Source organism: Aestuariivirga litoralis, assembly GCF_015714715.1.
GTDB classification, from domain to species: Bacteria; Pseudomonadota; Alphaproteobacteria; order Rhizobiales; family Aestuariivirgaceae; genus Aestuariivirga; species Aestuariivirga litoralis_A.
In genome coordinates this window covers 1,744,066-1,798,268 of record NZ_WAHS01000001.1, presented here as the reverse complement: position 1 = coordinate 1,798,268, position 54,203 = coordinate 1,744,066, and the positions used below count along the sequence as shown (strand labels likewise).

General features: G+C 58.2%; 65 protein-coding genes, 1 tRNA gene and 1 other RNA gene (2 of these 67 only partly in view). 26 read left to right on the top strand and 41 right to left on the bottom strand.

The annotated features are described in order from the left end of the window. From F8B91_RS09205 to hemC, 7 genes are all read right to left on the bottom strand, one after another. A protein-coding gene (locus F8B91_RS09205; protein WP_196503410.1) for an efflux RND transporter permease subunit crosses the window boundary here: on the bottom strand, positions 1-931 show its beginning. 2,132 nt of this gene lie to the left of the window's left edge; only the first 931 of its 3,063 coding nucleotides appear in the window; it begins with the start codon at positions 929-931; its stop codon lies off the left edge, out of view. Positions 932-940: 9 nt separating this feature from the next. Continuing rightward, positions 941-2,128 carry an efflux RND transporter periplasmic adaptor subunit gene (locus F8B91_RS09200; protein WP_196503409.1) on the bottom strand — a complete coding sequence of 396 codons (1,188 nt, stop codon included), beginning with the start codon at positions 2,126-2,128 and terminating at the stop codon, positions 941-943. 177 nt (positions 2,129-2,305) lie between these two features. Then, a tRNA-Thr gene (locus F8B91_RS09195) sits at positions 2,306-2,381 on the bottom strand. 43 nt (positions 2,382-2,424) lie between these two features. Next, positions 2,425-3,828, bottom strand: coding sequence for a heme biosynthesis protein HemY (locus tag F8B91_RS09190; protein WP_196503408.1), 1,404 nt, complete (start codon positions 3,826-3,828; stop codon positions 2,425-2,427). A 2-nt stretch (positions 3,829-3,830) separates the two neighbouring features. After that, positions 3,831-4,919: a hypothetical protein gene (locus F8B91_RS09185; RefSeq protein ID WP_196503407.1), complete on the bottom strand. Its 1,089-nt coding sequence runs from the start codon at positions 4,917-4,919 to the stop codon at positions 3,831-3,833. Between the two features lie 9 nt (positions 4,920-4,928). Beyond that, positions 4,929-5,627, bottom strand: coding sequence for a uroporphyrinogen-III synthase (locus tag F8B91_RS09180; protein ID WP_196503406.1), 699 nt, complete (start codon positions 5,625-5,627; stop codon positions 4,929-4,931). 9 nt (positions 5,628-5,636) lie between these two features. Continuing rightward, positions 5,637-6,557: a hydroxymethylbilane synthase gene (hemC, locus tag F8B91_RS09175; protein WP_196503405.1), complete on the bottom strand. Its 921-nt coding sequence runs from the start codon at positions 6,555-6,557 to the stop codon at positions 5,637-5,639. A 55-nt stretch (positions 6,558-6,612) separates the two neighbouring features. Here hemC and tsaD point away from each other — a divergent pair, with 55 nt between their 5' ends. The 5 genes from tsaD (at position 6,613) to F8B91_RS09150 (ending at position 9,948) form a co-directional block, all read left to right on the top strand. Next, the gene (tsaD, locus tag F8B91_RS09170) at positions 6,613-7,704 is read left to right on the top strand and encodes a tRNA (adenosine(37)-N6)-threonylcarbamoyltransferase complex transferase subunit TsaD (protein ID WP_196503404.1); all 1,092 of its coding nucleotides are present in this window, start codon (positions 6,613-6,615) and stop codon (positions 7,702-7,704) included. Next, entirely contained in the window at positions 7,701-8,591 is an 891-nt protein-coding gene (locus F8B91_RS09165) for an NAD(P)H-dependent glycerol-3-phosphate dehydrogenase (RefSeq protein WP_196503403.1), read from the top strand. Before tsaD ends, F8B91_RS09165 begins: the two co-directional genes overlap by 4 nt. Positions 8,592-8,600: 9 nt before the next feature. Beyond that, a complete protein-coding gene (locus F8B91_RS09160; RefSeq protein ID WP_196503402.1) occupies positions 8,601-8,891 on the top strand; it encodes a YciI-like protein in 291 nt (96 codons plus the stop codon). After that, positions 8,891-9,310: an EVE domain-containing protein gene (locus F8B91_RS09155; RefSeq protein ID WP_196503401.1), complete on the top strand. Its 420-nt coding sequence runs from the start codon at positions 8,891-8,893 to the stop codon at positions 9,308-9,310. Before F8B91_RS09160 ends, F8B91_RS09155 begins: the two co-directional genes overlap by 1 nt. 62 nt (positions 9,311-9,372) lie before the next feature. Beyond that, positions 9,373-9,948: a class I SAM-dependent methyltransferase gene (locus F8B91_RS09150; RefSeq protein WP_432432032.1), complete on the top strand. Its 576-nt coding sequence runs from the start codon at positions 9,373-9,375 to the stop codon at positions 9,946-9,948. A 4-nt stretch (positions 9,949-9,952) separates the two neighbouring features. On the opposite strand, the gene F8B91_RS09145 is transcribed toward F8B91_RS09150, so the two are convergent. Continuing rightward, the gene (locus F8B91_RS09145) at positions 9,953-10,864 is read right to left on the bottom strand and encodes a DMT family transporter (RefSeq protein ID WP_196503399.1); all 912 of its coding nucleotides are present in this window, start codon (positions 10,862-10,864) and stop codon (positions 9,953-9,955) included. A 91-nt stretch (positions 10,865-10,955) separates the two neighbouring features. Here F8B91_RS09145 and acs point away from each other — a divergent pair, with 91 nt between their 5' ends. Together acs and F8B91_RS09135 are read left to right on the top strand one after the other, a co-directional pair. Continuing rightward, positions 10,956-12,899, top strand: a complete 1,944-nt coding sequence (gene acs, locus F8B91_RS09140) for an acetate--CoA ligase (protein ID WP_196503398.1) — start codon at positions 10,956-10,958, stop codon at positions 12,897-12,899. A 79-nt stretch (positions 12,900-12,978) separates the two neighbouring features. Further along, positions 12,979-13,581 carry a TerC family protein gene (locus F8B91_RS09135; RefSeq protein ID WP_196503952.1) on the top strand — a complete coding sequence of 201 codons (603 nt, stop codon included), beginning with the start codon at positions 12,979-12,981 and terminating at the stop codon, positions 13,579-13,581. Here F8B91_RS09135 and glpD read toward each other — a convergent pair. Further along, positions 13,574-15,118, bottom strand: coding sequence for a glycerol-3-phosphate dehydrogenase (gene glpD, locus F8B91_RS09130; RefSeq protein ID WP_246715002.1), 1,545 nt, complete (start codon positions 15,116-15,118; stop codon positions 13,574-13,576). The genes F8B91_RS09135 and glpD overlap by 8 nt on opposite strands. Positions 15,119-15,186: 68 nt before the next feature. On the opposite strand from glpD, the gene F8B91_RS09125 reads away from it, so the two are divergent. Further along, positions 15,187-16,161, top strand: coding sequence for an asparaginase (locus tag F8B91_RS09125; RefSeq protein ID WP_196503396.1), 975 nt, complete (start codon positions 15,187-15,189; stop codon positions 16,159-16,161). On the opposite strand, the gene F8B91_RS09120 is transcribed toward F8B91_RS09125, so the two are convergent. The 8 genes from F8B91_RS09120 to F8B91_RS09085 all read right to left on the bottom strand — a co-directional run bounded on the left by F8B91_RS09120 (position 16,158) and on the right by F8B91_RS09085 (position 22,577). After that, entirely contained in the window at positions 16,158-17,162 is a 1,005-nt protein-coding gene (locus F8B91_RS09120; RefSeq protein WP_196503395.1) for a succinylglutamate desuccinylase/aspartoacylase family protein, read from the bottom strand. The genes F8B91_RS09125 and F8B91_RS09120 overlap by 4 nt on opposite strands. A 24-nt stretch (positions 17,163-17,186) precedes the next feature. After that, on the bottom strand, positions 17,187-18,092 hold the full coding sequence (gene rimK, locus F8B91_RS09115; RefSeq protein ID WP_196503394.1) for a 30S ribosomal protein S6--L-glutamate ligase: 906 nt from the start codon (positions 18,090-18,092) through the stop codon (positions 17,187-17,189). Continuing rightward, positions 18,089-18,529: an ATP-dependent zinc protease family protein gene (locus F8B91_RS09110; protein ID WP_196503393.1), complete on the bottom strand. Its 441-nt coding sequence runs from the start codon at positions 18,527-18,529 to the stop codon at positions 18,089-18,091. The genes rimK and F8B91_RS09110 overlap by 4 nt, the downstream gene beginning before the upstream one ends. Before the next feature lie 37 nt (positions 18,530-18,566). Continuing rightward, positions 18,567-19,598, bottom strand: a complete 1,032-nt coding sequence (locus tag F8B91_RS09105) for a zinc-dependent alcohol dehydrogenase family protein (protein WP_196503392.1) — start codon at positions 19,596-19,598, stop codon at positions 18,567-18,569. Beyond that, positions 19,599-20,639 (bottom strand): dipeptidase, encoded by a 1,041-nt coding sequence (locus F8B91_RS09100; RefSeq protein WP_210324348.1) that lies wholly within the window; start codon positions 20,637-20,639, stop codon positions 19,599-19,601. It abuts the gene before it with no gap. Between the two features lie 6 nt (positions 20,640-20,645). Next, positions 20,646-21,245, bottom strand: a complete 600-nt coding sequence (locus F8B91_RS09095) for a superoxide dismutase (RefSeq protein WP_196503391.1) — start codon at positions 21,243-21,245, stop codon at positions 20,646-20,648. 131 nt (positions 21,246-21,376) lie between these two features. Then, positions 21,377-22,159: a hypothetical protein gene (locus F8B91_RS09090; protein ID WP_196503390.1), complete on the bottom strand. Its 783-nt coding sequence runs from the start codon at positions 22,157-22,159 to the stop codon at positions 21,377-21,379. Beyond that, positions 22,152-22,577, bottom strand: coding sequence for an abscisic acid-deficient protein Aba4 family protein (locus F8B91_RS09085; protein ID WP_196503389.1), 426 nt, complete (start codon positions 22,575-22,577; stop codon positions 22,152-22,154). Before F8B91_RS09085 ends, F8B91_RS09090 begins: the two co-directional genes overlap by 8 nt. Before the next feature lie 105 nt (positions 22,578-22,682). Between F8B91_RS09085 and F8B91_RS09080 the strand changes: the two genes are divergently transcribed. Both F8B91_RS09080 and F8B91_RS09075 read left to right on the top strand, forming a co-directional pair. After that, positions 22,683-23,264, top strand: coding sequence for a WHG domain-containing protein (locus F8B91_RS09080; RefSeq protein ID WP_196503388.1), 582 nt, complete (start codon positions 22,683-22,685; stop codon positions 23,262-23,264). Beyond that, on the top strand, positions 23,261-24,040 hold the full coding sequence (locus tag F8B91_RS09075) for a TSUP family transporter (protein WP_196503387.1): 780 nt from the start codon (positions 23,261-23,263) through the stop codon (positions 24,038-24,040). Before F8B91_RS09080 ends, F8B91_RS09075 begins: the two co-directional genes overlap by 4 nt. Here F8B91_RS09075 and F8B91_RS09070 read toward each other — a convergent pair. The 3 genes from F8B91_RS09070 to F8B91_RS09060 are packed head-to-tail and all read right to left on the bottom strand — an operon-like array spanning position 24,037 to position 27,871. After that, positions 24,037-25,218, bottom strand: coding sequence for an acyl-CoA dehydrogenase (locus F8B91_RS09070; RefSeq protein ID WP_196503386.1), 1,182 nt, complete (start codon positions 25,216-25,218; stop codon positions 24,037-24,039). The genes F8B91_RS09075 and F8B91_RS09070 overlap by 4 nt on opposite strands. 9 nt (positions 25,219-25,227) lie before the next feature. Beyond that, a complete protein-coding gene (locus F8B91_RS09065) occupies positions 25,228-25,773 on the bottom strand; it encodes an isochorismatase family protein (protein WP_196503385.1) in 546 nt (181 codons plus the stop codon). Beyond that, positions 25,763-27,871: a S9 family peptidase gene (locus F8B91_RS09060; RefSeq protein WP_196503384.1), complete on the bottom strand. Its 2,109-nt coding sequence runs from the start codon at positions 27,869-27,871 to the stop codon at positions 25,763-25,765. The genes F8B91_RS09065 and F8B91_RS09060 overlap by 11 nt, the downstream gene beginning before the upstream one ends. A 161-nt stretch (positions 27,872-28,032) precedes the next feature. Between F8B91_RS09060 and F8B91_RS09055 the strand changes: the two genes are divergently transcribed. The 3 genes from F8B91_RS09055 to F8B91_RS09045 all read left to right on the top strand — a co-directional run bounded on the left by F8B91_RS09055 (position 28,033) and on the right by F8B91_RS09045 (position 30,564). Then, a complete protein-coding gene (locus F8B91_RS09055; protein ID WP_196503383.1) occupies positions 28,033-29,340 on the top strand; it encodes a DUF2336 domain-containing protein in 1,308 nt (435 codons plus the stop codon). A 126-nt stretch (positions 29,341-29,466) separates the two neighbouring features. Beyond that, on the top strand, positions 29,467-29,961 hold the full coding sequence (locus tag F8B91_RS09050) for a PAS domain-containing protein (protein WP_196503382.1): 495 nt from the start codon (positions 29,467-29,469) through the stop codon (positions 29,959-29,961). A gap of 81 nt (positions 29,962-30,042) precedes the next feature. After that, a complete protein-coding gene (locus tag F8B91_RS09045) occupies positions 30,043-30,564 on the top strand; it encodes a DUF6456 domain-containing protein (protein ID WP_196503381.1) in 522 nt (173 codons plus the stop codon). 6 nt (positions 30,565-30,570) lie between these two features. Here the strand turns inward: F8B91_RS09045 and F8B91_RS09040 are convergent, their stop codons facing one another. Together F8B91_RS09040 and F8B91_RS09035 are read right to left on the bottom strand one after the other, a co-directional pair. Further along, positions 30,571-30,987, bottom strand: a complete 417-nt coding sequence (locus F8B91_RS09040) for a SufE family protein (RefSeq protein WP_196503380.1) — start codon at positions 30,985-30,987, stop codon at positions 30,571-30,573. Positions 30,988-31,030: 43 nt separating this feature from the next. Beyond that, complete coding sequence (locus tag F8B91_RS09035; protein WP_196503379.1) at positions 31,031-31,465, bottom strand: DUF5330 domain-containing protein; 435 nt, start codon at positions 31,463-31,465, stop codon at positions 31,031-31,033. A gap of 156 nt (positions 31,466-31,621) precedes the next feature. On the opposite strand from F8B91_RS09035, the gene F8B91_RS09030 reads away from it, so the two are divergent. After that, the gene (locus F8B91_RS09030) at positions 31,622-32,326 is read left to right on the top strand and encodes a peptidoglycan-binding protein (protein WP_196503378.1); all 705 of its coding nucleotides are present in this window, start codon (positions 31,622-31,624) and stop codon (positions 32,324-32,326) included. Positions 32,327-32,403: 77 nt separating this feature from the next. Here F8B91_RS09030 and rpsU read toward each other — a convergent pair whose 3' ends face one another. From rpsU to F8B91_RS09010, 4 genes are all read right to left on the bottom strand, one after another. Beyond that, positions 32,404-32,667: a 30S ribosomal protein S21 gene (gene rpsU / locus F8B91_RS09025; protein ID WP_196503377.1), complete on the bottom strand. Its 264-nt coding sequence runs from the start codon at positions 32,665-32,667 to the stop codon at positions 32,404-32,406. Between the two features lie 80 nt (positions 32,668-32,747). Further along, positions 32,748-33,818: a 5-(carboxyamino)imidazole ribonucleotide synthase gene (locus F8B91_RS09020; RefSeq protein ID WP_196503376.1), complete on the bottom strand. Its 1,071-nt coding sequence runs from the start codon at positions 33,816-33,818 to the stop codon at positions 32,748-32,750. After that, entirely contained in the window at positions 33,818-34,282 is a 465-nt protein-coding gene (gene purE, locus F8B91_RS09015) for a 5-(carboxyamino)imidazole ribonucleotide mutase (RefSeq protein WP_196503950.1), read from the bottom strand. Before purE ends, F8B91_RS09020 begins: the two co-directional genes overlap by 1 nt. 34 nt (positions 34,283-34,316) lie before the next feature. Then, positions 34,317-34,535 (bottom strand): YdcH family protein, encoded by a 219-nt coding sequence (locus tag F8B91_RS09010; protein WP_246715000.1) that lies wholly within the window; start codon positions 34,533-34,535, stop codon positions 34,317-34,319. 249 nt (positions 34,536-34,784) lie between these two features. Here F8B91_RS09010 and F8B91_RS09005 point away from each other — a divergent pair, with 249 nt between their 5' ends. Next, positions 34,785-34,967, top strand: a complete 183-nt coding sequence (locus F8B91_RS09005; RefSeq protein WP_196503375.1) for a YdcH family protein — start codon at positions 34,785-34,787, stop codon at positions 34,965-34,967. 5 nt (positions 34,968-34,972) lie between these two features. Here F8B91_RS09005 and F8B91_RS09000 read toward each other — a convergent pair whose 3' ends face one another. Continuing rightward, a complete protein-coding gene (locus tag F8B91_RS09000) occupies positions 34,973-35,362 on the bottom strand; it encodes a VOC family protein (RefSeq protein ID WP_196503374.1) in 390 nt (129 codons plus the stop codon). 78 nt (positions 35,363-35,440) lie between these two features. Between F8B91_RS09000 and ssrS the strand changes: the two genes are divergently transcribed. Then, positions 35,441-35,602: non-coding RNA, 6S RNA (gene ssrS / locus F8B91_RS08995), on the top strand. Positions 35,603-35,665: 63 nt separating this feature from the next. On the opposite strand, the gene F8B91_RS08990 is transcribed toward ssrS, so the two are convergent. The 5 genes from F8B91_RS08990 to F8B91_RS08970 form a co-directional block, all read right to left on the bottom strand. Beyond that, positions 35,666-35,890, bottom strand: coding sequence for a hypothetical protein (locus tag F8B91_RS08990; protein WP_196503373.1), 225 nt, complete (start codon positions 35,888-35,890; stop codon positions 35,666-35,668). Positions 35,891-36,001: 111 nt separating this feature from the next. Next, complete coding sequence (locus F8B91_RS08985) at positions 36,002-36,403, bottom strand: DUF1398 domain-containing protein (protein WP_196503372.1); 402 nt, start codon at positions 36,401-36,403, stop codon at positions 36,002-36,004. Between the two features lie 24 nt (positions 36,404-36,427). Further along, a complete protein-coding gene (locus F8B91_RS08980; RefSeq protein ID WP_196503371.1) occupies positions 36,428-36,883 on the bottom strand; it encodes a MarR family winged helix-turn-helix transcriptional regulator in 456 nt (151 codons plus the stop codon). A 100-nt stretch (positions 36,884-36,983) separates the two neighbouring features. Continuing rightward, entirely contained in the window at positions 36,984-37,343 is a 360-nt protein-coding gene (locus tag F8B91_RS08975; RefSeq protein WP_196503370.1) for a cell division protein ZapA, read from the bottom strand. Positions 37,344-37,347: 4 nt separating this feature from the next. Next, complete coding sequence (locus tag F8B91_RS08970; protein ID WP_196503369.1) at positions 37,348-37,632, bottom strand: DUF4164 family protein; 285 nt, start codon at positions 37,630-37,632, stop codon at positions 37,348-37,350. Positions 37,633-37,837: 205 nt separating this feature from the next. On the opposite strand from F8B91_RS08970, the gene tkt reads away from it, so the two are divergent. The 9 genes from tkt (at position 37,838) to F8B91_RS08925 (ending at position 47,303) form a co-directional block, all read left to right on the top strand. Further along, on the top strand, positions 37,838-39,817 hold the full coding sequence (gene tkt / locus F8B91_RS08965; RefSeq protein WP_196503368.1) for a transketolase: 1,980 nt from the start codon (positions 37,838-37,840) through the stop codon (positions 39,815-39,817). Positions 39,818-39,902: 85 nt separating this feature from the next. Continuing rightward, entirely contained in the window at positions 39,903-40,784 is an 882-nt protein-coding gene (locus F8B91_RS08960) for a DMT family transporter (protein ID WP_196503367.1), read from the top strand. Positions 40,785-40,866: 82 nt separating this feature from the next. Then, on the top strand, positions 40,867-41,130 hold the full coding sequence (locus F8B91_RS08955; RefSeq protein ID WP_196503366.1) for a hypothetical protein: 264 nt from the start codon (positions 40,867-40,869) through the stop codon (positions 41,128-41,130). A gap of 114 nt (positions 41,131-41,244) precedes the next feature. After that, the gene (locus F8B91_RS08950) at positions 41,245-42,399 is read left to right on the top strand and encodes an alpha-hydroxy acid oxidase (protein WP_196503365.1); all 1,155 of its coding nucleotides are present in this window, start codon (positions 41,245-41,247) and stop codon (positions 42,397-42,399) included. A gap of 32 nt (positions 42,400-42,431) precedes the next feature. Next, positions 42,432-43,616 carry a phosphoglycerate kinase gene (locus F8B91_RS08945; RefSeq protein ID WP_196503364.1) on the top strand — a complete coding sequence of 395 codons (1,185 nt, stop codon included), beginning with the start codon at positions 42,432-42,434 and terminating at the stop codon, positions 43,614-43,616. Between the two features lie 75 nt (positions 43,617-43,691). Continuing rightward, positions 43,692-44,915 carry an MFS transporter gene (locus tag F8B91_RS08940; RefSeq protein ID WP_196503363.1) on the top strand — a complete coding sequence of 408 codons (1,224 nt, stop codon included), beginning with the start codon at positions 43,692-43,694 and terminating at the stop codon, positions 44,913-44,915. Between the two features lie 16 nt (positions 44,916-44,931). Continuing rightward, positions 44,932-45,513: a thiamine phosphate synthase gene (locus F8B91_RS08935; RefSeq protein WP_196503362.1), complete on the top strand. Its 582-nt coding sequence runs from the start codon at positions 44,932-44,934 to the stop codon at positions 45,511-45,513. After that, positions 45,510-46,436: a tetratricopeptide repeat protein gene (locus tag F8B91_RS08930; protein ID WP_196503361.1), complete on the top strand. Its 927-nt coding sequence runs from the start codon at positions 45,510-45,512 to the stop codon at positions 46,434-46,436. The genes F8B91_RS08935 and F8B91_RS08930 overlap by 4 nt, the downstream gene beginning before the upstream one ends. Before the next feature lie 69 nt (positions 46,437-46,505). Beyond that, a complete protein-coding gene (locus F8B91_RS08925; RefSeq protein ID WP_196503360.1) occupies positions 46,506-47,303 on the top strand; it encodes an inositol monophosphatase family protein in 798 nt (265 codons plus the stop codon). Here the strand turns inward: F8B91_RS08925 and F8B91_RS08920 are convergent. The 3 genes from F8B91_RS08920 to folE are packed head-to-tail and all read right to left on the bottom strand — an operon-like array spanning position 47,298 to position 49,044. Beyond that, complete coding sequence (locus F8B91_RS08920) at positions 47,298-47,858, bottom strand: tetratricopeptide repeat protein (protein WP_196503359.1); 561 nt, start codon at positions 47,856-47,858, stop codon at positions 47,298-47,300. The two genes, F8B91_RS08925 and F8B91_RS08920, sit on opposite strands and share 6 nt — an antisense overlap. 50 nt (positions 47,859-47,908) lie before the next feature. Further along, positions 47,909-48,346, bottom strand: a complete 438-nt coding sequence (locus F8B91_RS08915; RefSeq protein ID WP_210324347.1) for a BLUF domain-containing protein — start codon at positions 48,344-48,346, stop codon at positions 47,909-47,911. Then, positions 48,343-49,044: a GTP cyclohydrolase I gene (gene folE / locus F8B91_RS08910; RefSeq protein ID WP_196503357.1), complete on the bottom strand. Its 702-nt coding sequence runs from the start codon at positions 49,042-49,044 to the stop codon at positions 48,343-48,345. The genes F8B91_RS08915 and folE overlap by 4 nt, the downstream gene beginning before the upstream one ends. A 93-nt stretch (positions 49,045-49,137) precedes the next feature. Here folE and F8B91_RS08905 point away from each other — a divergent pair, with 93 nt between their 5' ends. Further along, on the top strand, positions 49,138-49,692 hold the full coding sequence (locus F8B91_RS08905) for a glutathione peroxidase (protein ID WP_196503356.1): 555 nt from the start codon (positions 49,138-49,140) through the stop codon (positions 49,690-49,692). A 101-nt stretch (positions 49,693-49,793) separates the two neighbouring features. Here F8B91_RS08905 and F8B91_RS08900 read toward each other — a convergent pair whose 3' ends face one another. The 6 genes from F8B91_RS08900 to F8B91_RS08875 form a co-directional block, all read right to left on the bottom strand. Next, a complete protein-coding gene (locus F8B91_RS08900) occupies positions 49,794-49,991 on the bottom strand; it encodes a hypothetical protein (RefSeq protein WP_196503355.1) in 198 nt (65 codons plus the stop codon). A gap of 264 nt (positions 49,992-50,255) precedes the next feature. Then, positions 50,256-51,470, bottom strand: coding sequence for a 5-aminolevulinate synthase (gene hemA, locus F8B91_RS08895; RefSeq protein WP_196503354.1), 1,215 nt, complete (start codon positions 51,468-51,470; stop codon positions 50,256-50,258). Between the two features lie 116 nt (positions 51,471-51,586). Then, a complete protein-coding gene (gene ccmI, locus F8B91_RS08890) occupies positions 51,587-52,681 on the bottom strand; it encodes a c-type cytochrome biogenesis protein CcmI (RefSeq protein ID WP_196503353.1) in 1,095 nt (364 codons plus the stop codon). Further along, positions 52,678-53,097 (bottom strand): cytochrome c-type biogenesis protein, encoded by a 420-nt coding sequence (locus F8B91_RS08885; protein ID WP_196503352.1) that lies wholly within the window; start codon positions 53,095-53,097, stop codon positions 52,678-52,680. Before F8B91_RS08885 ends, ccmI begins: the two co-directional genes overlap by 4 nt. After that, positions 53,094-53,624, bottom strand: coding sequence for a DsbE family thiol:disulfide interchange protein (locus tag F8B91_RS08880; RefSeq protein ID WP_196503351.1), 531 nt, complete (start codon positions 53,622-53,624; stop codon positions 53,094-53,096). The genes F8B91_RS08885 and F8B91_RS08880 overlap by 4 nt, the downstream gene beginning before the upstream one ends. A gap of 8 nt (positions 53,625-53,632) precedes the next feature. Further along, positions 53,633-54,203 carry the 3' end of a heme lyase CcmF/NrfE family subunit gene (locus F8B91_RS08875; RefSeq protein ID WP_196503350.1) on the bottom strand. Its footprint extends 1,400 nt past the window's final position, so the window shows 571 of its 1,971 coding nt (coding positions 1,401-1,971); its start codon lies beyond the right edge, outside the window; its stop codon occupies positions 53,633-53,635.

Here is a 54,203-nt window from a genome sequence, read left to right as displayed (position 1 = left end):
GCAATTGCCCGGTGATGTTCGGGAACGCCTTGGTCACGCCTGCTGCCACATTCAGAATGTTAGCTTCCGGCGCCACCTTGATGCCGATGAACACTGAGCGCACGCCGCTGAAGGCCACGTTCAAATCATAATTCTGCGAACCCAGCACAACGGTCGCTACATCCTCAAGCCGCACCACCGATGCGCCATTCTGCTTGATGACCAGCTTGTTGAAATCATCAACCGAGTGGAGATCAGTGGACGCCGTGAGCGGCACAGTGACCATGTTTCCTTTGCTCTGGCCCAAAGCCGCAAGGTAATTGTTGCTGGCCAGAGCAGCGCTCACTTCACTGGCTGTCACCCCGTGGCCGGCCATCCGGTCAGGGTCCAGCCAGGCGCGCAGCGCGAACACGCGTCCGCCCAACACTTCCGCGGCTTGCACGCCGGAAACGGCATTGAGCTGCGGCACCACCACGCGCACCAGATAGTCGGTCACGTCATTGGTGGGCAGCGTGTCGCTGTAGAAGCCCAGATACATGGCATCAGTGGTCTGCCCGGTGGCCACCGTAATAGTCGGCGCCTGCGCGGCGGCAGGGAGTTGGTTCTTGACAGCATTCACTTGCGTGGAAATCTGCGTCAGCGCGCGGTCGGCATCATAATTCAGACGCAGCGTTGCGGTGATGGTCGAAACCGAGCTTGAGCTGGAGGACGACAGATAATCAATGCCCTGCGCCTGCGCGATCGAGGCTTCCAGCGGTTGCGTGATGAAGCCCGCAATGGTGGCGGCATCAGCACCCGGATAGGCCGTTGCCACCGTCACCACGGCGGATTGCGACTGTGGGTATTGGTTGATCGGCAGGCTGGTCATCGAGCGCAGGCCCAGCACCACAAAGAACAGGCTGATCACCATCGCGAGGACGGGTCGTTTGATAAAGATGTCGGTGAAATTCATATCAGTGGATCACTTTTCCTGCGGCGCAGGATTTGCGTCATTGGGCGGCTGAACAGTATTATCCACCACCACGTCGGCCCCAGTCTTCAACTTGAGCGCGCCGGCCGTCACCACTTCCTGTCCGGCGTCGATTCCCTTCAATACGGCGACCTGATCCCCGCGTGTCTGGCCGGTGGTCACGAACACCTGCTTGGCGGTCTTGGATTTGCCATCAGCACCCGCCGTCAGCACAAATACGGTGGCGCCATAGGAATTGTAAGTCACGGAGGTCAGCGGCAGCGTTACCAGCTGGGCCGGCTTGCCCACATCTACCGAAACGCGCACGAACATGCCCGGCAGCAAAAGTTTGTCCGGATTTTCAATCGTCGCGCGCACGGTGACGTTGCGGGTGTTCACATCGATCTTCGGCATGATGGCCGTGATCTTTCCCATGAAGGGCTTGTCCGGCTGCGCATCAGCACTGACATTGACCGGCAGGCCCACCGAGAGGTTGCCCACCTTGTCCTGCGGTACCAGGAAGTCGGCATTCATCGCACTCAGATCCTGCAGCGTCACGATCACTGTGCCGGGCGAAAGATATTGCCCCACATTCACTTGCACGATTCCAAGATCACCGGCGAAGGGCGCCTTGATGGTCTTCTGGTCGATCAGCGCTTGAGCTTGCGCGACCAAGGCATTCTTGCTTTTCAGGTCCGCCGCATCAGCATCCACAACCGCCTGGCTGGTCGTGCGGGTGGACAGCAAGTCCTGATCGCGCTTCAGCGTCTTGGAAGAGAGATCGGCGGCCGCCACCAGCGACGCCAACTGTGCCTTGTCGGGCTCGATATTGAGCTGCACCAACTCATCACCAGTCTTGACCGTGCCGCCGGATTTCACCGGCACGGACTCGACGGTTCCAGAAACCTGGCTGGCCACGTCGACACCCTGCACCGCCGAAAGGCTGCCCACAGAAGTGATCACCGGTTGCCAATCCGATGGCTGGGCTACGATGCTCGAAACCGTCGCTGGCGTGGGCTTGGGCGCTGAGGCGATCAGCGTCTGGATATGGCGATAAAACCCAAAGGCAATGCCCGCGATCAGCACCAGCAGGATCAGCAGCATCAACAGCATGCGCTTCCAGGTGGAAGGCTTGCGTTTCTGCACGGGAGAATTCTCCACCAGAGGCTTGTTCACTTCACGGATTTCTTGCTTCGCCATTTTCAATCTATACCTGTCTGAAAGATCAATTTGCGGCGCGCAGAACCCGCCGTCAATCAACATTGCTGCGTTGCAAGAAGGCTGCTGACATGGCAGCCATGACGAGCAATGCGATCAACTTGCATTCAACCGGACGTACAACCCGCGATGCGTCAAAAACCTGAAATTATGAGAAACTGGTGCCGCTTAGGTGACTCGAACACCTGACCCCCGCATTACGAATGCGGTGCTCTACCAACTGAGCTAAAGCGGCAACTTGGGCGTGGGCCGGGGCATAAACGGTTTTCTCGCCCCGATCAACTGCTTTGCTCAACGCCAGGGTCATCCGGCGGGCGGGGCAGGGCAGCGGTGGGTGTAGGTGCTCCAGCAGGAGATTTTGCTGCGGAATCAACGCGCGGATGAAAGCCCAGCTTGGCCTGGACCGGCTGCTCAAACGGCGCTTTCCATTCCGCTGGAACAATTTCGCCGGTGACGGGGGAAACTGCCACCCAGCGTGCCGATGCCACGCCATCAGAAACCCAGACGGGATCACGTGGCGCAGCCAGAGCGCGCGTCAGCCAGGAATGGCTTTTGACAGCCTCACCAGCGGCATCTTCAACTTCCGCCATGAGGGCACAAATGCCAGCAGGAGGCTGGTTGTCCAAAAGCGGGGCGAGGATTTCGCGGGCGGCCTGATGGCGGTCGGCCGCCACGGCTGCCTGGGCCAGCGCATAACGCCCTTCCAGCGAGGAGGGCTCGGCACTCGTCAGGTCGCGAACGCGCTCATATTGCTTCTCTGGCTCGTCGTCATGCAGATGCGCCACCACAGCGGCAAGTTCACGGTGCGGCGAAAGCGCGTAAGTGCTGCGCAAAACTTTCCAGGCCTTGCGCGGGTGGCCGCCAGCCGATTGCAGGCGCGCCAGCAAAGCGGCGGCGGGAACCAGGCTCATGTCCAAGCCATGCGCCGATGCGGCAAGCTCCAGCGCATGCGGCTTGTTGCTGTCTTCCACTGCGAGTGCGGCGGCTGTGAGAAGTGCGGCCTGCTTGCGCGCGGCTTCGGCCTTGGTCATCAGGCCGGATTTGCCTTGTTGCGCCACGTTACGCGCCGCAGCTTCAAAATCCTTATGCGCCAGCAGCGATTGCAATACCGCAGCCGAAGCCCAGGGCAAGCGGTTGTTCTTGGCATGAGCCGCTTCGGCATGCAGGCGTGCGGCATGCCAATCACCATTGTCGCGTGCATGGGCGAACAGCCCGCGCAGGCCGAGAAGCTCGGTATCGGAATGGCCGGTCATGGTCTCGAACACGCGGCGCACTTCATCGCGGTCACCGCGCAGCTGAGCCGCTTGCGCGCCCAGCAGCTTGACCAGCGGATTTCCATGCAGCGTATCGCCGGCCAGCGCCGCATGGCGTTGGGCGGCCTGCGCATCACCAGCACCTGCAGCAATGATGCCGCGCGAAAGTGACTCATAAGCCTTCCTGGTCTTGCGTTCACGCAGGCTGCCGCGCACGTCCGACGGCACGCGCCAGATCCGGTTGATGATACGTAACACAACATAGATCGCCGCGAACGATACAACGATGATGATCAGCCCCATCAGCACCGAGAGATGAATCTCTTTGCCCAGCCAGAGAATGTTCACCGTGCCGGGCCGGTCCGCCAGCCACATAATGCCGAGGCCGGCCGCCACCAGAAGTGCCAAACGCCACAGCAAAGTCAGCATGATCAGCCTTTGACCTGCGGAAGATGTGAAAGGCCAGCTGCGAGAGCCGCCATGGCCTGATCAAGCTTCAAGCGGCGCTGCAATGTGTCGGCCCAGGCTTTCAATGAATCAGGCATTGTCGCCGTCGCTGAAGCCAGCGCATCGGAAGCCTTCTGCAGATCACCCGCCTGCACTGCGGCCAACGCCTGCGCGGCGGCCACGCCTACATCGCTTTCACCCAGCGTCTTGATGCTGACCACCGTTGAAATCGCGTTGCTCACCTGCCCCCACAGGCTGTTGTCTTGTGTTGCTGCGCTACTAGCTGCTTGCGGCAGTTGCGCAATGAGGGCCGATAATTGCGCGGCCAACTGCTGCACATTAGGCAGGCCATTGGCACTCTCGGCGCCGATCACATCAAGCCCGGCGGCAGCCGGAACCAGCGCCTGAAGCGCACTGAAATCCACTGAATAGGGAACGCCTTGTTCGATTTTGGCTTTGAGGTTGTCGTAAGCCTGCTGAACAGCGGCAACATCAAGCCCCGGATTGGCCACAGGCGGCGCGGACTTCAGTGCCGACACATCCTTTTCCAATTGATCGACACGTGCGGCCAGGGCCGCATCACTCACTGGTGCTGCTGCATCTGCGCTGCCGCTTGACGCTTTTGTCTTCAGTTCATCAATCGTCTTGGAAGCCTTTTCCAACGCCAGTTTCAAATCGCCGATGGCAATTGCATTGCCTTGAGCCAAAGTGGACGTTTCCACATTCTGACGGTCGGCTTTTTCAGCTGCACTCTGTGCCGCGCCCAACTGGGCTTTCAATTCTTCCGTCAACGCCACAAAGGCGTCAGCACGTTTCTGGCTCTCCTTGCTGGCGGCTTCCAGCGCATCAAGCTTGCTCTGCACAGCTTGAAGCTGGTCGGACGGCAGGTAATTCGCCAGATAACCGCGATACAGCCAGCCGCCACCAGCAGCGCCCAGCAGCAAAGCGGCCACACAAAGCCCAATGATGGTTGTCATGCCGCCCTTGCTCTTGCCGGGTGGTGGCGCCTGCGGATCTTCGATCACCTGAGGCTCAACATCAATGACTTCACTTGTATTGTTGTCTGTGCTCATGCCTCTCAACTATTCTGCTTTGGTGGCGAGATCAAGCAAGCCGATCAAATCACTTTCCACCGGCGAAGCGGCGATTTTGCGGGGCCAGTTTTCAGCCAGTTGTGCGGCAATCTGCGGCGAGAGGCAATAATGCATCAGCCGCCCGCCTTGCTCCCCGAGATTGAGGCGGAACAATTCGGCCCGCCACAGTTTGGCACTGCGCGGCGAATAGAGCATTACTCCATCGGCACCCGCAATTTCACCGCGGATAGCATCGAGTTTTTGCGGCACGGCATCATAGGTGATGACGCGGCTGACAGTGAAACCCGCCTTCTGCAATTGCCCTTGCAAATCGCCGGACGTTTCAGCGCCTGAAATGTAAAGCAGCGGCCCCTTCGCCGGGTCAAGCTTACGGGTCAGAAAAGTGGTCAATCCAATAACGTCGCCACCGTGCGCCTCCACATGGACGAAGCCGCAGGCTTCGGCGGCGTACGCAGATTGCGCACCCACCGCATAGACAGGAAGGTCACGCGAAACTTCAGCTTCCAGGCAGCGGATGCCATTGGCGCTCGTCACGCAAAGAGCCTGATAGGGAAGATTCGGAACGACAACCTGCGCACGCGGCACAATTTCAATCAGTGGCGCAATCACCGGCTGGTGCCCTTTTATACGCAGCGTTTCCGCCAGCGGTGCTGCATCCATGCGTGGCCGCGTGATGATGATTTTCATGACAGCGCCTTAATAGGCAATGAGAGCCCCGCCACGTTTTTTCACATCCTCGCCTGCCTCGCGTCCGATCCTTGCCCGGTCGGCAACAGCACCTTTCGCTTCCACCGGGAAATGATGCTTTCCATCCAGCGTCAGCGCCTCACCGCGGAAATGAATCTCTCCATTCTTGATCACAGCATGCCCGGCAATCGGTGTGCGGCAAGATCCATCAAGAGCCGCCATGAAGGCCCGTTCGCAATCCACTGCAAACTGCGAGGGCTCATGATTGATCTTAGCCACCAGGTCTCGCATCTCAGCCCGTGCAGAATTGATCTCGATGCCAATTGCACCCTGCGCCACGCAAGGCAGCATTTCATCGGTGCCGATGAGTGTCGTGATCATGCTGCCCAGGCCCAAACGCTTCAGGCCGGCCACGGCGAGAAAAGTAGCTTCAGCCACGCCGTCTTTCAATTTCTGCAACCGTGTTTCCACATTGCCACGAAACTGCACGGGCACCAGATCAGGCCGCAAGCGGAGCGCCTGTGCCGTGCGCCGCACCGATGAGGACCCAAGTCTTGCGCCCTGTGGCAAAGCCATGAGCCTTGGCCACTTCACGCTGATAAAGGCATCGCGCACATCTTCGCGCGGCAGCACTGAGACAATCTCCAACCCCTCTGGCAAAGCCGAAGGCATGTCTTTGAGTGAATGCACCGCGAGATCAATCGCACCCGAAAGCAGGGCATCTTCCAACTCCTTGGTGAACAGCCCCTTGCCGCCGATTTCCGAAAGCGGCCTGTCGCGTACCATGTCACCGGTGGTCTTGATCACCACGATGTCGAAATCTTCGGCCTTGCGGCCCAGCGCCGTCATCAGCCGCGACCGCGTCTCATGCGCCTGTGCCAGGGCCAGCGGAGAGCCGCGCGTGCCAATTTTCAATCTTTGTTCCGTCATATTGGCAATTTACTTGGTCACTGCTACAGCCTCAAGCAAGAAGCAGAGCTGCGACATGTCATCCACAACCACCTTGATCTTGGGCCTTGAAACCTCCTGCGACGAAACCGCGGCTGCCGTGGTGCGCCGTGACGCAGATGGTCGCGGCACGCTGTTCTCCAACCAGGTGCGCAGCCAGGTGAAGGATCATGCGCCCTTCGGCGGCGTGGTGCCGGAAATCGCCGCGAGGGCGCATGTTGAACATCTCGATGGTTTGATTGCACGCGCCATGGCCGAAGCCGGCGCTTCGTTTTCCGATCTCTCCGCCGTGGCATCCACCGCTGGCCCCGGCCTGCTTGGCGGACTTCTCGTGGGCATGATGGAGGGCAAGGCCATCGCTCTGGCGCATGATTTGCCCTTCCTCGCCATCAATCATCTGGAGGGCCATGCGCTCACGCCACGCCTGTTGGAGCCTTGTGCCTTTCCCTATTTGCTGCTGCTGATTTCTGGTGGCCATACACAGTTTCAATCGGTGGAAGGTATCGGCCAGTACAAGCGCCTGGGCACCACCATTGATGATGCGCTGGGCGAGGCTTTTGACAAGGTGGCCAAGCTTTTGGGGCTGGCTTATCCAGGCGGGCCTGAAGTCGAGAAAGCCGCACGCCGCGGCAACCCCACGCGGTTTGATTTCCCGCGGCCCTTGAAGGGCAGGGCCGATTGCAACTTCTCTTTCAGCGGCCTCAAAACGGCTGTGCGCGAATGCGTCCAGGGCTTGGGGTTGCTGACGGAGCGGGATATCGCCGATGTCTGCGCCTCTTTCGAAACTGCGATTGCCGATTGCATGGCAGACCGCTTGAAGCGAGCCTTCGCAACCTTCCGCGAGATGCATGACGTGGATCATCCGATCCTTGTCGTGGCCGGTGGCGTGGCTGCAAATAGGAAATTGCGCGCCACTTTCGAGGCGGAATGCGAGAAGCATGGTTTCACCTTGCGCGTGCCGCCCTTTCATCTGTGTACGGACAATGCCGCCATGATCGCCTGGGCCGGCGCTGAACGTCTTGCCTTGGGCCTCACAGACGAGTTGGATTTTGCCGCCAAACCACGCTGGCCGCTGGATACGATATCCGCGCCCGTCTATGGGTCCGGCAGGCTGGGGGCCAAGGCATGAAAATCACCATCATCGGCGAAGGCGCCTGGGGCAAGGCACTGGGCATGGTGGCCCAAAAGGCTGGCCACGAGGTTCATTTCTGGTCGCGCCAAAAACCTGTCCTGCCAAAGCACAGTGATGCCTTGATCCTTGCAGTGCCGGCCCAAGTCATGCGGGAGGTTCTCACGCAGCTTGGATTGAACGGAGTGGTGTTGATTTCCTCCGCCAAGGGCTTTGAACGCAGCACCGGCAAAAGCATGGCGGATGTGGTTTCAGAGCTGGTGCCGCAAGCCGAATTCTACGCGCTGTCCGGCCCCAGCTTCGCGGCTGATGTGATGGCAGGCCTGCCCACCGCCGTAACGCTGGCTGGCCCTGATCTTGAGCGCGCGTCGCACTGGGCCAATGAACTCAGCATCCCCACTTTCCGCATCTATCCATCCGATGACGTTACAGGCGTCGAGATCGGTGGTGCGATGAAGAACGTCCTCGCCATTGCCTGCGGCATCGCTGATGGCCAGGGCCTGGGCGAAAGTGCGCGTGCCAGCCTGGTCACCCGTGGCTTTGCCGAACTCGCGCGCTACGCCCGCAAGGCAGGCGGCAAGCCCGAAACCCTGATGGGTCTTTCCGGTTTCGGGGATTTGCAGCTCACATGTTCCAGCGCCAAATCCCGCAATTATTCTTACGGCCTCGCCATCGGCAATGGCGCCACGCCACAATCAGCGCTCGCGGCTTCCAAAGGGGTGGTCGAGGGCGCCGCCACCGCCGCCATCGCGGCGCGTTTGGCACGCGATCTCGATGTGGATATGCCAATTGTGGATGCCGTCACCGCTGTCATTGACGGCGGCTCCAAACCCGGCGATGAAATCAAGAAGCTTTTGTCCCGCCCCGTGCGGCCCGAACACGAATAGGAACGCGTCATGCTTTATGCCCTTTACTGCACCGACAAGCCCAATAGCCTCGATCTGCGCATGCAGGTGCGGCCCGACCATGTCGCCTATCTCAAGACTTTGGGCGACAAGCTGAAGATCGCAGGTCCCTTCTTGGATGATGCCGGCAACATGATGGGCAGTCTGGTTGTCATTGAAGCGGCCGATCGTGCAGGTGCGGAAGCAATGTCAGTCAACGATCCGTATGCCAAATCAGGGCTTTTCGCCGCGGTGGAAATCCGCGCCTGGAACTGGACGATGAACAATCCGGATAAAAAATAATGGCCAAGTGGCTCTTCAAATCCGAACCGGATGTCTATTCTTTTGAAGACCTGCTGAAAAAGGGCAAGGCAGGTGACGAATGGACCGGCGTCCGCAACTATCAGGCGCGCAACAATATGCGGCTGATGAAAATCGGCGATCAGGGTTTCTTCTATTATTCCAATGTCGGCAAGGCGGTGGTGGCCGTGGTCGAAGTCTGCAAGCTGGCCCATCCGGATTCCACCGCTGACAATCCGACATGGGAATGCGTCGATATCCGCGCCGTAGCAGCCTTGCCCAAGCAGGTCACGCTGGAAGACATCAAGCTTGATCCAAAGTTGAAGGACATGGTGCTGGTCAACAATTCGCGCCTCTCGGTGCAGCCGGTGACAGATGCAGAATGGGCGCATATCTGCAAGCTCGCTGGCCATAAAGCTTGATCAACCGCCAGGCCTTTATTCGTCAGCATACGGAGCTTTTGTCGCCACCTCTGGTGCCTGAAGTGAAATTGCATCTCGCCCATGAGGCAGTACCCATCTGGCAGAAAACTGAAGAAGAGCTGGGTGAAATGGGCCTGCCACCACCATTTTGGGCCTTTGCTTGGGCCGGTGGGCAAGCGCTCGCGCGCCATGTGCTCGATCATCCCGAAACGGTGCGCGGCAAGCGCGTCATCGACATTGCGTCAGGTTCGGGCCTCGTCGCCATCGCCGCGATGAAAGCCGGCGCGGCTCATGTTCTCGCCGCCGATATTGATGAATTCTCGGTGGCCGCTATCGAACTCAACTCCGCCGCCAATGGATGCGCAATCGAGGCCACAGCCGAAGATCTGCTGGCCAAAACCGCGCCACCCTGTGATGTGATCCTCGTCGGCGACATGTTCTACGAACGTGAACTCGCCGGGCGTTGCTTCGCATTTCTGCAAGCTGCCAAAGCTACATCGCTGATCGGCGATCCCGGCCGCTCCTACTTGCCGAAGGAGCAGCTCATCCAGGTCGCGTCCTATTCCGTGCCTGTCTCGCGCGAGCTCGAGGATTCCGAGATCAAGAAAACTGCGGTGTGGAAGCTGGCCCGGAGATAAAAAATTATACCGGATGTGATTCCGGATTCACCGGCGCCAGCACGTCCTTGTGCCCACCGGTATTGTTGAGATACAGCGCCACCATCAGCACTGCGAGCGAGACCCACAGCCAGATATCCGTGCCGCCGCCGAAGAACAGCGCACCGATCACAACTGATGCGGGCGTTGAAACATAAGTCGCCTGCACGGTGTAAACAGCGCCCTTGGTGGTGATCAGCGAGAAATAGACCAGCCGCTCCACCACCCACATCAGCACCACCGCACCGATGATCCAATGCTGCTCCAGCGTCGGGTTTCCGGGTGCGTTGAAGGGTGCAAAGAAAAAGATGAAGGGCAAGGCCAGCAGGCCGGACCACAGGCTTTCAAACGCGCCAGCCTGAATGGTGTCCGCCCCTTTCGGCCAGGCATGCGAAGCGAAAGTATTGTAGGCGCAATAAGCCAACGGAATGAGGATCGAAGCGATCAGCGCCCAGGAAACCTGGCCCGACAATGTGCCCTCGCGCGACAGGATCAGCACAAGCGTAGAAAGAAAGCCCAGGAAAATCGCCAGCAGCTTTCGGGGCGAGGCGTTCTCGCCACCCGTCACCAGCCCTACCAGATAACTGAAGAACGGCGACATGGTGATGATGATGGCAAGTTCCGTCGGCGGCACATAGCCCGCCAGAAAAAGGTTGAAGCCAAATGGCAAATTCATCAGCGCGGCGCAGCCAAAACCATACGCAACCAATCGCCGGTCGATGGCGCCGCCGCGCAGCTTGGCCATGATCAGCATGATGATGCCGACGCCCAGGCCGGAATAGAAAATCGTGTGCAGCGCCGGCAGGTGGATTTCGCTCAGATGCTTGTACAGGCTGGGAGAGACGCCCCAGAACAGGCCGAGTAGCAGAAATGAGACAAAATGGCGGGGCGAATTCAACTTGGGGCTCTTTTTTATTGTTTGCGGCAGGCTATAGTGAAACCAATTGAGCGGCCCTCCTAAAAAGGCCGACCTGGGAGAGAAATACGCCATGACTGAGAAAGTCTATCCGGTTCCAGCTGCGTGGAAGAAGCGGGCCTATGTCACCGCGGAATCCTACAAGAAGACTTATGCGGAATCGGTGAAGGATCCGGTGAAATATTGGGCCAAGGAAGCCAAGCGCCTTGATTGGTACAAGTTTCCGAAGAAGATCAAGAATGTCTCCTTCGCTTATCCCGATGTGTCGATCAAATGGTATGAAGACGGCGTTCTCAACGTCTCGGTGAATTGCATCGACAGGCACCTGAAGAAACGTGCCAATCAGACCGCGATTATCTGGGAAGGCGACAACCCTTACGACGACAAGAAAGTCACCTACCGCGAGTTGCACGAACAAGTTTGCCGCTTCGCCAATGTGCTGAAGAAGCATGGCGTGAAGAAGGGTGACCGCGTCACCATCTATCTGCCGATGATCGTCGAAGCCGCCTATGCCATGCTGGCCTGCGCGCGCATTGGCGCTGTGCATTCGGTGGTGTTCGGCGGCTTCTCGCCGGATTCCATCGCCGGCCGCATGGATGATGCGGATTCGCGCTTTATCATCACTGCCGATGAAGGCGTGCGCGGCGGCAAGAAAATTCCGCTCAAGGCAAACACCGATGCCGCCTTGGCCAAGACCAAAAACGGTGCAAAGGTTCTGGTGATCCGCCGCACCGGTGCCGCCATCGCCTGGAATGCTGATCGTGATATCTGGTATCACGAAGAAGCCGCAAAGGTTCCTCCAGATTGCAAGCCGGAGAAGATGAAAGCGGAAGATCCGCTGTTCATTCTTTACACGTCAGGCTCCACCGGCAAGCCCAAGGGTGTGTTGCACACAACGGGTGGCTATCTCACTTACGCTGCCACAACCTTCCATTATGTGTTCGATTACCACGAGGGTGACATTCACTGGTGCACGGCGGATGTGGGCTGGGTCACCGGCCACACCTACATTGTCTATGGCCCGCTGGCCAACGGCGCCACCACTCTGATGTTCGAAGGCGTGCCGAATTATCCAAACGTCTCGCGTTTCTGGGAAGTGGTGGACAAGCACCAGGTCAATATTTTCTACACCGCCCCTACTGCCTTGCGCGCGCTGATGCAGCAGGGCGATGCGCCGGTGAAAAAATCTTCGCGCAAAAGCTTGCGCCTGCTGGGCTCGGTGGGTGAGCCGATCAATCCGGAAGCCTGGGAATGGTATCACCGCGTGGTGGGCGACAGCCGCTGCCCGATCATCGACACCTGGTGGCAAACGGAAACCGGCGGAGTGCTGATGACGCCGCTGCCTGGCGCCGATAAGATGAAGCCGGGCTCTGCCTGTGGCCCTCTGTTCAGCATCAAGCCGGCGCTGGTGGATGAAAAAGGCAAATTCCTCGAAGGCGAGGCGGCCGGCAATCTGGTGCTGCTGGATTCCTGGCCGGGCCAGATGCGCACGGTTTACGGCGATCACAAGCGCTTCGTCGAAACCTATTTCTCCACCTACAAGGGCATGTATTTCACCGGCGATGGCTGCAAGCGTGATGCCGATGGTTATTACTGGATCACTGGCCGTGTCGATGACGTGCTCAACGTGTCCGGTCACCGCATCGGCACCGCTGAGGTGGAATCCGCCCTCGTTGGCTATGCTGGGGTGTCGGAAGCCGCCGTTGTCGGCTACCCGCATGACATCAAGGGCCAAGGCATCTACTGCTATGTCACCTTGATGGCGGGCCAGCAGGGTACCGATGACACCCGCAAGGCACTGGTCGATCACGTTCGCAAGGAAATCGGCGCCTTCGCCAATCCGGACAAGATCCAGTTTGCGCCCAGCCTGCCCAAAACCCGCTCCGGCAAGATCATGCGCCGCATTTTGCGCAAGATTGCCGAGGATGATTTCAGCAATCTGGGCGACACGACAACCTTGGCCGATCCCTCGGTGGTTGATGACCTTGTGGCCAACAGGCAAAACAAAAAGGCTTGAACCACCCTTGAAATCCAGCCTGGCAGTTCCTAACTAGTTTGTAATCTTCAAATAGGAATATCCTTTGATTCAAGAGCTTATGTCGCCGGAAGCCTGGATTGCGCTAGGCAAGGTCATCATGATTGACCTCGTTTTGGCGGGCGACAATGCCATTGTGATCGGCATGGCGGCAGCGGGCCTTCCGGTCGCGCTGCGCAACAAGGCCATTCTCGTCGGCGTGATCGCCGCAACCGTGCTCCGCATTGCCTTTGCTTCGGTGGCTCTGTGGCTCCTGCAGATTATCGGCCTTCTGCTGGTCGGCGGCCTTCTCCTTCTTTGGGTGTGCTGGAAGATGTGGCGTGAATTGCGCCATCCGCATCAGGTTGATGCCAGCGGCCAGCCCGCCCCGAAGACCTTTGCCGCCGCCGCCTGGCAAATCGTGGTGGCAGACGTTTCCATGTCGCTGGACAATGTGCTGGCTGTGGCCGGTGCGGCCCGCGAACATCCCACCGTGCTGGTCATCGGCCTGGTGCTCTCGGTCGCCCTCATGGGCCTGGCCGCCAGCTTCATCGCCCGCCTGCTGAACCGCTTTAGCTGGATTGCCTATGTGGGCCTGGCCATCATATTCTATGTGGCGCTGGAAATGATCTATCGCGGCAGCCACGAAATTTGGCCCGCTTGGATCGCACCACTGCTCAGCTAACCGGCTTCTTCGCTTTCTTTGCAGGTGCCTTGGATGTGGCCTTCGCCGCTGGCTTTGCTGCGGCCTTAGGCGCGAGATAAGCCTTCAGTGCCTCAATCTCGTCCGGCTTCATATGCAGGCCCAGCTTTGAGCGCCGCCAGAGAATGTCATCGGCGGTCACCACAAATTCCTCGCGCTTCAGATATTCAATCTCGCGCTCAGACAGCGGCCCGATCATCGGCCCAAGTTCGGAGCCAAAGCGCGCCTCGCCCAAAATCTCTTCCATCTTGGTGCCGTATGAGCGGAACATGCGCTCCACATTCGCGGGCTTCAGGAAAGAATATTTCTTCTGCTGCGCAGCGAGATATGAACCCACTTGCGCATAAGGCAAACCGCCTGGCAATTGCGCCTTGGCGGTCCACGGCTTCTTCATCGTCGGGAAGAAAGGTGCCAACTTTTGCAGTGCCGCCTCAGCCAACTTGCGTGATGTGGTAATCTTGCCGCCAAACACCGACAGCATCGCCGCCTCACCCGGATTGCCTTCCACCTTCAGCACATAGTCGCGCGTGGCGGATTGCGCAGCACTCGCACCATCATCATAAAGCGGGCGGATGCCGGAATAGCTCCAGCGGATCGATTCCTTGCTGATCTTGCGGTTGAAATAGGCCTGCACCGAATGCAACAGATAGTCGGTCTCTTCCGCCGAAATGTCGGGCCGCCCAGGCTTGCCCTGATAGTCCAGATCGGTGGTGCCGATCAGCGTGAACTTGCCTTCATAAGGAATGGCGAAATCAATGCGCCCATCGGCATTCTGGAAGATGTAGCATTTGTCGTGTGTGTAGATCCGGTCCACAACGATATGGCTGCCCTTGACCATGCGGACTTTCGCGGCCTCGCTCTGGTGCACCACATTGGACAACACATCGCCGACCCAGGGCCCAGCTGCATTGATCAGGAATTTGGCTTGAATGGTCTCGGCCTTGCCATCTTTTTCAATGGCCAATTCCCATCCGCCGGCCTTGCGCTCAGCATGGGTCACTTTCGTCCGCGTGCGGATCTCAGCGCCCTTCTGCTTGGCATCCATGGCATAAAGCGCCACCAGCCGCGCGTCATTCACCCAGCAATCGGAATATTCCCAGCCATGGGTAAATTCCTCGCGCAACGGCTTGCCCGTTTCATCCTTGGCAAAATTGATGCTGCGCGTCGGCGGCAAAATCTTGCGGCCACCCAGATGGTCATACATAAACAACCCCAGCCGGATCAGCCAGCGCGGGCGCAGCCCCGCATGATGCGGCAATACAAACCGCAGTGGCCAGATGATATGCGGTGCCGCATTCAGCAGCACTTCGCGCTCGATCAACGCCTCGCGCACCAGCCGGAATTCGTAATATTCAAGATAGCGCAGCCCGCCATGAATGAGCTTGGTAGAAGCCGATGATGTGCCCGAAGCCAGGTCATCCTTTTCCGCCAGAAAAATGGAAAGCCCACGCCCGCTCGCATCGCGCGCAATCGCCGTGCCATTGATGCCGCCGCCGATGATGAACAGGTCGTATGTCAAATCAGGCCACCTTTTCAAACCTTATGCGGCAGGTTGCGTCTTCATTTCAACCCGCTATATCTGGGCAAATGCATAACCCAATTATCGCCGAAGTGACCCGTGGAAACGTCGTGGAAAGCCAGCACCGCGGTTTTTTCACCGTGGTTGATGAAACCGGAAAGGTCTTGACCAGTGCCGGCGATCCAACCGTCACATTTTTCCCGCGTTCCGCCATCAAAGCCTTTCAATGCCTGCCTTTGATCGAGACTGGTGCTGCCGATCGCTTCGGCCTGAACGACGAGGAAATCGCATTGTGCTGCTCCTCGCATAACGGCGAGCCCGAGCATGTCCGCGTCGCGCGCAGCATTCTCGCCAAGGCCGGTATCGACGAAGCCTGTTACGAATGCGGCGCGCAGATGCCATATGCCAAAGAGGCGAGCTACCAGTTGATCCGCGAGGGAAATAATCCCTTGCAAGTTCATAATTGCTGTTCAGGCAAGCATGCGGGCATGCTCGTGCTCGCCAAACATCTGGGCGCATCACTCACAAATTACATTGACGCAGAACACCCTGTGCAGCAGGCGGTCGCCGAGTGCCTCTCGCGTTACACGGGTGAAAATGTAAAAACCGCGGCCCGTGGCATCGATGGCTGTTCTGTACCCACTTGGGCCTTGCCGTTGCGCTCGGTGGCGCTCGCCTTTGCCAGGCTAGGGCGCGGTGATGCGCATTGCCAACGCATCATTTCGGCTGTGCGTGCCCATCCGGAAATGGTCGAAGGCAAAGGCGGTTTTGACACGAGAATCATGAACGCCGTGCCACGTCTGTTCATCAAATATGGAGCTGAAGGGTCTTTCTGCGGTTGTATTCCGCATGCCGGTTTGGGTTTCACCGTGAAAAGCGATGATGGCGCGCGCCGCGCAGTTGAGGTGGCTATCGCGCAGGTTCTCGGCGGACTGGAATGTTGGACGCCTGAAGAACAAAACGCCCTGCAGGAATTTACTGTGACGCATCTGCGCAACTGGCGCAAGCTTGATGTCGGCGATGTGCGGGCGGCCGTCTCCTAGATAATTTCGTCTTCGTCGGGCACCGTCTGCGCCGTCTTTGCCTTGGTCTTCAGCTTGGCAATGTGAAACAGCGCATCGCCGCGATTTACAATCGGCAGATGCGTGCGCCCGATGATGATGCCGTCATCATCCGCCATCACTGGCGCAGGGTTTTCCCCCAAAGGCCCGGTGATCGTGGCCACTTCTTCGCCCTCGCGCACCTTGTCGCCGCTGCGCCTTATCGTGTGCAGGATGCCGCCTTCCGGTGCCCGCAGCCAGCTGCTTGAGGATGTATGCACGGTCTGCGCATGGGGCGGGAGTTCGGGCGCCTCCACAATCATGCCGAGATGGCGCAATAACCGCCATGTGCCCTTCACGGCAGCGTCAATGGCCCCCTCATCGAAGCGCAAAGCCTCGCCACCTTCATAAAGCAGAACTTTCACACCGCGCTCGCCCGCTGTCTGACGCAGACTGCCATCACGCAGTTTTGCTGTCAGGATCACCGGCGGTGCAAAGGCCTCGGCCAATTTCATCAATTCGCTATCGCCGGGCGCAATTCGGATCTGCGGCAGGTTTGTGCGGTGAAGGGCGGCCGTGTGGAAATCAATGCCGAACTGGGACCGCACCACCACTTGCGTCAGGAACAAGTCCGCCAGCAGCGAGGCCAGCGAGCCCTTGTCTGATCCCGGAAAGCTGCGGTTGAGATCTCGCCTGTCCGGCATATAGCGTGAGTGATTGAGAAAGCCGAAGCTGTTGACGATCGGCACCGCGAGAACAGTGCCCGCCAGTGTGTGGGCGGAAATGCCAATCAGTGTGCGGCGGATGATTTCAACACCTTGGATTTCATCACCGTGCACGGCGGCCGCCATAAAGAATACCGGCCCCGGCTTACCGCCATGGATCACGTGCACAGGCAGGCTCATCTGGCTTGAATTGGCCAGCACCGAAACTGCCAGGTCAACGCGCTTGCTGCGCCCCGGCTGCACGGTCACCCCGCCAATTTCAAACCCCTTCACCGCCATGCCCCGATGCCCCTAATTCGCCCTCTAACCCTTGCCGCGCGTTTGCGTTTTGTGCGGCCGTGCTGACCGTTCGAGAAATTCGAAGATCGCCTTGGCCACATCCTTGCTCGTGGCCTCTTCAATCCCCTCCAGCCCCGGCGAGGAATTGACCTCCATCACAACAGGCCCGGTCTTGGAGCGCAAGAGGTCAACGCCCGCGACATTCAGGCCCATGGATTGCGTGGCCCGCAGCGCCGTGGCCTTTTCCTCGGCCGAAAGTTCAGTGCCGGCGGCACTTCCTCCACGGTGCAGATTGGAACGAAACTCGCCCTTGGGCCCCACGCGCTCCATCGCCGCCACGATCTTGCGGCCCACCACGAACACGCGCACATCCTTGCCCTCGGCTTCCTTGATGAATTGCTGGATCAGGATGTTCACATCCGCCCCATGAAACGCTTCGATCACCGACTTGGCCGAATTATGCGTTTCACCCAGCACCACGCCGATGCCTTGAGTGCCTTCTAGCAGCTTGATCACCACCGGCGCGCCACCGACCAGATTGAGAATTTCATCCGTACGCTGAGGATCATTGGCAAAGGCCGTGGCGGGCAAGTTCACGCCATCACGCGCCAGAAGCTGCATGCAGCGCAGCTTGTCGCGGCTGCGGCCGATAGCAACACTTTCATTGAGCGGATAAACCCCCATCATCTCGAATTGCCGTAGCACGGCGAGGCCATAGAAGGTGTGAGACGCAGCAATGCGCGGGATCACCGCGTCAAATCCTTCCAGCGTTTCGCCCCTGTAGCGCAGCTCCGGCTTGGCCTGGGTGATGCTCATATAGCAGCGCAGATAATCAATCGGCACGATCTCATGCCCGCGCGCTACTGCGGTTTCCATGATGCGCTGGTGCGAATAAAGTTTCGGGTTGCGGGTGAGGAGGCCAATTTTCATTTCGGGACCTTGCGGGGCGACAGAAGAAAGCTGCGGGCGGCGTGCACCAGGAAGCGGCCTTTGATGGCTTCGCGCCCCAGCAGCATGGGCATGCCCATGTCAGTGCGGTTGGTCAGGGTCACGGCCACCGGAAATTCATAGGGCCCGATGCGGACCAGGGTTTCAATCACGGGGCGAAGTTCACTCATGCCATTTGAGCTTTTAATACGTTTGAGGTCAGCCAATGGCGCAACGCAGTTCTTTTTATGGCCATCAATTTCAAGCGTAAAGTGCACCCGCCGCCCCGCATAGGCAATGAATTGCGCATGCAATGCCGCCGTCCGCGCCCCGGTATCCACCTTCGCCACCAGCTTCAGCTTGCCAAACTCCGGCAAAACCAAATGCTCCTTCCAGCCGATCAGAGGCAGGGCACGGGCAGGGATTCGCGGGGTGGTCATGGGGCGAGATTAGAACAGGGCGTTGAGCATTTGAAGCCTACATCCTGATCATCGTAATGCCGCTGCCCGCAAATCCACTCATCGCCATCAAGGCCGCTGGTGCCTCGTCCAGCCCGATCCTTTTGGTAATCATGCTCTGTGGCTTGAATTTGCCAGCCTCAATCATCGCCAGCATGGCGGGATAGCGATGCGCCTGCATGCCGTGGCTACCATAGATTTCCAGCTCATGGGCGATGATCCGGCTCATCGGCACAGTAGGTTCTGGCCCGTCATTCATCAGCCCCACCTGCACATGCCGCCCGCGCCGCCGGAGACAGGAAATGGAATTATAGGACGTGACCTTGTGCCCAAGCGCATCAAGCGAAACCTGCGCCCCACCTTTGGTGAACTCGCGGATGGCACCCACCACATCACCGGATTTGCCATTGATGGTGAACGACGCACCCAGCGCGCGGGCCAGCGCTAGCTTCTCATCATCGACATCGACTGCGATCACAATGCCACCCACAGCGGCACCGATCATCACAGCGGAAAGGCCCACACCGCCGCAGCCGTGCACGGCGATGAATTCCCCGCCCTTCAGTTTTGCCTGGTCCACCACCGCACGGAAAGACGTGGCAAAGCGGCAACCCAAGGCAGCCGCCGTTTCATAATCCATCGCATCCGGCAGGCGCACCACATTGGCATCGGCATAATCCAGCGCCACATAATCGGCGAAGGAACCCCAGGCTGTGAAACCCGGCTGGAACTGGCTTTCGCAGACCTGCTGATTGCCGCTGTGGCATTCAGCACAATGCCCGCAGCCGGAAACGAAGGGCACCGTCACTCGGTCGCCGATTTTGAAATTCCGGATATCCTTGCCCAGCGCCACAACCGTACCGGCCAGTTCGTGCCCCGGCACATGCGGCAGATGAATGTCGCTGTCATGCCCCATCCAGCCATGGAAATCGCTGCGGCAAAGCCCGGTGGCTTCCACCTTCACCACCAGCCCTCCGGCGGCTGGCCTGGGGTCTTTAACGGTGGAGATGACGGGCGGCTGTTCAAACTTCTCGTAATAGACGGCACGCATCTATGCCCCCCAGGTGAGTTCGAGAACCCGCAGCCAGTTTTTATGCGTCAGCTTTTCAATCAATGGGGTGCCAAAGCCGGCTTGCTCCATCGCGGTGACGAGATGCGGCAGTCCAGCCACATCCCCGATGAAATCCGGAATGGTCGCACCATCGAAATCCGAGCCCAGGCCCACGCTATCCTCACCCGCAATCTTGATCATGTGTTCGAGATGGCGGATCAGCCGCTCCGGCGGAATGTTGCGGTCCATCAAACCGTCGTTCTGTAGAAAATCAATCGCGTAATTCAGGCCCACCATGCCCTTGCTCTCGCCAATGGCGCGCAGCTGGTCGTCGGTAAGGTTGCGCGATGAAGCGCAAAGCGCATGCACATTGCTGTGGGTGGCAATCAGCGGCGCATTGCTCAGCTTCGCCACATCCCAGAAACCCTTGAGATTGAAATGCGAGAGATCAACCACGATGCGCTTCTGGTTGCAAGCGGCAACCAGCGCCTTGCCGGCCTCGCTCAAACCGCCGCCATGATCGGCGCTTGAAGGCCAGGCAAACGGCACGCCGTTGCCGAACACATTGTTGCGGCTCCACACCGGGCCCAGCGAGCGCAGGCCGCGTGCATAAAGCTCATCCAACCCTTCAAGCTCAGGCCCGATGGCCTCGCAGCCTTCCATATGCAGCACAGCGGCAATGGCGCCTTCACTCATCGCCAGCCGCATGTCAGCCGCAGTCAGGCAATGGCGGAAACCGTGGTTCGGCACATCGGTGACCAGCGCGTCGAAAATTTCCAGCTGCTCTTCGGCAGCCGTTTGCGCGGTTTCAAGATCAACCGGCGGATAGGGCGGCGGGTTCAGCGTCTGATAGGTATGGCCTTGGTCGGCATTGGAAGGCACGAACATAGCAAACATGCCGCCGGCAAAATGCCCGTCATGCATGCGCGGCAAATCAAGCTGGCCGCGCGGGCGGCCGTCGATGAATTCAGAAACGGCTGCGGCAGGTGTTTTCTGCCACAGCCGGAAAAGAAGGTCGTTATGACCGTCAAGAATTTGCAAGATCGATCAGGCCTTGGAGAAAAGCTGCTCGACATAATCCCAGTTGATGAGATTATCGACAAACGCTTCCAGATACTTCGGACGCGCATTGCGGTAGTCGATGTAATAGCTGTGTTCCCACACGTCGACACCGAGGATCGGGGTTGATCCGGTCATCAGCGGGTTTTCGCCATTGGCGCTCTTCGCGATGGAAAGCTTTCCATCCTTCACAGCCAGCCAGGCCCAGCCGGAGCCGAACTGCGTCACGCCGGCTTGCACAAAGTCAGTGCGGAACTTGTCATAGCCGCCGAGGTCGGAATCAATCGCAGCCTGCAGCTTGGCGGGGATCTTCTTGCCGCCGCCATTGGGCTTCATCCAGTTCCAGAAATGCAGGTGGTTATAATGCTGGCCCACATTGTTGATCAGGCCGGCATTCTTTTCAGCATAGGCCTTCTTCACGATCTCTTCGAGCGGCAGCGAAGCCAGCGGCGAGTCCTTCAAGAGGTTGTTGCCATTGGTCACATAAGCCTGGTGATGCTTGTCGTGATGGAACTCCAAGGTCTCCTTCGACATGTAAGGGCCGAGGGCATCATAGGCATAGGGGAGGGCAGGGAGTTCAAGGGCCATGGGTTTTCTCCATTTCAGAGGCGTTGTTTGGAAGCCTTATCTAGGCGTTTGAAGCCACGCCCGCAAGCGGCGCAGGAGCAGCCTTCTTGCAGATTTTACAATGCAGTAATGCGTCGAAAGGTTCCTGCGTGTCAGCCGCGCAGCAGTGGAATGCCCATCACTGCCTGCGCAAAGGTGAAAGCGCACAGGCCAATGCACGCAAGAGCGGCAAGATAGACCCAACGCCTATCTCCAGTCAGCGCGGCCAGCGGCAGCACTTGTGCGGTGTGCAGCCCGATGAAATGCGCCACGCGCAAATCGCCGCCAGATGTGCTCCAACCGAAGAAACCGAGGCCATGAGCATCGCTCATCTCGCCACCCACCCAGTGGCCCTGTTGCTGGCTGAGATAGATGCCCGCCGCCGTGCCGATCAGCATGCCCAGCGTCAAGCCCAGCGCCGCCGACTCATGCATCAAACTTTCGCGCCGCAAGCTCCAGAGTTTGAAGCCGATAAACAGCGCCGTCAGGCTGATCGTCACCGCGCCCAGCCCCATGAGCGCATAGGCGATATTGGCAAACAGGCTGCTTGTATTGAAATGCGAAGCCTCGCCCTGCGCGGCACGGAGGGTGATGTAAGCAAGCTCTCCAAACGCTGCGATGCTCATGGCAATCGCAGCACGCCGTGGCCGCACTTTCTCCGGCATCAGCGAAAGCGCAAAGGAAACCGTGGCAAATTGTACGATGAGCGAGAGAAAGAATTTCGCCGGCTTGTCCCACACCGAAACGCCAATGATCTGGCGCTGATCCACTAACATCAGGCCAAGGCAGATCACCAGACCCGCCGCCATCACCTGCATGCAGCGCCACAGCACGGGTGATCCATCGCGGATGTCGCGCAGCACATCAGCCGCCGGTGTCACAGCGAGATCACGCATGGCGCACCAGCATCAACCGCGCGATGAAGAAGGCGAGAACCCCAATCGGCCCAAACAGAAATGTCAGCGGCAGGATGAGGATCAGCACCCACCGCGTCATCCCCAGAGCCAATACTTGCTGCGCAATCCACGCGCCGATGAACAGATCAAACGCGAGATAATGCACCCAGCCCGCCAGCGCCGCCCAGGGCGCAGTGAACAGCAATTGCACATTGGTGAGCGTGTCGAAGCCGCCCGGTGCGGAGAAGAAAAAGAACAGGATGAGGATGGCGTAGGCCGCTGACAGCGTAATCGGCCAGACCCGCCCGGCCCAAAGGGTGATCAGGCGATCACGGCGGAAAATTACCCCCGCCACCAGCACAATCCAGCCGAGAAGGGCAAATCCATTGGCGAGGGAGAACAGGAAGGCAGGTTGCATCGTCAATCCAATCTTTACGTTGTAAAGTTCAATACCTCATTATCTTGACGCCGTCAACATATATTTTTACATTGTCAAGATGCGCATCGCCGCCTAAACCGGGCCGTGGCCAAAACCTATCATCACGGTGATCTTCACGAGCAACTCCTGAATGCGGGGGAGCAGGCTTTGACCGAAATGCCGGTCGATAAAGTCTCCCTGCGGGAAATTGCCCGCCGCGCCGGGGTTTCGCACGCGGCACCCAAGCATCATTTCCCCTCGCTTGGCCATTTGCTGGCGGAAATCGCGGCGCGGGGTTTCAGCCGGTTCATCGCAGCACTCGATGAAGGTGCCGATACGGCGCGCGATCAAACCCCCGCCGGCCGCCTCACCGCCATGGGCCGTGCCTATCTGCAATTTGCCACTGATAATCCGGCGGTCTATCAGCTGATGTTCGGCCAGCGTGAACCCATGGTGATGACGCCGCGTCTTACGGAGGCATCGTATGATGCCTGGCAGCAGATCGTGAATGCTGTTGCCGCCGTCACCGGCCAGGCGCGCGCGCCCATGGGTGCCATCCATGTCTGGTCATCCGTACACGGATTATCCTTGCTGAAGCTGGCCCAGCGCATCCCGCCCGATGTGCCATTGCATAATGTGGCTGAATCGCAGGTGCGCATGTTGATTGAAGGGTTGCAAGCTGAATGATTGATCTAACGACTCTCGCCAGTCTTGCAGGGGTAGCTCTGGTTGCGGGTTTTGTGGACTCCATCGCGGGCGGCGGCGGATTGCTGGCGTTGCCCTCGCTGCTGCTCGCGGGACTCGATCCTGTCTCGGCCTTGGCCACCAACAAATTGCAAGGCACGTTCGGCACGGCCTCCGCCACCCACACATTCTGGAAGCGCGGCCTGCTGCATCCCGCCCAGCACAAATACGCGGTGTTCATGGTCTTCATCGGCGCAGCCCTCGGCGTGCTGGCGGTTCACTACGCGCCCACGCGGCTGCTCTCCGGCGCTTTGCCCCCGCTGCTTATTCTGATCGCGCTTTATTTTGCTTTTTCCCCACGCCTGTCGGACGAGGCCTCGCATCCACGCCTGAAGCCGCAATGGTTCACCTTCGGCTTTGCACCAGTGATCGGCTTCTATGACGGTATCTTTGGCCCCGGCACCGGCTCGTTCTTCATGCTGGCGCTGGTGACATTGTTTGGCCTCGGCATGGTGGAAGCGACGGGCCGCACCAAGCTGTTCAACTTCACTTCAAATGCCGCCTCGCTCATTCTCTTTGCACTAGGCGGTAAGATCATCTGGATCATCGGCCTGGTCATGGGCGTGGGCCAATTGATAGGCGCGCAGATCGGCGCCCGGATGGCCATCCGCAATGGCACGAAGCTTATCCGCCCCTTGCTGGTGGTGGTCTGCATCGCGATGGCTGCAAAGCTGCTGGCAGACCCGAACAATCCAGTGCGGCAACTGCTCAGGCTTTAGCTAAACGCCTGCAGCCCAGTCTGTGCGCGGCCGAGGATCAGCGCATGCACATCGGCCGTGCCTTCATAGGTGTTGACCGTTTCCAGATTCACCATGTGGCGGATCACGTGATACTCATCCGAAATGCCGTTGCCGCCATGCATGTCGCGCGCCGCACGCGCCACATCTAGGGCCTTGAGGCAGTTGTTGCGCTTCATCAGCGAGATGGCAATCGGCGAAACCGTGCCGCGCTCCAGCCCGCGCCCGAGCGACAGGCAAGCATGCAGGCCCAGCGTAATCTCGGTCTGCATCTGCGCCAGCTTCATCTGAATGAGCTGTGTGGCCGCCAACGGTCTGCCAAACATTTTGCGGTCCAACGTATATTGCCGCGCCCGGTGCCAGCAATCTTCCGCTGCACCCATCGTACCCCAGGCAATACCGAAGCGCGCCTTGTTCAGACACGAGAATGGTCCGCTCAAACCCTTGGCCTTGGGCAGCATGGCGCTTTCCGGAATCTCAACATTATCCAGCACGATCTCGCCGGTGATCGAAGCCCGTAAAGAAACCTTGCCCTTGATCTCCGGCGTCGAGAATCCTTTGGTGCCGCGCTCAACGATGAAGCCGCGAATATCGCCCGCCTCATCCTTGGCCCAGACAATGGCAATGTCTGCGATCGGCGAATTGGTGATCCAGATCTTCGCCCCATTCAGCACAAAGCCGTTTGAAGTTTTCTTCGCGCGCGTCTTCATACCACCCGGATCAGAACCGGCATCAGGCTCGGTCAGCCCAAAGCAGCCGATCAATTCCGCCGTGGCCAGCTTCGGCAGATATTTCTTCTTCTGTTCGTCGCTGCCCCATTCCTCAATCGGATGCATCACCAGCGAATTCTGCACACTCATCGCCGAGCGATAACCACTATCAACGCGCTCAATCTCGCGCGCCGCCAGGCCGTAAGCCACATAGTTCAGCCCAGCGCCGCCAAATTCCTCTGCCGTCATCATGCCGAGGAAGCCCATCGCCCCAAGCTCGGTCATGATCTCGCGGTCAAACTTCTCCTCGCGGAATGCCATCTTCACCCGCGGCATCAGCTTGTCCGCCGCAAAGGCCCTCGCGGAATCGCGGATCATCCGTTCTTCGTCGGTCAGCAGGCTCTCAAGGTCCAGCGGGTCTTCCCAGTTGAATTCTGCACTCTTCGCCATCTTATTCTCTCACTTGATCAGCGCCGACAGCGCCTTGAATTCCGGGGTACCGGCTTTGCCGGCCAGTTCGAATATAGCCATTTCCACATTTATCGCTTCAACGCCAGCAAAGCGCATCCGCTCCAGCGCCAGGTCAACCGAGTCTTGCGCGCGCGACGAAATCGCATTGGCCACCACGAACACATCAAAGCCCGCCTGCTTCAGGTCGATGGCCGATTGCAACACGCAAACATGCGCCTCAATACCGCCGATGATCACTTGGCTGAATCCGCTTTTCTGCATGATGGAAAAATGCGCTCGCAAAGGATCATCCTGCCACACTGAAAAAGCCAGCTTGTCGAAGATCATCGCATTGCGCGTATCAAGCGCTGCCACCGTTGGCCCCAGGCCTTTGGGATATTGCTGCGACTGGATGATCGGTAGATCCAGCGCCTCAGCCGCCTTGATCAGCACATTGCAATTGGCCACCACGCGTTCAGGCTGCTGCATCACGGGCAGCAGGCGCTCCTGCACATCCACCACCAGCAGGCAGGCTCTGGCGGCTTCAATCAGCATTCAGCTTTCCCGAAATCTTGAGGCCAAAGGCATAAACCTCGGCCACTTCCTTCAATTGGTCGAAGCGCCCTGAGGCACCGCCATGGCCCGCACTCATAATAGTTTTGAGCAGCAGCAGATTTTTGTCAGTCTTCTTGGCGCGCAGATTGGCCACCCATTTGGCGGGCTCCCAATAGGTTACGCGCGGATCAGTCAAACCACCAATCGCAAAAATATGCGGATAGTCTTTGGCCGCAACATTATCGACGGGCGAATAAGACGCGATGGTCTCGTAAGCCTTTTTGTCGGCAATCGGGTTGCCCCATTCCGGCCATTCCGGCGGCGTGAGGGGCAGCGTGTCATCCAGCATGGTGGTCAGCACATCAACGAACGGCACTTCCGCCACGATGCCGCCGAAAACCTCCGGCGCCATATTGGCCACAGCGCCCATCAGCATGCCGCCCGCACTGCCGCCCTGCGCGACGATTTTTTTCTCGGAGGTAAATTTCTGCGCGATCAAATACCGCGCGGAGGAAATGAAATCCTTGAACGTGTTGGTCTTGTGCTCAAGCTTGCCCTTTTTATACCAGGCCCGGCCCTTTTCCTGCCCGCCTCGCACATGCGCAATCGCGTAAACAAAGCCACGGTTCACCAGCGAGAAAACAGAAGTGTTGAAACCCGCCGGCATTGAAAGCCCGTAAGAGCCGTAGCCATACAGCCAGAGAGGTGCCGTGCCATCCAGCTTCGTCGTCTTCTTGTAGAGCAGGGTGACGGGGATCAGCTCGCCGTCATGCGCCGGCGCCATCACACGGCGCGCCACATAGTGCGATGGATCATGGCCGGAAGGAATTTCCTGCGTCTTGCGCAACACCCGTTCGCGCGTGCGCATATTGTAGTCGAAAACCTGTCCCGGCGTGGTGGGCGATGAATAGGTGAAACGCAGGGTCTCGGTGTCGAATTCCCGCATCTCGCCAAAGCCCAGCGAATAGGCCTCTTCGTCGAAGGCGATGGCATGTTCCGCGCCCGATTTCATCTCGCGGATCACGATGCGCGGCAGGGCATTCTCGCGCTCCAGCCGCACCATGTAATTCTGGAAAATGCCGAAGCTCACGATAAAGATGCCCGGCCGGTGCGGAATTAGATCCTTCCAGTTGGCCAGCGATGGATCAGCCACCGGCGCTTCCATTATTTTATAGTCCTCAGCACCACCTGCATTGGTGCGGATGATGAAACGGTCATTCCAGTCCTGCAGGTCGTATTCAATTTTCTCGCTGCGCGAGACAACCAGCCTGGGCTTCGCTTTAGGTTTGGCCGCATCGATCAGCCACACTTCCGAATTCTCATGATCGTGAATGCTGATCTTGATGAAGCGTTCCGACGCGGTGGAACCCACCGAGGTGAACAGCCCCGTATCCTTCTCGTTGAATACCAGTTTGTCGTCGGCTTGCTTGGCGCCGAGCTCATGGCGATAGGTTTTCAGCGGGCGGTGGTTGTCGTCCTGAACAGTATAGAAAAAGCTTTTGCCATCCATCGCCCAGGCGGCATCACCCGTCGTGTTTTTCAAACGGTCGCGCTTGTCCTTGCCGGATTTCAGATCGCGCACCCGCATCTCGTAGAATTCCGAGCCATTGTCATCAAAGCTCCAGGCGGCCAGCGTCTGGTCTTCATTGAGGTCGGGCGAGCCCATGGAGAAATATTTCTTGCCCTTGGCCAGTGCATTGCCGTCAAACAGCAGCTCAGGCTTCTTCGCGTCCTTGGCCTTGCGCCAGTAAAGCGGATATTGCCCACCCTTCTTGTAGCTGGAATGATAGGTCCACGCGCCCTGCACGGCGGGCACCGATGAATCATCCTGCTTGATGCGGCCCTTGAGTTCCTTGAACAGTACTTTCTGCAGCGCCGCCGTGTCGGCCATCTCGGCCTTGGCGAACTTGTTTTCGGCTTCCAGATAGCTGCGGATGTCCTTCGCTAAAACCTCAGGCTTGTGCATCACCTCTTGCCAGTTTGCGGCCTTCAACCACTTGTAGTCATCTTGCTTCACGTGGCCATGCCAAGTTTCAGGGCTGGGCACGCGTTTGCAAATGGGAGGAGTTTTCAAAGTGAGGAGATCCTGTTTGGTCATGGAATTTACCTAGCGTTTACCATAGCCGCAACAGGCGTAAACGCACATCAAGGGCTTAGCGGGTCGGTTAAGAAGTTTTAAAAAACGAACGTGATTTTATCGACCCTGGTAAGAGGTGTGGCGGCGAATAGATCTTGGACCGGTTAGTAACAGAGAACACAGTGACGTCAGGTGCGGCCCCGCGCAAGGGCTTCAGCGCCGATGCGTTCCGCCGTCTCTCCACCAAGCTTGCCGTGGCGCCTGAACCGCCTGCTGTTGTGGTACCGCCGCCTGCGCCAATTCCTCCAATTGTTGCCTCAAACAGCTTTCAACAGGCTCCAGTTGTTGCGCCACTGGCCGCGCAATCTGTGCATACTCCGCATGTAGAAGTTGATGCATTTCCGGCCCCAGAAATTGTCCCAGCGCCAGAGCCGGTGCGCTTCCGCAAGCCCGAAATCCCGCTCACCGAAGACCAATTGCGCAAAGCCGATCTGGCCCGCACGTTGATCGACATGATGGCTGCGTCCGGCGGCACCGGGCAGCCCCAGGAACGGGCGCTAGCTGCTGATACCCTGCTGGAACTGCAGCCCGATCTGCGTGGCCCCATTCTCGTCACCTTGGCGGAACGGGTGGCCATGATGGAAGCGCCACCTCCCGCCCTCGTCACCCGGCTTGCCATCAATGAAGACCTGAATGTCTCCGGCCCGCTGCTCGAAGAAGGCCAACAGGTCACCGATCAGGACTTGCTCGCCGTTATTGCCAAGGGCGCTGCCGACAAACTGCGTCTCATCGCCCGCCGCCGCCGGATTTCACGTGTGGTTTCCGAAGCCATCGCCTCCAGCGGCGATCCATCAGCGATGCTCACGCTGATCCGCAATCAGGGCGCAGAAATTTCCGGTGCTGGTTTTGAAGCGCTGATGCAAGCGGCCAAAAGCGATGCCGATTTGCTTGCGCCTTTGTGCACCAGGCAGGATCTGCCGGCCTATCTCGCACTCGAACTTTTCTGGACGGCACCCACGCAGTTGCGCCGCTACCTGATGAGCCGCTTCTTGGTGGACTCAGAAGCTTTGACCGCGATCCTCAAGATCAAGATGGACGCGGGCATCAGTTCCGCTGCCACTTTCCAGGCCCCTGACAAAGACAGCGTGATTGCATCTCTGGGTTCATTGATCGGCGAAAATCCATCAGCCGGATTTGAGACCGTGGCGCAATGCGCCCGCATCAGCCCGGCCACAGTGGCGCGAATCGCCGGTGACAAACAGGGCGAAGCGCTCGTTGCACTTTTCAAAGTGATGAGCATCGCGCGCAGTGAGGTCGCGGCATTGTTGCAAGAATTTTCATCGGGCGATCATCCCTTGCTGAACCCGGAACGAGATCTTGAAGAACTGCAGGCGATCTTCGATCAGCTCTCCTTTAACAAGGCCCGCTTCCTGATGACCTATTGGGACTGGTCTTCCGCCGCCATCGGCCCCTACGCCAAGAAACGCTGATTTTCTCCACGTTTCTTCGCCGTTAATACTTTATTTCCCAAAGACTCTTGCGGATCACGAATCGCAGATTCATAACAGCTTCAGGGCAAGCGGCAGGCGATTCGGGTTGGGGCGACACGGCAGACGATGAACGTATGGGACTCTTTCAGAGCGCAATTGGTTATTCCGGAGCACCGTCAGCTCTTTGAATATTGGCTCAGCGCTTGCGATGGGCGCACCATGCCCTGCCGCAGCGATATCAAACCTGCCGAAATTGCGAGGTTGCTTCCGGGTATCTCCCTGATCGATGTGGCCGAAGATATTCCCCAAAGCAAAGTGCGCCTCGCCGGAACCAAGCTGCGCGAAATCCATGACCGCGAAATCACCGGCCAAACCATTGATGCCCTGGATTGGGGTGACAAGCGCGACTATTGGCTGGCCGCTTACCGCCGCACAGTAGAAAAGACCGAGCCCACGCAAGGCGTGTTGAAAGGCCCGCGTTTCAACAAGGAACATCTGGTGCAATATTGGCTGCGCCTGCCGCTCACCTGCAATGGCGGCACGCATGCGGCGATGATCCTGGGCCATGATTATTTCGTGCCCGCAATGCCAACGCACAATCGCGAGCGCCGCATAGCCTGATTTCGGGTATGCTGTAAAAATTCCTATTGACGCTGCAAATACCTATCAGTATATATTTTCCTATAATAGGAGATATATGCGATGCGCGAATCCGAGACCATCTCAGCCGAAAGCCCCCTGTGGCGGCTCTATCACCGCAAGCACGGCAAGGGTTCTGGCTATATCAATGCCGAACAGCTCGCCGCCGGCGAGAAATTGCGCCAGGATTTTGAGCGCGCCCAATTGCAATGCCGCGTGGTCAGTTCCTATGCCGAAGCGTCAGGCTCTGGCGGCCGCCATTGGCAGGTGAGCGACAACGCAATCGAGAATATCAGCTTGGGCGCCATCGACGCGCGCGACCGTTTGCAGTCGGCCTTCGAGGCTGTGGGCCCTGAACTCTCCGGCATCCTCTATCAAGTCTGCTGTCTGGCCGCAGGCTTCGAAGCCGCTGAAGCCGTGCTCAATCTCCCCGTCCGCAGCGGCAAAGCAGTCATCGCCCTGGCCCTCACCAGACTGGCCCGCCACTACGGTTTCGTAAAACTCCACCGCCCCAAAAACCGCAGCCTGATTTCACACTGGGCCATGGACGACTACCGCCCGCAGATTATGCCGCGCGAGGAGTAACCGCGTTCAAGCAACAGCCGCAGCGTCTTCCTTGATGCGTTTCACCATCGAGGCCAATCCGTTCGAACGCTGTGGCGTCAAATGCTCTTTCAGCCCCAGCTTGGCGAATTCGCCGAGCGCATCATAGGTCACGATTTCCTTCGCCGTCAGCGGCGTGAACATGATGAAAACCAGCGCGATCAGACCCTTCACAATCAGCGCATCGCTGTCGCCCACCAGTTGCAGCATTTTGCCTTTGGGGCCATCGACCACAGTGGAATGAATCCACACCTGGCTGGCGCAGCCGGAAACTTTGGTGGCGGCGGTTTTCAAAGCCTCATCCATCGGGGGCAGGGCACGGCCCAGCTCGATCACGTGGCGGTACCGGTCTTCCCAGTCGTCCAGCAGTTCGAAATCGGAAGTCAGCTCTTCAATGCTTTGCATCAGCAGCACTTAATCAGGCGAGCGCTCGAAAACAACCGTCTGGCTATTCCTGCGTGCCCTTCAGCAGGTCCTCGATCGAGGCGGGCTTGGTGTCGTTGATCGTGGCGGTGCGCAAGGCAGGCACGCCGGATTTCGCATTTTTGACGGGCTTGGTCGAAGCGGGTTGGGCCGCTGGCTCATCATCGGTGCTCGCAACATCAGCCGCAGGCTGCGGAGTGGACCAGGCATAGGCCGCATGAACAAGATATTTCGCTTTTGACTCAGCGGCATAGGCCAAATATTGCCCGGCGACGCAGGCCCGGGGCTGGCGCTCACAGAAACCCTTGAGATCTGCCACTGTTCCGGCTGCGGCTTCAACGGCTGCGAATGTGGAGGATTGCAAAGACACATTGCCCGCGCCGCCCTGTTGGGCGTCGGGTGCAAAGGGAAGCGCATAAAGAATGCCTCCCAGCACGATGGCTTTGCGTATCAGTCCCATTTCAGGCGTTCAAAGTCCTTCTTTGCGAGGGGTTTAATGGCGCGAGGTGAAGCAAAAGCCTAAATCGGGGGAAGGGTGCCGGAAAATCATCCAGTTAGATTAGCCACATGTTAACTCGGCGCAGGCAGATTGGGCCCCAGTTGGTGGGGTTCCGGCGTGGCGCGCGTAAAAGACATTCTTGATGATGACGAGTGGCAGTTGAAGCCGCTCACCATTTTGCTGCAGGCCGGCGCTGCCGTCCTGAGCTTGATGATCATTTACAATGCGCTGGCCAAGCAGCCCGCCGCGGGCCGTGGCCTGCCCAATGCGCAAACAGCGGGTTCCAATCAGCCAGCAGCAGGCAACACGGTTGTTCTCAAATATAATCCGCTGATCGAAACCGCCCAGCGCACCATGACCGATCTCGGCCTCTATAAAGGCCCGGTGGATGGCGTAAACGGCTTGCGGACGCAGCAAGCGGTGCAGCTTTATCAACAGATGAATGGCATGTCGGCCGACGGCGTGATTTCAGATGAACTGGTAAACCAGATGAAGTTTGCCAAGCAAGTGCAGGCAGCCGCCAATTTCACCGGCTCCACGCATGAAGCGGTTGATCCTGTTGCGCCAAGGTCACCGATCATTTCAGCCACGCCGCCAGTATTGGTTCAGAAGCAAGCAGCCGCCGCGCCGTCGCAACAGCCCGGTGTGAAAAAAGTGCAGATCGCGCTGGCCGGTCTTGGCTATCAGATCAGCAAGCTGGATGGCCAGGTCAACGGCGAAACCCGCGCGGCCATCCTGAAATACGAAATGGACAACGGCCTCGACATGAATGGCGCTGTCGATAAGGCGCTGATGTCGGCCCTCAAAATCCAGGCCGACTAGTATCCCCATTGCGTCGGTAAAAAAAAACCGCCAGTCTCTCGACAAGCGGTTTCGAATTCTTTGAGTAAGCTCAGAGCTTACATGCTGCTCTGGCCACCGCCGAAACGCTTCGGCTTTTCGATCTTCTTGGGCGGAGGCAGCAGGCCTTCGCGCTGCAGCTTCTTGCGGGCCAGCTTGCGGGCGCGGCGCACGGCTTCAGCCTGTTCGCGGGCTTTCTTTTCCGACGGCTTTTCAAAAGCGCCACGGAGCTTCATTTCACGGAAAATGCCTTCGCGTTGCATCTTCTTCTTGAGGACCTTCAGGGCCTGATCGACATTGTTGTCACGAACGATAACTTGCAAGCGAACCTCTTAAAAATCGAGAATGTGAATTAAAAGGGCCCGCTGAGGGCCCGAAAGTGGTGGCGAGTTAACACAAAGAACTACCCCTGTCGAGGGGTAAGCGTGTTGAAATGCCCCATCTTGCGGCCCGGCCGCGCTTCGGCCTTACCGTAAAGATGCAGGCCGGTTTGCGGCCTAGCCGCCAGCCTGGGCCAGTCATGCGCCTCATCGCCAAGGAGATTTGTCATCATTACATCGGAATGGCGCTCGGGCGAGCCCAACGGCCAGCCTGCCACGGCGCGCATATGCTGCTCAAACTGGCTGATCACACAGGCATCCATGGTCCAATGGCCGGAATTATGGACGCGCGGCGCGATTTCGTTGACATAAAGCCCATCGCCCACAAACAGCTCAACCCCCATGATGCCAACATAATCAAGGGCTTCGGTCATCTTCTTCGCAATCGCCAAAGCTTCAGCCGCAATCGCCGGCGAAAGCGAGGCAGGCACGGTGGACGTATAAAGAATGTGGTTGCGGTGCACGTTTTCCACCGGATCATAAGCCGCAAAGGCCCCATCCGCGCCGCGCGCCGCGATGACCGAGATTTCCTTCTCGAAATTCACGAAGCTTTCGAGGATGGAGGGTTGGTCCTTCATCGCGGCCCATGCAGCCTCAATGTCGCCCGACGCCATGATCTTGGCCTGGCCCTTGCCGTCATATCCCAAGCGGGTGGTTTTGAGCACCGCGGGCAGGCCCACTTCCGACACAGCCTTTTTGAGATCAGCCGATGAGTTCACCGCGCGGAATTCCGCCGTGCGCGCGCCAAGCTGGCGGGCCAGGCTCTTTTCCTGCAGGCGGTCTTGCGCCACGCCCAGCGCCTTGGAGCCGGGCCGCACCGGCACCAGCTTTTCCAGAAACTGCACCGCTTCCACCGGTACATTTTCAAATTCATAAGTCACAGCTTGAACTTGGCTTGCAAAAGCCGCCAGCGCTTTTTCATCGCGGTAATCAGCAACACTATGCGCACCCGTCACCTGAAAGGCAGGGCTGTCAGCTTCCTGGGCATAGATGTGAGATTTCAGGCCAAGCCGCGCCGCCGCCAGCGCCAGCATGCGGGCCAATTGCCCGCCACCCAGAATGCCGATGGTGGAGCCCGGCGGCAAAGCCGGCATCAGGTCAAATCCTTGGGCTGCAGTGCCACGCCATCCGTCTGCCGCATGCGCCAGGCATCAAGCCGCAACGCCAGATCTTCATCCTGCAAGGCCAACACGGCTGCGGCCAAAAGAGCAGCATTCACCGCACCCGCCTTGCCGATCGCCAGCGTGCCCACCGGAATACCGGCTGGCATCTGCACGATGGAGAGCAGCGAATCCCACCCCGATAAAGCCTTTGATTCGACCGGCACGCCGAAGACAGGCAGTGGAGTCACTGCCGCTGTCATGCCCGGCAAATGTGCGGCACCACCGGCCCCGGCGATGATCACCTTGAAGCCTTCGGCCTTGGCGCCCTTAGCGAATTGGAACAGCCGCTCTGGCGTGCGGTGCGCTGAAACGATACGCGACTCAAAGGTCACATCCAGCGCCTTCAACGTATCGGCGGCGAATTTCATCGTCTCCCAGTCAGACTGGCTACCCATGATGATGGCGACGGTGGGGTTCACGATTTTTCCTTCAAGCGATAATATCGGGGATCAGCATGTTTTCGATCTGGGCAATCTGGTCTTTCAGCGAAAGCTTCAGTTTTTTCAAGCGCTGCAGTTGCAGGGGATCGGCCTTGCCCGTGTCGCCCAGTGCGTCGATTGCGGCATCAAGGTCACGGTGCTGCTGATAGAGATGTTGCAGCTTTGAGCGCAGCTGAACTTCCTGCAGCGTATCCATGGATGAATGCATTCCCCGCGTCTTTGAGATTCCCGTAGATTATCCCTATCGCAATTTTCTGTGGAAAGAAATCTTTTCGCCCGGAACCCGGTTGCGCATCAAGGGGATGCGCCAGCGATGAAAAAAATTTGGCTCAAACTTGATGATTCTGCATGGATTCCCAAGAAGCTTTTGATCGACAAGCAATCAATTCTATGTCATCATTCTGTTACGGTTTGATGCCGTCGTAGCTGAGTTTCAATGACCTCCCAGGAGATTGGAATGAGCCTCAAAAACCACCTCACTGAAATGATCGTCAAGCACCGGGCTTTGGAAAAAGAGCTCGCCGAAGCGGTTGCCTCTCCAGGCATTTCCGACTCAATCGTCGCTGACATCAAGCGCAGGAAACTGCGCGTCAAAGACGAAATCATGAAAATTGAAAAGGAAGTCCTGCAAGCCGCCTGATTGTTTCAGGCGGGTTGTATGAGATCCCAGCGGTTGCCGTAGAGATCCTCGAATACGGCAACCGTGCCATATGTTTCATGACGCGGGCTTTCCAGAAAGCGCACACCGGCTGAAATCATTTTGCCATGCAAAGTGGCAAAGTCGGTGCTGTGCAGGAAAAACGCCACCCTCCCGCCTGCGGCTTTGCCAATGGCTGAAACCTGTTGCTCTGTGACCGCTTTCGCCAGGAGGAATCGCGCGCCCGACTCACCCGCCGGCGCCATCACGACCCAGCGCTTGCCCTGGCCCTGGTCGCTGTCTTCGCGCAGTTCAAACCCCAAAGCGTCGCGAAACCAGGTGATGGCTTCGTCATAGTCACGCACAAGATAAGTGATGAGAGCGATGTGTTGCGGCATTCCGTCCGCTTAACCCAAATCCGCGGGCTTGCACACCTGTGTTGGACATTGCGTTCGCGGCTTCCTATATAGGCCTTGGTGATGCTGCCCGGTGCGTGTGAGACACTTAATTCCCAGGGCCTATAATCGATTTCTTAGGGAGCTGTCCCTGTGATGGACCGTGGTCTGTCGTAAACGGCGCCCACCTACGTGAGTAGGGACCAGGGATCGTATGTCTTGACGGCCCATGGTGGCTCACCACTTTCTCTCAAAAAAAAGCCTGCAAGGTTCTCAACCCTGCAGGCCTTTTTTGTAGAGGCAGAATTACATGTGCTTCATCATCGGCTTCATCATGTGGTGATGCATCATCATGTGCTTGTCCATCATCATCATGCAATGCTTCTTGCCGTGCATCATCGAGCACTTCTTCATCATCATCATGTGGTTTTTCGACATTTTCATCATCATGGCATCGGCGCTGCCGGCGAACGATGCTGCGCCTGCAGCAATGGTCAGCACGGCGGCCACGATCTTGACTGTGTTCTTCATGGGTAGTCCTCTCTCTGTTGCGGTTGTTTCAACCGTTCCAGGATTGGACGAGTGTTCGCCGTGAACGCCTACACACAAATGCGTCATGCACGCATTTGTGATCGGCCGTGATCATTTGGGGAAATGCTCGACATGCGTTTCGGCCGTGCGGCCGTAATAGACGGCTCTGCGTCCTGTAAATGAAACCTGATAGCCCGCACAACCTGCATTCATCACCCGCTTGCAAAAATCGCGGTAAGTGTAGCCGGGCACCACTTTCTGTGCGTCCTTGATCGCAGCTTTGATTGCGTCATCGTCAAATGCGGCGGCCACCGGGGCTGATGCGATCTCCATATCCAGCACCACGCTGTCGCCTTCCGTCAGGTAGTAAGTGGCCGAGAGGCGGCGGAAGTCCACGGCGTAACTTTCAAAGCCCGCTTGCATCAATGTCCCCACGATCTGCGGAAAGGTCATCGTTCCGTTCTCGGATCCAGCAAGGCAAGTCTTGGCAATCGCGATTTTTTCAGCGTTCATTTTGTCTCTCCAGTGTTATGAAATTCAGCTGAGCGGCACCGCTGTAGTGCCCAGCGTGGTGACGGTCTTTTTCAGCAAAGCCATCAACTGCTCTTTCTCGCGGGCCGAGAGATGCGAGAAGAATTCAAGCTCATTCTTGTCAGCCAATGCCGCGAGCTTTGGCACCAGGGCCGCACCTTTTGAAGTGAGCTTGAGCATTTGGGCGCGGCCATCCTCGGGATTATCCTCACGCGCAATATTGCCCTTCGCAATCATGCGGTCGGCCAGCTTGGTCACGCCGCCGCGGGTGAGTGACAATTCGGTGGCGATCTGGCTCGGTGGCTTGCGTGCAGCGGGATAGAGCAGGCGCATGAACGCCCATTCCGGCACGGAAACATCAAGGTTTTCTATCTTCTGGGCAAAACTGCCCGACACCTGGTTCGACACCTGCCGCAACCAGTAACCCATATGATCATAAAGTTCCGCAGCATCTTTCGGCATCGGCATTCCATTTGGTTGACATGGAAACTATGTGAATATAATTTCCTCGTCAACTATATTTGGAGCTTCCGAATTCTGCAGGGATGGTGACAGCTGAAACTCAGTCTTCGCCCAGCGTCTTGGCGAGGCCTTCCAGCCGCACGGCGGCACGGTCGAGATGCGTGGTCAGATTGGTCTCCAGGGTTTTCAGCTGGGTTTGAGCCAGGTTGCGGCCCTCGCGCAGTTTCGCCACTTGGTCTTCCAGGCTTTCGATTTTCTTCACCGCTTCGCTCAGGCGATCAGCCACCATCAGGCCGCTCATCACCAGCAGGCGAATATCGCCGATGGAACCCACATTCTGTTTGATCCGGCCCACTTCCGCATCGAGAAGCTGCGCCAGTTCGCGCAGATGCTCCTCTTCACCATCAGGGCACTGCATGGTGTAGGGGCGGTCAGCAACGGTGACGACAACATTCGCCATCCGCTCAAGCTCCGCTGTTGGAATGCAGCACGGAGCGGATGCGCCCCATTGCCGTGTCGATCTTGCCTGCGGCCTGCTTGGACGTGTCCACGAGCTCGGCTGCTTTTTTTTGCACGAGGTTCAACTGGTCAACCAATTTCGCCTGGTCGCGCTGTGCAGCATTTGCATTGGCGGCAAGCGCCTTGGTCTTGCGGCGCTCTTCGGCATACTTCACGGTGACGCTTTCGAACTGGCCCAGCGCCTTTTCGAATCGCGCAAAGGCAGCATCCAGCTTATTGATATCGCTCATATCTACATCCCAACTGATAGCCGCCTAGTCAGATGGCTGAATTTCCTTGTTACCACAAAAACTTGCCCCAGATAACTGATTCGTGACCTTCATAATACGGACTAAACCTCGGTCTGGATTGCCAGATTGACAGCACTTCCATGGCTGATATGGAGGGACATTCACGCCCGATCAAGCCATGATCCCGTCGCCACCAGGAGGCCCCATGTCCGACGCTGCTGTTGTTTCCCCCCGCCAGATGGCCAATGCCATCCGTGCCCTTTCGATGGATGCCGTCCAGAAGGCCAATAACGGCCATCCAGGCCTCCCCATGGGTGCTGCCGACGTGGCCACGGCACTGTTCAAGGATGTCCTCAAATTTGACGCCTCTGCCCCCCATTGGCCTGACCGTGACCGTTTCATTCTGTCCGCCGGCCATGGCTCCATGCTGCTGTATTCGCTGCTTCATCTCACCGGCTATGCCGATATGACCATCGAGCAGATCAAGAATTTCCGCGAATGGGGTTCGATCACCGCAGGCCACCCGGAATATGGCCATGCCACCGGCATTGAAACCACCACCGGCCCGCTGGGCCAGGGCATTGCCAATGCCGTGGGCTTCGCCCTTGCGGAGCGCCATCTCAACGCGCGCTTTGGTGATGATCTCGTCAACCACAAAACCTATGTGCTGGCGGGTGATGGCTGCCTGATGGAAGGCATCAGCCAGGAAGCCTTGGCCCTTGCCGGCCACCTCAAGCTCAAGAACCTCATTGTCATGTGGGATGACAATGGCATCACCATTGATGGCAAAGTGGGTCTTTCCGACAACACCGACCAACTTCAGCGTTTCGCAGCGTCGGGCTGGAATGTCTCGCGCGTTGACGGCATGGACCAGGCGGCCGTTCTGGGCGCATTGCAAGCCGCTCAAAATGCCGACAAGCCAACGATGATTGCCTGCAAGACCATCATCGGCTTTGGCGCTACCAACAAGCAGGGCACCAAGGGCGTTCATGGTTCGCCGCTGGGCGCCGACGAGATTGCGGTTGCCCGCAAGGTTCTGGATTGGGACGCGCCGCCCTTCGTCATTCCAGCCGAAATCATGAAGCCCTGGCGTGAAGCCGGCTCGCGCGGCAAATCGGCCCGCGAAGCCTGGGAAAAGCGTCTGGCTGCCTCGCCGATGAAGGCTGAATTCAACCGGGTGATGTCCGGCAAGCTTCCAGAAAATTTCAACGAAACCATTGCCACCTATAAAAAGGCGCTGGCCGCGAATCCTCCCGCTGCTGCCACCCGCAACTCGTCCCAGGATGCTTTGAACATCATCAATCCGGTGGTGGTGGAAGCCATCGGCGGCTCGGCTGATTTGACCGGCTCCAACAACACCAATTCCAAGGATATGAAAATCCTGGACTCTGCCAACTACGGCGAGCGCTATATCCACTTCGGCATTCGTGAACATGGCATGGCTGCGGCCATCAACGGCATGGCGCTGCATGGCGGTGTCATTCCTTACGGCGGCACCTTCTTCTGCTTCACGGATTATTGCCGTCCGTCCATCCGCCTCGCGGCTCTCATGGGCATCCGTTCCATCTTCGTGATGACCCATGATTCCATTGGCCTTGGCGCCGATGGCCCAACCCATCAGCCGGTTGAGCATCTGGCCTCATTGCGCGTGATGCCGAACCTCCTTGTTTTGCGTCCTTGCGATGCGGTGGAAACGGCGGAATGCTGGCAGATCGCACTCGAAAGCGAAAAGACGCCATCAATCCTGGTTCTGACCCGTCAAAAGGTCGCGGCGTCGCGCCTCGGCTATGCGGCCAAGAATCTCAGCGCACAGGGTGCTTACGAAATCGCACCTTCCGCCAAAAAGGCCAAGGCCGTCATTTTCGCGGCCGGTTCGGAAGTTGAAATCGCCATCGAAGCGAAAGCCCAGCTCGACAAGAAGGGTATTCCCACCCGCGTGGTATCCGTGCCGTCGATGGAGCTCTTCGAAAAGCAATCCAAGGCCACCAAGGCCAAGGTGCTGGGCGAAGAAAAGATCCGCATCGCCATCGAAGCTGGTGTGAAAACCGGCTGGGAAAAATTCATCGGCGACAAGGGCCACTTCATCGGCATGACCACCTTCGGCGCCTCAGCCCCCGCCGAAATCCTCTACGAAAAATTCGGCATCACCGCGAAGGCCGTGGTGAAGGCTGCGACAGCGAAGTAACTTCACCACCCGGTGAGGTCGCAAAAAGTTAAGCTTTGACGGGCGCGCGAGATGGAAATCTCCGTGCCCGCTCTACATTCCGCTCATGCTTGAATCCCGCCGCCAATACCAACTCGGCATCATCCTGATGCTCTGCTCCGTCACCGCATGGAGCACGGCGGGATTGTTCACGCGTTTTCTCACTGTCGATACATTCACCGTCATTTTCTGGCGCAGCGTCTTTGGCGCACTGGGGCTGCTCGTCGTAGTGGCATTCTCACGCGAAGGCTTGGGCGGCATGAAGCGCATCGGCAAACCGGGCTTTATCTATGCCGCCGTCACAGCGCTTTCGATGTTCTTTTATATCGGCGGCGTGATGAACACGACGATCGCCCATGCCGCGGTGATGACGGCGACTGTGCCCTTCATCGCTGCCTACATGGCGTGGATCTATCTGAAGGAAGTGCCGCGCCTCTTCTCCATCATCGCCAGCGCCGTGGCGCTGCTGGGCGTGGCTCTGATGATGGGCATCAGCACCGAAGGCCGCTTGCTCGGCGATGCACTCACCTTCGGCATGGCGATCCTGGTCGGCGTGATGATCATGATTACCCGCAAATTCACCTCCATTCCGCCGATGCCGGTGACGCTTCTCTCTGCCGTGCTCTGCACCCTGTCTGCGCTGCCCATGGCGCAGCTTTCCATCTCGTGGGAGCAGATGGGCGTGCTGGCGCTATTTGGCCTCACCAACCAGGTGATTGGTTTTGGCTTCTTCGCCATGGCCTCGCGCATTCTACCACCGCTGGAAACCGGCCTGATCACTGCGCTCGATGCACCACTGCAGCCGCTCTGGGTGTTCTTGGTCTTTGCCGAAACGCCGGGACAGGCCACTTTGCTGGGCGGCGGCCTCGTGCTCGTGTCCGTCTTTGCCAATATCCTGATGCAGAACCGCCGCATGGCCCGGGCGGCTTTGCTCGGCCCGGCTGTTTAGAAACCCGCATTCGGACTTGTAAGGCTTGCAATTTCGCCTTATTCGCTTGTGCAACGCACAATAACGGACAACGGAGACGGCGATGGCGAAGAAAGTAGCAAAGAAGAAGGCGGCAGCGCCTAAGAAAGCAGCCCCTAAGAAGGTAGCAGCGAAGAAGGCAAATCCGGCACCGAAGAAGGCCGCCAAGAAATCTGCCAAACCGGCAGCAGCTGCAGCACCTGTACGCGTGACACCGGCCCCTGAAGTGGCAGCGCCGATGGCTGCTGTTCCGCATGCGCCTGTGGCAACCGCTCCGGCCGCACAGCCCAAGGCCAAATCGTTTTTCGCCCGTTTGTTCGGCGCTTAATCACTCTGCTCCGGCGCGGTGGTTTTCCGCCGCGCCGCTGCCTGTTCCAATTTTTTTCTTTTCAGCGCTGCGTCAGCGATGTAGGCCCTCTTTCAAAATCTCTGAGAGGCTTCCATGCGGCTGAGCGACTGTCATAATTTTGCGGATTTCCGCCTGCTGGCCAAAAAGCGCCTGCCGGGCCCGATCTTCAATTATATCGACGGCGCGGCCGATGATGAAGTGACCTACCGCCGCAACACCAAGGCCTATGAGGATGTGGATCTCATTCCCAACATCCTGCGCGGCGTTGAAAAGATCGATACCTCAGTCACCGTCATGGGCCAGAAACTGGCGCTGCCCTTCTATTGCTCGCCCACTGCCTTGCAACGCCTGTTCCATCACGATGGCGAATTGGCGGTGGCCAAAGCCGCCACCAAATACGGCACCATGTTCGGCGTCTCCTCACTGGGCACCACCAGCCTCGAAGACGTGCGCAAGATCGGCGATGGCCCGCAGGCCTATCAATTCTATTTCCACAAGGACCGTGGCCTGAACCGCGCCATGATGCAGCGCGCCAAGGCCTCGGGCGTCAATGTCATGATGCTCACGGTGGACTCAATCACCGGCGGCAACCGCGAGCGCGACAAGCGCACCGGCTTTTCCATTCCTTTCAAACTGAATGCGCGCGGCATCGCGCAATTCGTGATGAAGCCAATGTGGGGCATCAATTATATGACCCACCCCGCCTTCTCGCTGCCGCAGCTGGATGAGCATGTGAAAATGGCCCCGGGTGCGATGTCAATCGGCGGCTATTTCACCGAAATGCTCGATCCCGCCATGACTTGGAAAGATGTCGAGGAAATGGTGGATGAATGGGGCGGGCATTTCTGCCTCAAGGGTGTGATGTCGGTTGAGGATGCCAAGCGCGCCCAGAAGATTGGTTGCACCGGCGTCATTCTCTCCAACCATGGCGGCCGCCAGCTCGACGGTTCGCGCACCTCGTTTGATCAGGTCGGCGCGGTGGTCGACGCAGTGGGTTCGAAGCTTGATGTGATTGTCGATGGCGGCGTGCAGCGCGGCACGCATGTGCTGAAGGCGCTGGCCATGGGGGCCAAGGCCGTAGGGTTAGGCCGGGCCTATCTCTTCCCATTGTCTGCCGCTGGCCAACCTGGCGTCGAGCGCGCGCTGGAGCTGATGAAGCTCGAGATCGAGCGCGACATGAAGCTGATGGGCGTGCGCTCGGTGGCTGAGCTCAGCCGCAAAAATTTGGCGTTCCGGAACAACGCCTAAATCCAAACGTTTTGAACCAACAGGAGTCTTCCATGCCCGCTTTCAGAACCCTTGATGATGTGAATGTGAAAGACAAGCGCGTGGTCATCCGCCTTGATCTCAATGTGCCAATGGAAAATGGCCATGTGACCGACACCACCCGCATTGACCGCGTGGTGCCCACGTTGAAAGAGCTTCTGGACAAGGGTGCAGCCGTCATCATCCTCGCGCATTTTGACCGGCCGAAGGGCAAGGTCGTGCCGGAAATGTCGTTGAAGCCCGTCGCCCCCGCGCTGCAAAAGGCTTTGGGCCACAAGGTCGAATTCGTCTTCACCGATTGGCAATCCGCCCCCAAGGTGGATGCCAAGCCGGGTGACGTGATCCTGATGGAAAACACCCGCTATCACGGCGGCGAAGAAAAGAATGATGCCGGCTTTGCCAAGATGCTGGGCGGCCTCGGCGACATTTTCGTCAATGATGCCTTCTCCGCCGCGCACCGCGCGCATTCCTCCACCGAAGGCATCGCCCATGTGATCCCGGCTTACGCAGGCCGCGCCATGCAGCAGGAACTGGATGCGCTGCAAGCCGCACTCGAAACCCCGAAGCGCCCGGTCATCGCCATTGTCGGTGGTGCCAAGGTGTCATCCAAGCTCGATCTGCTCGGCAATCTGATGAAGAAGGTCGAAGGCCTGATCATCGGCGGCGCCATGGCCAACACCTTCCTGTTCTCGCAGGGCAATGAAGTTGGAAAATCGCTGGTCGAGAAAGACCTCGCCGATACCGCGCGCAAGATTTCCGCCGATGCTGAAAAGCACAACTGCGCAATCATCCTGCCGGTGGATGCCATCGTCGCCCACAAATTCGAAGCCCATGCCCCCTCGCATGACTACGGCGTGGATGGGATTCCATCGGACGGCATGATGCTCGATGTCGGCCCCATGTCGGTGGACCGCGTGAAGGCCGCCATCGACGGCGCCCACACGCTGCTGTGGAACGGCCCCTTCGGTGCCTTCGAAATGCAGCCCTTCGATGCGGCCACCGTGGCCGTGGCTAAATATGCCGCCGAGCGGACCAAGGCCGGCAAGCTGATCAGCGTGGCCGGCGGCGGCGACACGGTAGCCGCGCTCAACCATGCCGGCGTGGCCGGAGACTTCACCTACATCTCCACCGCCGGCGGCGCCTTCCTCGAATGGCTGGAAGGCAAGGATCTGCCAGGTGTTGCCGCCCTGAAGAAGTGAACTGATATATTAGCGCACTAGCCTTGCAAAATTGAGGCTGGTCATACCAGGCGCGGGGATTTAACCCCGCGCCCCATGAGCACAGCCACAGCACCCAATACATCTGCACCCAAAGCCGCCGCCATGGGCGCTGCGCTTTCGATCTTGTTCTCTGCCGCCATATGCCACGGCATCAATGATACGATGCAGGCGGTGCTGCTCTCGGTCTATCCGATGCTGCATGAGAATTACGCGCTCAACTTTGCGCAGATCGGCATGATCACGCTGGTTTATCAAGTCACCGCCTCGATCCTGCAGCCGGTCTTCGGCACCTTCACTGATAAATACCCGCTGCCTTACGTTCTTCCGCTCGCACCCGCCTGCACGCTGATCGGCCTGCTGCTGCTGGCCGTCGCCGGCTCCTACACAACCATTCTCATTGCGGCCGCCCTGATCGGCATCGGCTCGTCGCTGTTCCACCCGGAAGCCTCGCGCGTTGCGCGTCTTTCTTCGGGTGGTCGTTTCGGCTTTGCGCAATCGATCTTCCAGATCGGCGGCAATGCCGGCTCGGCCATTGGCCCGTTGCTCACGGCCTTGATCGTTCTCCCGCGCGGCCAATGGGCCATCGCCTGGATCGCACCCTTGGCGGCCCTCGCAGTCATCCTGCTCAGCTATGTCGGCCGCTGGTATGCCGGCTGGCTGAAAGATCATACGCGTCAGGCTTCGATCAAGGCGCATTTGCGCAGCTTCCGCAAAGGCGAGGTAGTCTGGGCGTTGATCGTGCTGGTGATCCTGATGTTCTCCAAATTCATTTACCTGACCAGCCTGCAGGTGTTTTACACTTTTTACCTGATCGGCCATTTCGGCATCACCCAACAGGAAACCCAGCTTTATCTGTTCATCCTGCTGGCCGCGCAGGCGCTGGGCATCATCTTCGGTGGCTTCTTCACCGACCGTATCGGCACCAAGGCGATGATCTGGGTGTCGATCCTCGGAGCACTCCCCTTCGCACTGGCGCTGCCCTACACAAATCTGTTCTGGACGGTGGTGCTCACCGTGCCGATCGGTCTCATCATCTCCTCAGCCTTCTCAGCCATGGTGGTTTATGCGCAGGATCTGCTGCCCGGCCGCGTCGGCATGATCTCCGGCCTGTTCTTCGGTCTGGCCTTTGGCTTGGGCGGCATCGGCGCTGCGGCGCTGGGCGTGCTGGCCGACAAAACCAGCATCGATTTCGTCTTCAAGGTCTGCGCCTTCCTCCCCATTTTGGGCTTCTTCGCGCTGTTCCTTCCGAAAGGTGACAAAGCGCCCGCTGCTGCCTAAAAGCCGGGGCATGACAATGCCCCGACTCTTTCTTGTGGCACCCCAAGGTGCTGCCCCCGCTGATATTCTCGCCTGCGCCAAGGCCGCTTGCGCTGCCGCTGACTGCGCTTCCATCGTGCTGCACGAAGGTGCTACCGCTGATGAAGTGAAGGCACTCCAGGACCTCGGCCTCGCCGTATTGATCGCTGATGTGGAGCCGCGCGTCGTCTCGCATCTCAAGGCCGACGGCCTGCATGTCACTACATCCGAATTCAATCTTTTGGATTTGCGCATGTCGCTGCCCAAGGATGCCATGGTGGGCAAGGACTGCGGCACCTCGCGCCATGCCGCGATGGAAGCCTCAGAGCAGGGGGCCGACTATGTGGGCTTCCGCCAGAAGGCCCAGCTGCCGGATGATGATGAAGACAACAATGAGCCGCTGGTGGCCTGGTGGAATGAGCTTGCCGAAATTCCCGCCGTGCCGCTGGATCCGGTGACCGCTGAAGAGGCCGCCTTGCTGGCGCCCCAATCCGATTTCATTCGGCCTTCTGATGAGATGTGGCAGAATCCCGATTCTGCCACCCGCATCCTCAAGGGATTGAATGAAAAGCTGAAATGAAGCGCACCACCGCACTTCTCTTTTTAAGCCTCGTAGCGTCCGGCCCCAGCCTGGCCCAGGCCCCGCCGCCGGCCAGCTTTGAAGAGGCCATGACCCTCTATCAGGATGGCCGCTATGCCGATGCCAAGCCCATTGCTGATAACTGGGCCACCAAGGACGATCCGCGTGCCTATCTGATGCTCGGCACCATGGCGCAAAAGGGCCTCGGCGTCGAAGTTGATCTGAAACAGGCACAAATCTGGTTTGAGAAAGGTGCCGAAAAAGGCGATGTGGACTGCCAATTGGCGCTCGCCATGCTTTATCTCACTGGCACGGGCCAGAAGCCCAATGTGGATGATGGCGCACCTTGGCTGAAGAAAGCCGCTGAATCTGGCAATGTGAAAGCCCAGTATAATTTCGGGCTCTATTATACAGGTCTTTATGGCACACCACCCGATTGGGACAGTGCCGCCAAATGGTTCAAGGCCGCTGCCGACAAGGAAAGTGCGCGCGCGCAATATAATCTGGCACTGCTGTTTATTGACGGTAAGGGCGTGCCCAAGGATCAGCTGACAGCCGCCAATCTGTTTTCCAAAGCCGCAGTGCAGGGCATGCCGGAGGCCGCACTTGAATACGGCGTCATGGTGTTTCGCGGCGAAGGTGTTGCCAAGGATGAAGCTGTGGGTGCCAAATGGCTGCTGATCGCGGCCCAGCATGGCAACGCCGTCGCGCAGAACCGCCTGGCGCGTATCCTGGGCCTGGGCGTGCCCGGCGTGCCACAGGACCCCATTGAAGCGATGAAATGGAACTTCGTGGCCAAGAAAGCCGGCCGTGGCGATATCGAGCTGGATGCCGCCACTGAGAAGGCCGACCCTGGCATGGTCCTCGACGCCAAAGCCCGCGCCGAAGCCTTCAAGCCACTGCCCGACCGGACGCCGGACTAAACTAGCCATTTCGCGCTGGGGCTGCTAAAGCCCGCGCAGATTTTTGCACTATTCGAGAGAGTTTTCGCTTTGGCCACCACCCCTATCATGACCGTGATGATCGCTGCTGTGCGCAAGGCTGCGCGCAATGTGCAACGCGACTTCGGCGAAGTTTCCAGCCTGCAGGTTTCCGTCAAGGGCCCGGCGGATTTCGTCACGAATTCCGACAAGAAGGCTGAAAAAGTCCTGCGTGAGGAATTGGGCAAGGCCCGGCCAACCTATGGTTTCCTGGGCGAGGAAGAGGCCGAGACCAAGGGCAGCGACCCCGATCACCGCTTCATCATCGATCCCATCGATGGCACATTCAACTTCATGCATGCGCTGCCGTTCTTTGCATTGACCATCGCACTGGAACGCAAGGGCGAGATCATCGCCGGTGTCACTTACAACCCCATCCATGACGAGCTGTTCCACGCCGAAAAAGGCTCGGGCGCCTTCGTGAACAACAAGCGCATGCGCGTTGGGGCGCGGCGTGAATTGTCGGAAAGCTTGCTGTTCTGCGGCCTGCCCAACCGGGCTGCCAAAACCCATGACTTGCAACGCAAGGAAATGGCCTTGATGCAAACCAAGACGGCCGGCATCCGTGCCTTGGGTTCCACAGCGCTTGATCTGGCTTACACGGCGATGGGCCGCCTCGATGGTGGCTGGACGCATGGTCTCAAGCCCTGGGACATGGCGGCGGGTCTTCTGTTCGTCAAAGAGAGCGGTGGCTTTGTGGCGGGCCTCGGAGGTGAGGACAACCCGCTCCACACCGGCGGCTATATGTGCGGCAATGCTGACCTTCTGCCCCAGATCAAGGCCGCACTGGCTGAGGCCAAGACGCTATAATTCCTGCTGGGATTTCTTCATCTCTTTGATCGCGTCGCTCAGGCCACCGATGAAGGGATCAATGGCAATCGCCTCTTTCATTGCCTCCAGCGCATCTGCATCACGGCCCAGGGCGCGCAGGCACGCGCCCTTGCCGGAGAGCGCGCCAAAGTGCCTGGGCTCAAGCTCCAGCACCTTTTCAATATCCGATAGCGATTCTGAGAAACGCCCCACCACGAAATAAAGCGTGGCGCGCCGGTTCCACGCCTCGGAAAATTCCGGATGCTGCTGGATCAGATGATCGAGAATGGTCTCTGCCGACTTGAAATTCTTCATCTGCATTGCCAGTGTCGCAATGGTAAGCTCATGCACCGCGTCATCCGTGCTGTTGCTGGCCCAAATCATACGAATCTCGGTCTCGGCCTGCTGGGCTTCGTTGGGATCTTTGGTTCTTTGTAATGTACCAAAGAACAGGTCGAGCTTTCGCGCATATTCAGGGTGCGGCGATCCTGGCGCTTCTGCAAAAGCGGGGCTCAACAGGGCCAAAACGAAAACCAGTTTGACGAAGATTTTCATGTTAAAAAATTAGCAAGAAGGGTCAACAGACGCAGCTCACGATTTCGTGTTCAACGTCGGTTGCCGCCACACACGACTGATCCCGTCGCCACCAGTTCATGCATTAGGGCCAGCATGGCCGAGCCCGACATGGCAAAGGGATCGAGTCTGGTCGTCGCGGAATATTTAAGCAAAAGTGCAGGATTGACCTGGTCGGTCGCAATCTCTCCCATCGACCACCCTTCAAATTCTCGGTGTGCAATTTCTTCGAATGCAAACAGAGTCACGCCTGAGTGCCGCTTGTCCTGGACAATGGTGTTGTAGAGCTGGCTGACCTGCGGACGTCCACCCTCGAGAACCTGTATGAATGCATCGCCCGCGGAAATCAGAACCCCTGTAATTCCAAGCTTCCCATTGTTCTTGCGTGAGGCGTCTAGAATGGCCTTGCGCGCAGCGGCGGGATTAGTCTTGGTCATGCGGCTTGCATAGAGGCAACGGACGATCATCATTCTTTCCTCGGAATAAGGGACAGGAACTCACGTCGCAAACTGGTGTTTTTCAGGAAGGATCCACGCATCACACTATTCATCATGAGCGAGTCAGATTCCTTTACGCCACGCCAATGCATGCAGAAATGATCCGCCTGCATGACAATGGCAAGGCCATCCGGTTTGACAAGATCCATGAACAAGTCGGCAATTTGAGTAATGGCTTCTTCCTGGATCTGCGGACGAGAGAGAATCCAGTCCACCAGCCGGACATATTTGGACAAGCCAATCAGATTTGAGTGCTGGTTGGGCATGAGCCCTACCCACACTTTGCCAATGATGGGGCAGAAATGGTGCGAGCACGCACTGCGGACCGTGATCGGACCCACGATCATCAGCTCATTCAGGCTGGCTGCGTTTGGAAACTCGGTTACGGGGGGCGCCTTATGGAAGCGCCCCTTGAAAACCTCATTGACATACATCTTGGCGATGCGGCGTGCGGTACCTTTGGTGTTATGATCATTCTCGACGTCAATGACCAAACTCTCCAGCACACCCTGCATTTTGGATGCGACCTCCTCCAAAAGCTGATCGTGTTCATCCTGAGAGATAAAATCTGCGATGTTGTCGTTGGCGAAGTAACGCCGGCCCGCTTTCAGAAGCCTCTGCCGGATACGTTCCGAAACGGGCGTCTTGCTGGATTGTATGTTTTTCGCCATTACATGAGGATAGCAGGGAACTTTTGGGCCGGGATAGGGATATTTTTATTCGGATGACCTGATCCCGTCACACATGTTATCCGTAACCCCCACATGCGCAAGTTCGTATCTTCATTAGTTACAGCCCTTTTTATTTTGACTGGCGTTTACACCGTGCAAGCTACCGATCAGTCTGTTTTTGATTTCACTCTGCCAGGTTTGGACGGCAAGCCTTTGCCACTCGAACAATTCAGGGGCCGCGCTGTGCTTCTGGTGAACACCGCGTCGGAATGTGGTTACACCCCGCAATATGATGGTCTTGAGAAATTATGGGAACAGTACAAGGCGCGGGGCCTTGTGGTCATCGGCGTCCCCTCCAATGATTTTGGTGGGCAGGAGCCCGGCAAATCGGAAGAGATCGCGCAATTCTGCCGCAAGAATTTCGGCGTCACTTTCCCGCTTGCCGATAAATCTGTGGTCAGCGGTGCTGAAGCCATTCCCGTATACAAATGGGCGGCAAACCATGCGGGGTTTATGGGCAAGCCGCGCTGGAATTTTCATAAATATCTTTTCGACAAACAGGGTAAATTTGTCGAATGGTTCGCATCCACAACCGAACCAGACAGCACAAAGATCACCAATGCAGTCGCTACCGTTCTGGGCGAATAAACCGTGATGCCCCGCCTCCCGGAGGAGGCAGGGCACAGGCCAAGTCAGAGGACAGTTTTCACGGTCAACCCAGGCTCGGCGAACGGCCGGTAAGTACGGTCTTACTGGCCCGAACGGCCACGACCCACATTGTCGTTCAGGTAGCAATCCTGACCCGTCATCTGCAGGGATTCATTGAACGAGCAGCTGGCCTGGCCACCATTGTTCCAGCCATTTTCCGAAGCATTTGCAGCGATCGGTGAAACAGCGATGGAAGCAGCGAGGAGGCCCGAGGCCAAAGCAATCTTGATAATGTTCATGGTAGTTCTCCGTAGGTAATTGCGCTGGCGCGACATTGCGTCGGCGTACAGCTAATAGACGGATGAGCGAGCCAAATGTTCCGCTGAAAATTGCAGTTTCCGATCACGTGGGCGTGATGTAATTCTTGGGGCAGGACTGTGGCTAAGCTTTTGATGAAAATCAAAGCAGATGGACGTTTCTCAGGCGCTTTCGAACACCGATGAAACTAAATTTAACAAATGTGATCCGGAATAAAGCGTGAAACGTAGTAACAGCGCTGTGACTTAGGCCACTGCGCGGGCCAGCGCACACTGCTTCCACAAGGCATTCAGCGACACTAACAGATGCGCAATATCTTCCGCCGCATGGCAGGGCTGCGGCGTGATGCGCAGGCGCTCTTTGCCACGTGCCACAGTGGGATAGTTGATCGGCTGGATATAGATGCCGTCATGCTCCAGCAGATAGTCACTGATCCATTTGCACTTCGCCGCATCACCCACCATCACTGGCACGATGTGGCTGGGATTGGGCAAAGTCGGAATGCCCATACGGTCGAGGCCGGCGCGCACTTCAGCAACACGCGCCACCAAAGCTTCACGTTCAGCTTGGCTGGATTTCAAATGTTGAATGGCGGCACACGCACCCGCAGCAACAGCAGGTGGCAAAGCCGATGAGAAAATGAATCCGGAGGCGAAGCTGCGCACATAATCGATCAGAGCCGCACTGCCGGTAATATAGCCGCCCACCACGCCGTAAGCCTTGGCTAATGTGCCTTCGATCACATCGATGCGGTCCATCAGCCCCAGCTTCTCCGCCAGTCCGCCCCCGCGCGGCCCATAAAGACCCACGCCATGCACTTCATCCAGATAGGTCATCGCGCCATAGCGCTCGGCCAGGGCCACGATCTCGGCAATCTTGCCGAAATCGCCATCCATTGAATAAACCGATTCAAAGGCGATGATGATCGAGCGCTTGCCCGCATGTTGTTTGAGATGGCTTTCAAGCTCGGCCATGTCATTATGCTTGAAGATGATCTTCTCGGCTTTCGAATGGCGGATGCCTTCGATCATCGAAGCATGGTTGCCGGCATCAGAAAGCACCAGCGCATCCGGCAGGCCGGAAGCCAGCGTGGACAGAGTTGTCCAGTTCGACATGTAGCCAGAATTGAACAGTAGCGCTGCTTCCTTGCCATGCAGGTCTGCCAGCTCTTGCTCCAGCAGCACATGATAATGATTGGTGCCGGAAATATTGCGCGTGCCGCCGGCGCCCGCACCACAGGCATCCAGCGCTTCATGCATGGCTGCCAGCACCTTCGGGTGCTGCCCCATGCCCAAATAATCATTCGAGCACCAGACGGTCACCGGCTTCTGCACGCCGTCCACATGGCGCGTGGCGCGCGGGAACTGCCCTGCATGGCGTTCCAGATCCATGAAAACGCGGTAACGGCCTTCCTTCTTCAGGCCGTCCAGTTTCTCATTGAAAAATGCATCGAAGGTCATAATTGGCCTTTTCGTCCCCGCGTGATCCGCCGTCCAGTCACCTATTGCCGCAGGGCCTGGCCCTGTTTTGATACGCTGGGAATGCCCCTTTATTCAGGGGGCCGCCTTGATCTGCATCAAGGGGATATCTGCAGTTTGGCCGCTGCCGCCTTTAGCTGGTCCTGCGAAGCCGCATCGCCCGCAAAGGCCTGCAACCCATCCGCCAGCGCAACCTTTGCCTTATCTGACTGCTTCAACACCTGATAGGATTGCATCAACCGCATCCAGCCTTCCAGGTTCTTTGGATTCTGCTTCAACTCGCCCGCCAGCTTGGCCACCATACCTTCAATCATCGCCTGCTGGTCAGGCGTGGCAGTGATAAGCCCACTAACGTCCTTGCCCAATGCCTTGCCAAGGCTTGCAATGCGGCCCTTCACATCTTCGCGCCAGCCGGCATCAGCGGGTGCATCCGCGAGTAAGGCCGCCCAGCGATCCAGCGCGCCCTGCTGGTCGCCGGATTGCTCATGCCCGATGGCATCATAGTATCGCGCGCGTACGTCCTTCGGGTTTTTGGCCAGCACCGCATTCAGCAGATCCTGCGCTTTCGGTGTAACCGTGCCCTGCGCCGCTTGCACCACGGCCTCGGCCAGCATGGATTGATACTCGGCATTGTCCGGTGCCAGCGCCACCGCCTTGCTGAAGGCATCAACCGAATCCGGAAAGCGCTGCACATTGAACAGCGCCCAGCCCAACATGCGCCAGCCCTCGGCGTCCTTCGGATTGGCCGCAACCTGCGCTTTGATCTTGGCAATGATCTCTTCAATCTTGGCGGCTTGGTCCGGCTGTGTGCCTTGCGCCACTTGCGTCTTTACGGCCGATGGCAGGGTAGGGCTGCCCAGAATGGAATAGAGGCCCACACCACCTACAATCACCAGCCCCGCCGCCACTGCCAATGCGCAATGTTTCCACAGCGCTGGCAGGGGCTTCACATCAGGCCGCGCTTTCGCAGCCGCTGCCAGCCGCCGCTCAACCTCGCCCTTCGCCGCCTTCGCTTCCGCTTCATTGATGCTGCCGGACTCCAGATCACGGCCGATCTCTTTCAACTGGTCTTCATAGACGGCGGATTCCTGTGCCGGCGCCACCGATGCTTCATAGCTGCGCACCAAGGGAAACACGATAAGCACCGCAGCAAAGCTGCACAGGATCACCATGAGAAACCAGATCGCCATCATTCTTCTTTCAATGCCTCATCATCGGCCATGGGCTGCTGGCGCAAATAGATCAACGCCAACCCCAGCCCCAGCGCCATCAGGCCAAAGGGCAGGAACCACAGCAGCAGTGTATTGCCCTGGACCGGTGGCTTCAGCAGAACGTAATTGCCATAGCGCTGCACCACGAAATCCAGCACCTTTGCATCACTATCGCCCGCACTGATCCGCTCACGCACCAGCACGCGCAGATCGCGCGCCAGCGTGGCATCGGAATCATCGATGGATTGGTTCTGGCAAACCAGGCAGCGCAATTCCTGCCCGATCACCCGTGCTCGCGCTTCAAGTGCCGGGTCTTTGAGCATCTCATCCGGCATCACCGCATGGGCTGGCACCGCCGCCAGCATCATCGTCAATGCAAGGAACAGCGCACGGATCAAGAAGCTTTCTCCGCTTCTTTGATCAGGGGTTCAATCTGCTTGTCCCAGATTTCCGGCGTCAGCGCGCCGGGAATACGCAACCGCACGCGGCCCTGCGCGTCCACGGCAAAAGTTTCAGGCGCACCCGACACACCAAGGTCAATCCCCGCGCGGCCCGATTGATCGGTGCCAATCTGCGCATAGGGGTTGCCATAGGTCTCCAGATACTTAGCCGCATCGCCATTGCTGTCTTTCCAGTTCAGCCCCACGAGCTTGAACCGCGCATCTTTCGAAATGCGCATCAGCAACGGATGCTCTTCACGGCAAGACACGCACCAGGACGCAAACACATTGATCAGTGTCAATCCCTTGCCCTTGAAGGCATCGCTTTTAAGATTGGCCTCACCTGCGGCCAGCCCCGGCAGATCAAACACTGGCACCGGCCGGTTGATCAACATCGAAGGCAGAACCTTCGGATCATGCCGCAGACCCAGCGCCAGCACAGCACCCATCACCACAAACAAAGCCAGCGGCAGAGCAGTGGACAAGCGAAGCCTCATGATGTCGCCCCCTGCAAGCTTGCAGGCACAACGGCGCCACGCGCCTTCTGCGCCACGCCCACACGGAAGCGCCGGTCAGACAGCGAGACAAACCCGCCCAGTGCCATGATGAAGCCACCGATCCACAGGAACGGGGCCATCGGGTGATAATACAGCCGCACCGTCCAGCCGCCTTTGCCATCCGCATCGCCCAGCGCGATATAGGTGTTGGAAATCAGATTGGTATGAATGCCCGTCTGGTTGGTCTGCTGTTGCTGCAGCGGATACATACGGCGCTCGGCTGTCATGATGCGGAACACATTGCCGCCTTGCGCCAGCTCGAACGTGCCGCGCTCCGCCTTATAATTCGGGCCGGGCACCGTCTCGATCTTGGCCAGCTTCACCTCAGTGGAGCCAATGCGGGTCTGATCCCCCACCTTCATCGACAGGATATTTTCCTGCTGCCAGGTGGTCACCACAGTGATCGCCAGCAACACCATGCCAAGGCCCATATGCCCCAGCACCAGCCCGAAATAGGCACGCGGTGTATTCCTCACATCGCGCCAGTTCTTCACCCGCTTCACCAGC

Excerpts from the sequence above, each read along its gene's own strand:
- F8B91_RS09200 (WP_196503409.1), bottom strand. The coding sequence starts at position 2,128 with ATGGCGAAGCAAGAAATCCGTGAAGTGAACAAGCCTCTGGTGGAGAAT.
- F8B91_RS09190 (WP_196503408.1), bottom strand. The coding sequence starts at position 3,828 with ATGCTGACTTTGCTGTGGCGTTTGGCACTTCTGGTGGCGGCCGGCCTC.
- F8B91_RS09185 (WP_196503407.1), bottom strand. The coding sequence starts at position 4,919 with ATGAGCACAGACAACAATACAAGTGAAGTCATTGATGTTGAGCCTCAG.
- F8B91_RS09180 (WP_196503406.1), bottom strand. The coding sequence starts at position 5,627 with ATGAAAATCATCATCACGCGGCCACGCATGGATGCAGCACCGCTGGCG.
- hemC (WP_196503405.1), bottom strand. The coding sequence starts at position 6,557 with ATGACGGAACAAAGATTGAAAATTGGCACGCGCGGCTCTCCGCTGGCC.
- tsaD (WP_196503404.1), top strand. The coding sequence starts at position 6,613 with ATGTCATCCACAACCACCTTGATCTTGGGCCTTGAAACCTCCTGCGAC.
- F8B91_RS09165 (WP_196503403.1), top strand. The coding sequence starts at position 7,701 with ATGAAAATCACCATCATCGGCGAAGGCGCCTGGGGCAAGGCACTGGGC.
- F8B91_RS09160 (WP_196503402.1), top strand. The coding sequence starts at position 8,601 with ATGCTTTATGCCCTTTACTGCACCGACAAGCCCAATAGCCTCGATCTG.
- F8B91_RS09155 (WP_196503401.1), top strand. The coding sequence starts at position 8,891 with ATGGCCAAGTGGCTCTTCAAATCCGAACCGGATGTCTATTCTTTTGAA.
- acs (WP_196503398.1), top strand. The coding sequence starts at position 10,956 with ATGACTGAGAAAGTCTATCCGGTTCCAGCTGCGTGGAAGAAGCGGGCC.
- F8B91_RS09135 (WP_196503952.1), top strand. The coding sequence starts at position 12,979 with ATGTCGCCGGAAGCCTGGATTGCGCTAGGCAAGGTCATCATGATTGAC.
- F8B91_RS09125 (WP_196503396.1), top strand. The coding sequence starts at position 15,187 with ATGCATAACCCAATTATCGCCGAAGTGACCCGTGGAAACGTCGTGGAA.
- F8B91_RS09120 (WP_196503395.1), bottom strand. The coding sequence starts at position 17,162 with ATGGCGGTGAAGGGGTTTGAAATTGGCGGGGTGACCGTGCAGCCGGGG.
- rimK (WP_196503394.1), bottom strand. The coding sequence starts at position 18,092 with ATGAAAATTGGCCTCCTCACCCGCAACCCGAAACTTTATTCGCACCAG.
- F8B91_RS09110 (WP_196503393.1), bottom strand. The coding sequence starts at position 18,529 with ATGACCACCCCGCGAATCCCTGCCCGTGCCCTGCCTCTGATCGGCTGG.
- F8B91_RS09105 (WP_196503392.1), bottom strand. The coding sequence starts at position 19,598 with ATGCGTGCCGTCTATTACGAGAAGTTTGAACAGCCGCCCGTCATCTCC.
- F8B91_RS09095 (WP_196503391.1), bottom strand. The coding sequence starts at position 21,245 with ATGGCCCTTGAACTCCCTGCCCTCCCCTATGCCTATGATGCCCTCGGC.
- F8B91_RS09090 (WP_196503390.1), bottom strand. The coding sequence starts at position 22,159 with ATGCGTGATCTCGCTGTGACACCGGCGGCTGATGTGCTGCGCGACATC.
- F8B91_RS09085 (WP_196503389.1), bottom strand. The coding sequence starts at position 22,577 with ATGCAACCTGCCTTCCTGTTCTCCCTCGCCAATGGATTTGCCCTTCTC.
- F8B91_RS09075 (WP_196503387.1), top strand. The coding sequence starts at position 23,261 with ATGATTGATCTAACGACTCTCGCCAGTCTTGCAGGGGTAGCTCTGGTT.
- F8B91_RS09070 (WP_196503386.1), bottom strand. The coding sequence starts at position 25,218 with ATGGCGAAGAGTGCAGAATTCAACTGGGAAGACCCGCTGGACCTTGAG.
- F8B91_RS09065 (WP_196503385.1), bottom strand. The coding sequence starts at position 25,773 with ATGCTGATTGAAGCCGCCAGAGCCTGCCTGCTGGTGGTGGATGTGCAG.
- F8B91_RS09060 (WP_196503384.1), bottom strand. The coding sequence starts at position 27,871 with ATGACCAAACAGGATCTCCTCACTTTGAAAACTCCTCCCATTTGCAAA.
- F8B91_RS09050 (WP_196503382.1), top strand. The coding sequence starts at position 29,467 with ATGAACGTATGGGACTCTTTCAGAGCGCAATTGGTTATTCCGGAGCAC.
- F8B91_RS09045 (WP_196503381.1), top strand. The coding sequence starts at position 30,043 with ATGCGCGAATCCGAGACCATCTCAGCCGAAAGCCCCCTGTGGCGGCTC.
- F8B91_RS09040 (WP_196503380.1), bottom strand. The coding sequence starts at position 30,987 with ATGCAAAGCATTGAAGAGCTGACTTCCGATTTCGAACTGCTGGACGAC.
- F8B91_RS09035 (WP_196503379.1), bottom strand. The coding sequence starts at position 31,465 with ATGGGACTGATACGCAAAGCCATCGTGCTGGGAGGCATTCTTTATGCG.
- F8B91_RS09020 (WP_196503376.1), bottom strand. The coding sequence starts at position 33,818 with ATGCCGGCTTTGCCGCCGGGCTCCACCATCGGCATTCTGGGTGGCGGG.
- purE (WP_196503950.1), bottom strand. The coding sequence starts at position 34,282 with ATGGGTAGCCAGTCTGACTGGGAGACGATGAAATTCGCCGCCGATACG.
- F8B91_RS09010 (WP_246715000.1), bottom strand. The coding sequence starts at position 34,535 with ATGCATTCATCCATGGATACGCTGCAGGAAGTTCAGCTGCGCTCAAAG.
- F8B91_RS09005 (WP_196503375.1), top strand. The coding sequence starts at position 34,785 with ATGAGCCTCAAAAACCACCTCACTGAAATGATCGTCAAGCACCGGGCT.
- F8B91_RS09000 (WP_196503374.1), bottom strand. The coding sequence starts at position 35,362 with ATGCCGCAACACATCGCTCTCATCACTTATCTTGTGCGTGACTATGAC.
- F8B91_RS08990 (WP_196503373.1), bottom strand. The coding sequence starts at position 35,890 with ATGAAGAACACAGTCAAGATCGTGGCCGCCGTGCTGACCATTGCTGCA.
- F8B91_RS08985 (WP_196503372.1), bottom strand. The coding sequence starts at position 36,403 with ATGAACGCTGAAAAAATCGCGATTGCCAAGACTTGCCTTGCTGGATCC.
- F8B91_RS08980 (WP_196503371.1), bottom strand. The coding sequence starts at position 36,883 with ATGCCGAAAGATGCTGCGGAACTTTATGATCATATGGGTTACTGGTTG.
- F8B91_RS08975 (WP_196503370.1), bottom strand. The coding sequence starts at position 37,343 with ATGGCGAATGTTGTCGTCACCGTTGCTGACCGCCCCTACACCATGCAG.
- F8B91_RS08970 (WP_196503369.1), bottom strand. The coding sequence starts at position 37,632 with ATGAGCGATATCAATAAGCTGGATGCTGCCTTTGCGCGATTCGAAAAG.
- tkt (WP_196503368.1), top strand. The coding sequence starts at position 37,838 with ATGTCCGACGCTGCTGTTGTTTCCCCCCGCCAGATGGCCAATGCCATC.
- F8B91_RS08960 (WP_196503367.1), top strand. The coding sequence starts at position 39,903 with ATGCTTGAATCCCGCCGCCAATACCAACTCGGCATCATCCTGATGCTC.
- F8B91_RS08955 (WP_196503366.1), top strand. The coding sequence starts at position 40,867 with ATGGCGAAGAAAGTAGCAAAGAAGAAGGCGGCAGCGCCTAAGAAAGCA.
- F8B91_RS08950 (WP_196503365.1), top strand. The coding sequence starts at position 41,245 with ATGCGGCTGAGCGACTGTCATAATTTTGCGGATTTCCGCCTGCTGGCC.
- F8B91_RS08945 (WP_196503364.1), top strand. The coding sequence starts at position 42,432 with ATGCCCGCTTTCAGAACCCTTGATGATGTGAATGTGAAAGACAAGCGC.
- F8B91_RS08940 (WP_196503363.1), top strand. The coding sequence starts at position 43,692 with ATGAGCACAGCCACAGCACCCAATACATCTGCACCCAAAGCCGCCGCC.
- F8B91_RS08935 (WP_196503362.1), top strand. The coding sequence starts at position 44,932 with ATGCCCCGACTCTTTCTTGTGGCACCCCAAGGTGCTGCCCCCGCTGAT.
- F8B91_RS08930 (WP_196503361.1), top strand. The coding sequence starts at position 45,510 with ATGAAGCGCACCACCGCACTTCTCTTTTTAAGCCTCGTAGCGTCCGGC.
- F8B91_RS08920 (WP_196503359.1), bottom strand. The coding sequence starts at position 47,858 with ATGAAAATCTTCGTCAAACTGGTTTTCGTTTTGGCCCTGTTGAGCCCC.
- F8B91_RS08915 (WP_210324347.1), bottom strand. The coding sequence starts at position 48,346 with ATGATGATCGTCCGTTGCCTCTATGCAAGCCGCATGACCAAGACTAAT.
- folE (WP_196503357.1), bottom strand. The coding sequence starts at position 49,044 with ATGGCGAAAAACATACAATCCAGCAAGACGCCCGTTTCGGAACGTATC.
- F8B91_RS08905 (WP_196503356.1), top strand. The coding sequence starts at position 49,138 with ATGCGCAAGTTCGTATCTTCATTAGTTACAGCCCTTTTTATTTTGACT.
- F8B91_RS08900 (WP_196503355.1), bottom strand. The coding sequence starts at position 49,991 with ATGAACATTATCAAGATTGCTTTGGCCTCGGGCCTCCTCGCTGCTTCC.
- hemA (WP_196503354.1), bottom strand. The coding sequence starts at position 51,470 with ATGACCTTCGATGCATTTTTCAATGAGAAACTGGACGGCCTGAAGAAG.
- ccmI (WP_196503353.1), bottom strand. The coding sequence starts at position 52,681 with ATGATGGCGATCTGGTTTCTCATGGTGATCCTGTGCAGCTTTGCTGCG.